This window comes from Desulfatitalea alkaliphila (assembly GCF_022968795.1).
GTDB lineage: Bacteria > Desulfobacterota > Desulfobacteria > Desulfobacterales > Desulfosarcinaceae > Desulfatitalea > Desulfatitalea alkaliphila.
In genome coordinates, this window is the sequence record NZ_JALJRB010000035.1 from 1 (window position 1) to 47,336 (window position 47,336).

The 47,336-nt window shown below is 60.8% G+C and carries 39 protein-coding genes, 1 tRNA gene and 1 riboswitch; of the genes, 20 read left to right on the forward strand and 20 right to left on the reverse strand.

Translation table 11 applies throughout. The annotated features are described in order from the left end of the window. Nucleotides 1–8 precede the first annotated feature (8 nt). The 3 genes from MRX98_RS19790 to MRX98_RS19800 all read right to left on the reverse strand — a co-directional run bounded on the left by MRX98_RS19790 (nucleotide 9) and on the right by MRX98_RS19800 (nucleotide 4,954). Entirely contained in the window at nucleotides 9–3,137 is a 3,129-nt protein-coding gene (locus tag MRX98_RS19790; RefSeq protein ID WP_246914235.1) for an efflux RND transporter permease subunit, read from the reverse strand. 46 nt (nucleotides 3,138–3,183) lie between these two features. Next, nucleotides 3,184–4,257 carry an efflux RND transporter periplasmic adaptor subunit gene (locus MRX98_RS19795; protein WP_246914237.1) on the reverse strand — a complete coding sequence of 358 codons (1,074 nt, stop codon included), beginning with the start codon at nucleotides 4,255–4,257 and terminating at the stop codon, nucleotides 3,184–3,186. Between the two features lie 73 nt (nucleotides 4,258–4,330). Continuing rightward, nucleotides 4,331–4,954 carry a TetR/AcrR family transcriptional regulator gene (locus MRX98_RS19800; protein ID WP_246914238.1) on the reverse strand — a complete coding sequence of 208 codons (624 nt, stop codon included), beginning with the start codon at nucleotides 4,952–4,954 and terminating at the stop codon, nucleotides 4,331–4,333. Between the two features lie 307 nt (nucleotides 4,955–5,261). Here MRX98_RS19800 and MRX98_RS19805 point away from each other — a divergent pair, with 307 nt between their 5' ends. Both MRX98_RS19805 and MRX98_RS19810 read left to right on the forward strand, forming a co-directional pair. After that, nucleotides 5,262–5,903 carry a metal-dependent transcriptional regulator gene (locus MRX98_RS19805; protein ID WP_246914240.1) on the forward strand — a complete coding sequence of 214 codons (642 nt, stop codon included), beginning with the start codon at nucleotides 5,262–5,264 and terminating at the stop codon, nucleotides 5,901–5,903. Nucleotides 5,904–6,110: 207 nt separating this feature from the next. Then, on the forward strand, nucleotides 6,111–7,226 hold the full coding sequence (locus MRX98_RS19810) for a carbohydrate porin (protein ID WP_246914242.1): 1,116 nt from the start codon (nucleotides 6,111–6,113) through the stop codon (nucleotides 7,224–7,226). Nucleotides 7,227–7,309: 83 nt separating this feature from the next. On the opposite strand, the gene MRX98_RS19815 is transcribed toward MRX98_RS19810, so the two are convergent. Next, nucleotides 7,310–7,909 carry a lysophospholipid acyltransferase family protein gene (locus tag MRX98_RS19815; protein WP_246914244.1) on the reverse strand — a complete coding sequence of 200 codons (600 nt, stop codon included), beginning with the start codon at nucleotides 7,907–7,909 and terminating at the stop codon, nucleotides 7,310–7,312. On the opposite strand from MRX98_RS19815, the gene MRX98_RS19820 reads away from it, so the two are divergent. Next, entirely contained in the window at nucleotides 7,910–8,158 is a 249-nt protein-coding gene (locus MRX98_RS19820) for a hypothetical protein (RefSeq protein ID WP_246914245.1), read from the forward strand. It abuts the gene before it with no gap. Between the two features lie 91 nt (nucleotides 8,159–8,249). Continuing rightward, a complete protein-coding gene (locus MRX98_RS19825; protein WP_246914253.1) occupies nucleotides 8,250–8,810 on the forward strand; it encodes a CBS domain-containing protein in 561 nt (186 codons plus the stop codon). Nucleotides 8,811–8,813: 3 nt separating this feature from the next. On the opposite strand, the gene MRX98_RS19830 is transcribed toward MRX98_RS19825, so the two are convergent. The 5 genes from MRX98_RS19830 to MRX98_RS19850 form a co-directional block, all read right to left on the reverse strand. Then, nucleotides 8,814–12,092: a CHASE domain-containing protein gene (locus MRX98_RS19830; RefSeq protein WP_246914255.1), complete on the reverse strand. Its 3,279-nt coding sequence runs from the start codon at nucleotides 12,090–12,092 to the stop codon at nucleotides 8,814–8,816. 139 nt (nucleotides 12,093–12,231) lie between these two features. Then, complete coding sequence (locus MRX98_RS19835; protein WP_246914257.1) at nucleotides 12,232–12,930, reverse strand: four helix bundle suffix domain-containing protein; 699 nt, start codon at nucleotides 12,928–12,930, stop codon at nucleotides 12,232–12,234. Between the two features lie 22 nt (nucleotides 12,931–12,952). After that, a complete protein-coding gene (locus MRX98_RS19840) occupies nucleotides 12,953–14,080 on the reverse strand; it encodes a mechanosensitive ion channel family protein (protein WP_246914266.1) in 1,128 nt (375 codons plus the stop codon). 19 nt (nucleotides 14,081–14,099) lie between these two features. Continuing rightward, entirely contained in the window at nucleotides 14,100–16,754 is a 2,655-nt protein-coding gene (locus MRX98_RS19845) for a DEAD/DEAH box helicase (protein WP_246914268.1), read from the reverse strand. A 377-nt stretch (nucleotides 16,755–17,131) separates the two neighbouring features. Then, nucleotides 17,132–17,350 carry a hypothetical protein gene (locus MRX98_RS19850; protein ID WP_246914271.1) on the reverse strand — a complete coding sequence of 73 codons (219 nt, stop codon included), beginning with the start codon at nucleotides 17,348–17,350 and terminating at the stop codon, nucleotides 17,132–17,134. Between the two features lie 259 nt (nucleotides 17,351–17,609). On the opposite strand from MRX98_RS19850, the gene MRX98_RS19855 reads away from it, so the two are divergent. Further along, nucleotides 17,610–19,025 (forward strand): lytic transglycosylase domain-containing protein, encoded by a 1,416-nt coding sequence (locus MRX98_RS19855; RefSeq protein WP_246914273.1) that lies wholly within the window; start codon nucleotides 17,610–17,612, stop codon nucleotides 19,023–19,025. Nucleotides 19,026–19,031: 6 nt separating this feature from the next. Here MRX98_RS19855 and MRX98_RS19860 read toward each other — a convergent pair whose 3' ends face one another. Beyond that, on the reverse strand, nucleotides 19,032–20,603 hold the full coding sequence (locus MRX98_RS19860; RefSeq protein ID WP_246914275.1) for a glycerol-3-phosphate dehydrogenase/oxidase: 1,572 nt from the start codon (nucleotides 20,601–20,603) through the stop codon (nucleotides 19,032–19,034). 342 nt (nucleotides 20,604–20,945) lie between these two features. On the opposite strand from MRX98_RS19860, the gene MRX98_RS19865 reads away from it, so the two are divergent. After that, a complete protein-coding gene (locus MRX98_RS19865) occupies nucleotides 20,946–21,344 on the forward strand; it encodes a PilZ domain-containing protein (protein WP_246914278.1) in 399 nt (132 codons plus the stop codon). Nucleotides 21,345–21,364: 20 nt separating this feature from the next. Here the strand turns inward: MRX98_RS19865 and MRX98_RS19870 are convergent, their stop codons facing one another. Beyond that, entirely contained in the window at nucleotides 21,365–23,569 is a 2,205-nt protein-coding gene (locus tag MRX98_RS19870; protein ID WP_246914280.1) for an acetate--CoA ligase family protein, read from the reverse strand. Between the two features lie 351 nt (nucleotides 23,570–23,920). Between MRX98_RS19870 and MRX98_RS19875 the strand changes: the two genes are divergently transcribed. The 4 genes from MRX98_RS19875 to MRX98_RS19890 all read left to right on the forward strand — a co-directional run bounded on the left by MRX98_RS19875 (nucleotide 23,921) and on the right by MRX98_RS19890 (nucleotide 27,074). Further along, the gene (locus MRX98_RS19875; protein ID WP_246914282.1) at nucleotides 23,921–24,202 is read left to right on the forward strand and encodes a hypothetical protein; all 282 of its coding nucleotides are present in this window, start codon (nucleotides 23,921–23,923) and stop codon (nucleotides 24,200–24,202) included. A 191-nt stretch (nucleotides 24,203–24,393) separates the two neighbouring features. After that, on the forward strand, nucleotides 24,394–24,588 hold the full coding sequence (locus MRX98_RS19880) for a hypothetical protein (protein WP_246914284.1): 195 nt from the start codon (nucleotides 24,394–24,396) through the stop codon (nucleotides 24,586–24,588). 341 nt (nucleotides 24,589–24,929) lie between these two features. Beyond that, nucleotides 24,930–25,469 (forward strand): NUDIX hydrolase, encoded by a 540-nt coding sequence (locus MRX98_RS19885; protein ID WP_246914285.1) that lies wholly within the window; start codon nucleotides 24,930–24,932, stop codon nucleotides 25,467–25,469. Between the two features lie 33 nt (nucleotides 25,470–25,502). Beyond that, entirely contained in the window at nucleotides 25,503–27,074 is a 1,572-nt protein-coding gene (locus MRX98_RS19890) for an ASKHA domain-containing protein (protein WP_246914287.1), read from the forward strand. A 42-nt stretch (nucleotides 27,075–27,116) separates the two neighbouring features. Here MRX98_RS19890 and MRX98_RS19895 read toward each other — a convergent pair whose 3' ends face one another. Both MRX98_RS19895 and MRX98_RS19900 read right to left on the reverse strand, forming a co-directional pair. Next, on the reverse strand, nucleotides 27,117–27,956 hold the full coding sequence (locus tag MRX98_RS19895) for an MlaA family lipoprotein (protein WP_246914289.1): 840 nt from the start codon (nucleotides 27,954–27,956) through the stop codon (nucleotides 27,117–27,119). Nucleotides 27,957–27,998: 42 nt separating this feature from the next. Continuing rightward, nucleotides 27,999–28,613: an MlaC/ttg2D family ABC transporter substrate-binding protein gene (locus MRX98_RS19900; protein WP_246914296.1), complete on the reverse strand. Its 615-nt coding sequence runs from the start codon at nucleotides 28,611–28,613 to the stop codon at nucleotides 27,999–28,001. Between the two features lie 431 nt (nucleotides 28,614–29,044). Then, nucleotides 29,045–29,122: riboswitch (cyclic di-GMP riboswitch) on the forward strand. A gap of 82 nt (nucleotides 29,123–29,204) precedes the next feature. Between MRX98_RS19900 and MRX98_RS19905 the strand changes: the two genes are divergently transcribed. After that, on the forward strand, nucleotides 29,205–31,388 hold the full coding sequence (locus MRX98_RS19905; protein ID WP_246914298.1) for a diguanylate cyclase: 2,184 nt from the start codon (nucleotides 29,205–29,207) through the stop codon (nucleotides 31,386–31,388). Between the two features lie 14 nt (nucleotides 31,389–31,402). Here MRX98_RS19905 and MRX98_RS19910 read toward each other — a convergent pair whose 3' ends face one another. The 3 genes from MRX98_RS19910 to MRX98_RS19920 all read right to left on the reverse strand — a co-directional run bounded on the left by MRX98_RS19910 (nucleotide 31,403) and on the right by MRX98_RS19920 (nucleotide 34,336). Further along, on the reverse strand, nucleotides 31,403–32,881 hold the full coding sequence (locus MRX98_RS19910; RefSeq protein ID WP_246914300.1) for an ammonia-forming cytochrome c nitrite reductase subunit c552: 1,479 nt from the start codon (nucleotides 32,879–32,881) through the stop codon (nucleotides 31,403–31,405). A 55-nt stretch (nucleotides 32,882–32,936) separates the two neighbouring features. Further along, nucleotides 32,937–33,374, reverse strand: a complete 438-nt coding sequence (nrfH, locus tag MRX98_RS19915; RefSeq protein ID WP_246914302.1) for a cytochrome c nitrite reductase small subunit — start codon at nucleotides 33,372–33,374, stop codon at nucleotides 32,937–32,939. Between the two features lie 110 nt (nucleotides 33,375–33,484). Continuing rightward, the gene (locus MRX98_RS19920; protein ID WP_246914304.1) at nucleotides 33,485–34,336 is read right to left on the reverse strand and encodes a sigma 54-interacting transcriptional regulator; all 852 of its coding nucleotides are present in this window, start codon (nucleotides 34,334–34,336) and stop codon (nucleotides 33,485–33,487) included. Between the two features lie 235 nt (nucleotides 34,337–34,571). Between MRX98_RS19920 and MRX98_RS19925 the strand changes: the two genes are divergently transcribed. Then, on the forward strand, nucleotides 34,572–35,912 hold the full coding sequence (locus MRX98_RS19925) for an ammonia-forming cytochrome c nitrite reductase subunit c552 (RefSeq protein WP_246914310.1): 1,341 nt from the start codon (nucleotides 34,572–34,574) through the stop codon (nucleotides 35,910–35,912). A 54-nt stretch (nucleotides 35,913–35,966) separates the two neighbouring features. Further along, complete coding sequence (locus tag MRX98_RS19930) at nucleotides 35,967–36,998, forward strand: rhodanese-like domain-containing protein (RefSeq protein WP_246914312.1); 1,032 nt, start codon at nucleotides 35,967–35,969, stop codon at nucleotides 36,996–36,998. A gap of 68 nt (nucleotides 36,999–37,066) precedes the next feature. Here MRX98_RS19930 and MRX98_RS19935 read toward each other — a convergent pair. After that, a tRNA-Pro gene (locus tag MRX98_RS19935) sits at nucleotides 37,067–37,143 on the reverse strand. A gap of 359 nt (nucleotides 37,144–37,502) precedes the next feature. Between MRX98_RS19935 and MRX98_RS19940 the strand changes: the two genes are divergently transcribed. The 5 genes from MRX98_RS19940 (at nucleotide 37,503) to hemL (ending at nucleotide 41,838) form a co-directional block, all read left to right on the forward strand. Further along, a complete protein-coding gene (locus MRX98_RS19940) occupies nucleotides 37,503–37,712 on the forward strand; it encodes a 4Fe-4S dicluster domain-containing protein (protein WP_246914314.1) in 210 nt (69 codons plus the stop codon). 92 nt (nucleotides 37,713–37,804) lie between these two features. Further along, nucleotides 37,805–38,953 carry a 2-oxoacid:acceptor oxidoreductase subunit alpha gene (locus MRX98_RS19945; protein ID WP_246914316.1) on the forward strand — a complete coding sequence of 383 codons (1,149 nt, stop codon included), beginning with the start codon at nucleotides 37,805–37,807 and terminating at the stop codon, nucleotides 38,951–38,953. Between the two features lie 38 nt (nucleotides 38,954–38,991). Continuing rightward, nucleotides 38,992–39,801 carry a 2-oxoacid:ferredoxin oxidoreductase subunit beta gene (locus MRX98_RS19950; protein WP_246914318.1) on the forward strand — a complete coding sequence of 270 codons (810 nt, stop codon included), beginning with the start codon at nucleotides 38,992–38,994 and terminating at the stop codon, nucleotides 39,799–39,801. Nucleotides 39,802–39,843: 42 nt separating this feature from the next. Continuing rightward, a complete protein-coding gene (locus MRX98_RS19955; RefSeq protein WP_246914320.1) occupies nucleotides 39,844–40,380 on the forward strand; it encodes a 2-oxoacid:acceptor oxidoreductase family protein in 537 nt (178 codons plus the stop codon). A gap of 174 nt (nucleotides 40,381–40,554) precedes the next feature. Further along, the gene (gene hemL / locus MRX98_RS19960) at nucleotides 40,555–41,838 is read left to right on the forward strand and encodes a glutamate-1-semialdehyde 2,1-aminomutase (RefSeq protein WP_246914322.1); all 1,284 of its coding nucleotides are present in this window, start codon (nucleotides 40,555–40,557) and stop codon (nucleotides 41,836–41,838) included. 7 nt (nucleotides 41,839–41,845) lie between these two features. On the opposite strand, the gene MRX98_RS19965 is transcribed toward hemL, so the two are convergent. From MRX98_RS19965 to MRX98_RS19975, 3 genes are all read right to left on the reverse strand, one after another. Beyond that, nucleotides 41,846–42,775, reverse strand: a complete 930-nt coding sequence (locus tag MRX98_RS19965) for a M23 family metallopeptidase (RefSeq protein ID WP_246914324.1) — start codon at nucleotides 42,773–42,775, stop codon at nucleotides 41,846–41,848. A 101-nt stretch (nucleotides 42,776–42,876) separates the two neighbouring features. Further along, nucleotides 42,877–43,134 (reverse strand): hypothetical protein, encoded by a 258-nt coding sequence (locus MRX98_RS19970; protein ID WP_246914333.1) that lies wholly within the window; start codon nucleotides 43,132–43,134, stop codon nucleotides 42,877–42,879. A gap of 22 nt (nucleotides 43,135–43,156) precedes the next feature. Continuing rightward, nucleotides 43,157–44,662 (reverse strand): sigma-54-dependent Fis family transcriptional regulator, encoded by a 1,506-nt coding sequence (locus tag MRX98_RS19975; RefSeq protein ID WP_246914341.1) that lies wholly within the window; start codon nucleotides 44,660–44,662, stop codon nucleotides 43,157–43,159. A gap of 206 nt (nucleotides 44,663–44,868) precedes the next feature. Here MRX98_RS19975 and mpl point away from each other — a divergent pair, with 206 nt between their 5' ends. Next, nucleotides 44,869–46,293 carry a UDP-N-acetylmuramate:L-alanyl-gamma-D-glutamyl-meso-diaminopimelate ligase gene (gene mpl, locus MRX98_RS19980; RefSeq protein ID WP_246914343.1) on the forward strand — a complete coding sequence of 475 codons (1,425 nt, stop codon included), beginning with the start codon at nucleotides 44,869–44,871 and terminating at the stop codon, nucleotides 46,291–46,293. Further along, nucleotides 46,290–46,958: a stage II sporulation protein M gene (locus tag MRX98_RS19985; protein WP_246914345.1), complete on the forward strand. Its 669-nt coding sequence runs from the start codon at nucleotides 46,290–46,292 to the stop codon at nucleotides 46,956–46,958. The genes mpl and MRX98_RS19985 overlap by 4 nt, the downstream gene beginning before the upstream one ends. The last annotated feature ends 378 nt before the right edge of the window (nucleotides 46,959–47,336 follow it).

Below are 47,336 nucleotides of genomic sequence, written 5' to 3' on the forward strand. Positions count from 1 at the left end.
CTTAAAACTTATATCCCATTTTCGTTCTGCGTTCGCGGTTTTTCATAGCCGATGAAAAAAGCCAACAAGGCCGGGATCACCACCAAAGTGAACAGGGTGGACATGGCCAGGCCGCCGAGCAGCACCGAGCCGATGCCGCGGTACATTTCGCTGCCCGATCCGGTGGAAAGCACCATGGGCGACAGGGCCAGAATGGTGGTGGTGGCGCTCATGAAAATGGGGCGGATGCGGGTGCGCACTGCCTCGTCGATGGCCTCCGGTCCGGCCATGCCCTCGAAACGCACATTGTTCAACGATTGGTGCACAATGAGAATGGCATTGTTGACCACCGAACCCACCAGGATGATGAAACCGAGCATGGTGAGCACGTCCAAGGGCTGCGGGGCGATGGTGGCATTGACCAGCCACAGGCCCACGAATCCGCCCGCGGCCGCCAGCGGCACGGCGAACAGAATGATCAGCGGGTAGAAAAAGTTTTCGAAAAGGGCCGACATGAGCAGGTAGATGATGAGTACGGCCAGCACGAAATTCCATTTCAGGGCGTCGAAGGTTTCAGTCAGCTTGTCGGCATTGCCGCCGGTGGCCACCGACACCCCTTGCAGCATGCCCTGTTGTTGCAGATCGGCCACCAGGCCGTCGATCTGCTCCAGGGCCGCCTGCAGGGGCAGGTCCTCGGGCGGCGTCACCTCCAGGCGGACGTTGCGTCGCTTCTCCAGGCGGGCGATTTGGGTCATGCCCTGGGCGTACTGGATGTCGGCCACATCGCCGATGCGGATCAACTGGCCGCGGTTGTTGGCGATCAGTGCGTTGAGGATCGCTTCGGGGGTCGGAAAGTCGTTTTCCGGGGCGCGCACCACCATGTTGACCTGGTAGCCGTCGGTGGGGCGGTATTCGCCGATGATCTTGCCGTGCCCCATTACGGCCACGTAGTCTCCCAATTCGGTTTCGGTGAGGCCCGAAGCGGCCAGTTTGCGCTTGTCCGGGATGATGTTGACTTCCGGGTAGGTCATTTCCAGGGAGGGCACCGGCCGGATCTGGGCGTTGGGCAGGGCTTGGGAGAGGGCACCGAACAGCATCCCGGCCGATTGGACGATGGTGGTTAAATCCTCTCCGGAGACATTGACATCCACGGTGCGCCCCTGGCCCAGATCGGTTTGGAAGATGCCCGGTTGAATGCTGACGCCGAACAGATCCGGCAGGGAGTTGACGATACGGTTCATCAAGGGGATCAGCTCCCGGGCGCGGGTTTCGTTCTCTTCGGTGAGCACGGTGCCCACAAGGCTGAACATGTCCGCATTCACATAGAACGTGTGGCGGATCTGCGGGATACCATCGCGGCCGTCCTCTTCCATGTAGGGTTTGATCTGCGCGAAGATCCGGTCGCCGATTTCCCGCCGTTTGCTCTCCGAGTAACCCGGCGGCGGCACCAGGATGGTCATGATGATGTTCTGGTTGCCCTGGGGCAGGTATTCCGCCTTGGGCATCAAGGCCCAGGCGATCAACAAGGCCAGGGATGTAAAGCCGAAGACGCTGGCCAGGCGCAACGGAATGCTGCGGCGGCAGAAGGCGGATATGCCGGTGATGACACTGCTGATCCTGCCCCCCCAACGGTCGATGGCTCCGCTGGCGAGCCGCTTCTTTTTGCGTTCCTCCTGCCCGTAGGCCCGGTTCATGGCGGTGGGAATCATGGTGACCGCAACCAGCAGGCTCAACAGGATGGCAGCCGTAATGGCGAAGGCGATGTCCTTGAAAAGCTGTCCGGCCTCTTCGCGCATGAAAATGATCGGCAGAAAAACCGCCACGGTGGTGAGGGTGGAGGCGATGACCGCACCGTAGACCTCCTTGGTGCCTTCATAGGCCGCCCGGCCGATCCGTTTGCCCAACTGGCGGTGGCGGTCGATGTTCTCCAGCACGACGATGGAGTTGTCCACCAACATGCCCACGGCAAAGGAGATGCCGGCCAGGCTGACCACGTTGATGTTGCGATCCAGCAACCACAAGAAAAGGAAGGTGCCCACGGCGGCCACAGGGATGGAGAGGGCGGTGATGAGGGTGGCGCGGAAACTGCGAAGGAACAGCAGCAACACCGCGATGGCCAGCATACCGCCGATGAAGACGTTGTTCTGCACGATGCTGATGGCTTTGAGGATGTAGGGGGCCTGGTCGTGGTTCCATTTCAGGAAGAGATTGTACTCGGGTAGCACTTCGGCGTTGAGGTGGTCCACCACGTCACGGATGTTTCGCACCAGGTCCAGCACGTTGGCACCGGTCTGGCGTCGGATCATGACGACGATGCTGTCCGAGCCGCCGTCGAAAACGGCGAACATCTGGGTTTCATTGCCCATGCGGGTGGTGGCGATGTCGCGCAGGAAGACGCGCCGGTTGTCGTCTTCCAGGATGACCACATTCAGCGGATCGTTCACCGCCTCGAACTTGGCGGCGGTGCGAATGCGGTAGCTTTTGCGGTCGATGTTCAGCACCCCCGCCGACGTGTCCTTGTTGGCCGCCGCCACCTTGGCCATCACCTGGCCGATGGTGATCCCGTGGCGGGCCATCTTGATGGGATCCACCACCACCTCCAACTGGTCGGGGGTGCCGCCGAAGGCCATCACCGAGGAGACGCCGTCCACCCGTTCCAGGTACTGCTGGATCTCGTTCTCGAAAAAGGTTTGGTAGTGGGCGACCTGCCGGGGATCTCCTTCGCGCATTTTGAGGGTCAGAATGACCGACGGGCTGGCATTGGCGCCGGAGGTGTTGATGATGGGCTTTTTGACATCGTCGGGGTAGTCCCACACTTCGTCCAGCTTGTTGGAGACCCGCTGCACGGCGGTGTTGATGTCGGTGCCCAGGCCGAAGGTCAAGGTGATCTGGGAGAAGTTGTTATAGGAGGTGCTTTCCAGCTTCTGCAGGTCCTGGATGCTTTTCAGCTTGTCCTCCTGCTTTTCCACCACCTCGTTCTCGATTTCGCTGGGCGTGGCGCCCGGCCAGATGGTGTAGACCTCGATTCGGGGAAGCTCGGTGTCCGGGGCCAATTGAACCGGCAGACGGATGATGCCGATGATGCCGAACAATAGAATCAGGAGGGCGGCCACGGCCACGGTGACGGGTTTGGAAATGGCGTATTTCAGAATATCCATGGTTTTCTTTCCGTTGGACTGAAAGATTGGCGTTTTGCGGTGGAGACTATCGATCGATGACCTTCACAGGCTGATCCGGACGCAGCCGCTGGGCGCCGTCCACTACCACCTGCATGCCGGCCTGTAGTGGTTCGGAGGCCACGGCGGCCTTGGTGCCCGTATAACCCAGGATCTTGACCGGCAAGGGGGCTGCCTTGCCTTCTTTGAGCGTGTAGACAAAATCCTGTCCCTGCAGTTGAACCAAGGCGTCCCGCGGTACCAGCTTGAGCATGCGCGGCGGCGCCACCGCCACCCGCACCGTTGCCGACATGTTTTCCACCACTTGGTCGGGCGGCGGGATTTTGACCTTGAGCAGAATGTTGCGGGTCATGCGGTCCGCCACGGGCACAAAGCCCTCAAGGGTGCCCGGCAGCTCCTGGTTCAGGGCGTTGATGGTGACATCCGTTGCCTCGCCCCGCTGGGCATAGCGCACCAGGTCTTCGGCCACCGGCACTTTGACGTAAAGTTCCTGCACGGCGCCGATGCGGAAACAGGGCGAGCCGGGGGCCGCATAGGTGCCCACATCCACCATTTTTTCAAGGACGATGCCGTCATAGGGGGCGCGCAGCGTGCTCTTGTTCTTTTTCAGTTGAGCCGTGGCCAGGTCCAGCGTGTAGGCGTTGTGCTGCTTTTCCAGTTCCTGTCGGGCATAGAGGATGTCTTCATAAGCCTTTTCACTGGTGGCGTCTTCCCGCAACAGCACCTCGAAACGGCCAAGGTCCTTGGCGGCCTTTTCCATCTGGATCTCGGTCAGGGCGATGCGGTTGCGTGCCAGGGCAATCTCCTGATCGGTGAAGTCGGTGTTGAGGGTCAGCAGGATGTCGCCGCGTTCGACCCGGTCACCGGCCCGTGCACGCACCGATGCCACGATCCCGGCAACCTCCGGCGCCAGGGTACTGGCCTGGTCGAAATAAAGGGTGCCCACCACCGGGGTGTTTTCCGCCACCATCTCCTCTGTCACCTTGTCCAGCACCACCAGGGCCGGAGGGGACTCCTGCGGGGGTTGACCGAAAGCGTTCGGGACCGGGGACAAGGCCAGAAGGGCCAGCATAAAGGCGGTGAAGGGGAGCGCATGTTTCATTGGAAACCTCTGATGATTGAAATAGCCTTGCATGGTTATGGTGATGGCCGAACAAGCAGACCGCATTGTTAGGTTATCCCCTGAAACCCGCCGCCATGAACCGCACCATCTCCTCCTGCATGGCTTCGGAGAGATCCAGTTCGACGGCGAAAAGGGACTGCAAATCCTTGCGCAGCCAGTGGTCCACGATATCATGAACGCCGGCCCAAAAAAATGCGTAGCGGTACAAAAGCTGCGCCCGGCCCAGGTGGGGCAGGGCGCGGTGCAACAACGCCACATAACGGCGATGGACCACTTCCAACAAATCCATTACCCGGCTGTGAAACCGGTCGATATCCCCATAGGCCTTGGACAGATTGTCAAACAAGACGATCAGGTTGGGGTGATTTCGGGAAGTGTCGAAAATCGGTGCCAGATAACATCTGAGCACATCCTCCAGCTCCGGTAGCGTTGCGCCGACGCGTTGTTCCAGGGCATCCAGGTGTGTCATTTGGGCTTCCACCACCAGGCTGATCATGCGCGAGAGGGTGGCGCTGATCAGTTCCGACTTGGATCCGAAATGGTAGTTCACGGCCGCCAGGTTGGCATCGGCAACAGCGCAGATTTGACGCAGGGTCGTTTTTTCGGCCCCTTGCTGCGCGAAAAGTTGTTCCGCGGCTTCCAGGAGCCGGGTTTTGGTGTCTTTGGGGCTTTCCATGGCTGCCACCCTTGCGGCCGGGCCCTTGTGTGCAGGGCGCGCCCATGAGATTAAACGCTGTTTGAAACGGCGTTTTAAACCCCATATGGCATGTTTGTCAAGCCCCGTTTGCACTTTTGCGGCATGTGCGCTGATGGAGGGTGGAGCCACCGGGTGCGGACGGGTGACTGCCGACGGGCGGAAGGCAATCCGGTCAATTTGGTGATGAGCATCGCTCTGAACAAATCCATTGACATAGTGCCACGGGAATATTATTAGAAAAATAAAACATAATTTGAAAGTTGTGCAGTAAAACAAGGAGATCGCCTTGGAAGCCGCCAAGAAGGATAAAACATCCCCGAAGAAAAAGCTTGCCGACAAGCCGTTGACCGCGACGATGGAGGACTACCTGGAGGCGATTTACGACCTGGACCAGGATAAGAAAGTGGTGCGCGTCAAGGACATCGCCAAGCGCTTGGATGTGAAGATGCCGACGGTGACCAGCGCCCTCAAGACCCTCAACGAGCGGGGCATGGTGCATTACGAGAAGTATGAATATGTCGAATTGACCACGGAGGGCAGCGCCGTGGGTCACGAAATGCACCGTCGCCACCGGCTGCTGCTCAAATTCCTGACCGATATTCTCAAAATCGATCACCAGGTCGCCGATGAAGAGGCGTGCAAAATGGAGCACGCTTTGAGCTTGTCCACCTTGGAGCGGCTGGCCGACTTCATGGCCTTCATTCAGGATTGCCCCCGCGCCGGTGAGAGTTGGTTGGAACACTTCGACACCTATCGTACATCCGGCAATAAGCCGCAAGCGTGCGCCAGTTGTACCGAGCAGTTCAGTTGTGAAGAGATCGGTGGGCAACGCCCTTCAGGGGTCGCGCAACCCAAGCCGGTCATCAAGCGCAAGGTGTCGGGTAAAGGTGGTGCGCCGGCCGGCAGAAAGCGATCCAAAAACCCATAGTCCAACCGTTTGTCGATGGCCGCCTGCCGGGCACGCATTGCCGCAGGCGGTTTTTTAGGAGGTCTAAGTTAGATAATTAAAATAAAGAACCAAATTTCTAATTTGGCCGGGTGATCGGAAACCACAACCGATCGGCGCAGGCCGGGATGGTGTGCGGATCGCCCATTACTCACCTTTCATCATTGTTTTTAAAAGGAGGATTGCACTATGAAGCACGGGTTCTTCGGGTTGGTCGTCGTGGCCGCCACCATTGCGGTGTTGGGGTTTGCCGGTGGTGCGGCGGCCATCGAGTTGGGCGACATGCTCTCCATCGAAGGCGATCTGGCCGCCGCTTACCAGTATCAGAGCCTGAGCCGGGCACCGGACCATGACAACAAGGGGCGGGGTGCGTTGGTATTTCAGCCGACGCTGCGCTTGCAGCTGACCGAAAAGGATGTGATCCAAGCCGGTTTCGGCTTTGCCGCGGGCAACGCGCTCAACGACGGTCACTCCCCGTTTGCCCTGGTGCCGTGGGCCGCCGACCTGGAGGGGGATGTTAAGGGCATCGGCGGGCGCGATCGTGACTACCTGCTCACCGCCTGGTACGCTCGCCGCCTGGCACTGGGGGCCTTCGGTGATCTGGAAGTCGTCGGAGGCCTGATCAATGCGGCCGATTATCTGGACGACAACGCATTTGCCAATGACGAGTTCGGCCAGTTCATGAACGAAGCCTTGGTCAACAGTCCCACCGTCTTTCTGCCGGCCTTCGATCTGGGTGGCGCACTTCAGTATGAACTGGGTAATTGGCACGCGCGGGCGGTGGTGATGGATGTCGCCGGCGACGAGGAGGATGCCGGACACCATTTTTACGGCGCCCAGATCGGCTACCGCCTGGATTTGGGGCTCGGAGAAGGCAATTACCGCTTGGCCGTTGCCGGCACCGGTAAAAAGTTCGACGGCCCGGACAGCGAGGCCGATCAGGCCCTGCTCGGCGGCGTGCTTTCCTTCGACCAGGAATTGGGCGACACCTACGGTGTTTGGTTGCGGCTGGGGCACCAGGACAACGATGCCCTGATCGCCCATCGCAACCTGTATGCGGCGGGCATCGATATCAAAGGCGGTTTGTGGGGGCGCGGCGAGGACAACATCGGCTTTGGATACGCCTTGCTCGATGGCGGCAACGATGACATCGATCGATCCCAAGTGGCCGAGCTTTACTATCGCTGGGTCTTCAACGAATACAGCGCCGTGAGTCTCAATTTTCAGTATCAGGAAGATGAAGACAACGACGGCAACAAACCGCGCGGTCTGATCAGCGGCGTGCGTTTCGTCGCTTCATTTTGATTCATTCACCGACCACAAGAAAGGCGGCGGGCTGCTTCAGCGGCCCGCCGCAATCGACTTTGAGTTTTTAGCGACGCGCTGCGTCAGGGGGTATGGACATTGGCGGCGATGCGTTGGCGCACCATTTCGGCGGTCTGCACCGGGTCCAGTTGGGCGAAGGCCGCATAGGGGATTTCGTCCAACACTTGGATGTGAATAGGGTGAAAGCCGTGAAAGTTGAGGCTGGCCTTGGGCAGGGCGTCCTTGGTACCGTTGATGGCGATGGGCAGGATGGGCAGCCGCATGCGATGGGCCAGAATGAAGGCGCCGGGCTTGAAGGGCTTCAGCTCGCCGGTGCGCGAACGGGTGCCCTCGGGAAAAAAGAAGACCGAACTGCCCCGCGCCAAGGTCCGCTCACAGGCGGTCATCATCTTTTCGATGCTCTCCTTTTGGCCGCGCTGGAGTCGGATGTAGCCGTTGAGGGTCATGTTCCAGCCGATGAAAGGCACCCGGAACATCTCCACCTTGGAGACCCATTTAAAAGGAAAAAAGAGGCGGAAGGCCACCAGGATGTCCAGGCCGGACTGATGGTTGGACACGACGACGTAGGTGGCCTTTTTACGAATTTTTTCACGGCCTGCGGCGGTCACCGACCAGGCCGGCATGGTCCACAAATAGAGACAGGCCCAGAAGGATGTGAACATGTGCAGCCACACCAGGCGACGGTCAAAGGGGATGGTCAGCAGCCAAATCAGCAGCGCGAGGATAAAAAAAAAGCGGAGCTGATGCCGATGAAACAAAGAAAAAGGATGGCGACGATGCGGTTGATCATGGGATCTCCGGTGATGGGCCGGCCGGACCGGTGCCGACAGCGGCTTTATGCAAGCGGCTATATTGAATTTTCCACCGGCTGTCAACTGCCCATTGATCTGCCGGCCCGGATGCATGTATGATCCCGGCAGCGGTTGGCATGCTGTGCCGCCGCTATCCATAACCCATAGCGCCATTTCCGGCAGGACCGGTACCCAAGAGAGGAGCGAAACCATGGAGAAAACGAAAGTGCGGGATCTGATGCGTCCGGTGCAAGACTTTGCGCGCCTGTCCAGCGGTGCGACATTGATCGAGGCCGTGGAGGCACTGGAAAAATCGCAGCAGGACTATTTGGCCGGCAAGGCCCCCCAGCGCATTTTGCTGGTGGAGAACGAAAAGGGCGAAATCGTGGGCAAACTCTCCCCCATGGATGTGGTGCAGGGGTTGGAACCCAACTACAGTAAGATCGACAATCTCAAAGAGATGTCCCGTTTCGGCTTCTCGGCCGAGACGTTGAACACCATGAAAGACGAATACCGCCTGTGGGAAAAGCCCTTGTCCGAGCTTTGCCGCAAAGCCTACGGGGTCAAAATTGACAGCTTTGTCCGGCTGCCTGCACCGGATCACATGGTGGCGGCGGAGGAACGGATGGACAAGGCCTTCCACCGTTTCGTGGTGGGGCGCCACGACTCCTTGTTCGTGCAGGAGGGCAAGCAAATCGTCGGACTGATTCGCTTCTCCGACGTTTACCAAAGCATCGCCGAAACCATGCGCGCCTGTCCCCTGGCGGAGTGAACTTCAGGCATCGGCCAAAACTTCGCGCAGCTTGGCCGCCAAAGCGGCTGTGTTGAAGGGTTTTTGCAGGAAATAGACGTTCTCTTCCAGCACGCCGTGGTGGGCGATCACATTGGCGGTGTAGCCGGACATGAACAGACACTTGAGGGTGGGACGCAGGGCGCGCATCGCTTGCCACAGATCGCGCCCGCTCATTTCGGGCATGATCACGTCGGTCATCAATAGGTCGATGTGCCGATCCGCCGCGCGCGCCAGCGCCAACGCCCGGCCGGGCGATTGGGCCGCCACCACGGTGTAGCCCAACCGCTGCAGCATCAAGGTGGCCAATTCGAGCAGGGAGGGTTCATCCTCCACCAACAACACGGTCTCCGTGCCGCTGGGCGCCGGCGCAGGGGCCGTCGGCCGTGCGGGGGCTTGCTCGACGACCGTATCCCGCGGTAGATAGATCCTGAAGGTGGATCCGGTTCCGGGTTCGCTGTAGACGTTCACGAAACCCCGATTCTGGGTCACAATGCCGTATACCGTGGACAACCCGAGCCCCGTGCCTTCCCCCTGGGGTTTGGTGGTGAAAAACGGTTCGAACAGTTGCGCCACCACCTGCTTTTCCATCCCCTGACCGTTGTCGCTGACCGCCAGCATGACATATTGGCCGGGTAGGCATTCGGCATGTTCACGGCTGTAGGCTTCGTCGAAGGTGGCATTGGCGGTTTCGATGATCACCCGGCCCGTGCCGGCGATGGCATCCCGGGCATTGACCGCCAGGTTGGTCAACACCTGGTCCAACTGGGCCGGGTCCATCCGGATACGCCATAGATCGGGGGCCGGTCGCCACTCGATGGCGATGTGCTCGCCGATCATTCGCTCCAGCATTTTGATCATCCCGCCCACGGTGGTGTTCAGGTCCAAGCTGACAGGGGCGATGGTCTGCTTGCGGGCGAAAGCCAGCAAATGGCGCACAAGCAGGGCCGAGCGCTGTGCCGCCGAGGCGATTTCCGCCACATCCTGGCGGGACGGATCGTCGGGTGCCAGTTTGTCCAGCAGCAATTCACTGTAACCGCTGATCACGCTCAACATGTTGTTGAAATCATGGGCCACGCCGCCGGCCAGCCGGCCCACCGACTCCATCTTCTGGGATTGAAACAGTTGCGCCTGCAATCGGCGTTGCTCGGTGATGTCTCGCACAAATTCCACCACTCCGGTCACCTCGCCGGTGTCGGGCGCCTTGATGGGATAGCTGTAGAGCTCGATCCACTCCACCGGGGTGTCCGGCCGCCCGGGGACGATCTCCCGCTCCATGCGGCCCGAGCGGATGCAGCGCAAGGTGGGGCACGCGGCGCAGGGGGTGTCGCTGTTGTGGTAGACGCGGTGACACTTCTGGCCGACCAGGGCGCCATCGACGGGGTACCACTTTGCCATCATCTTGTTGGCGTGGATGATGTTCAACTCCGTGTCCAGCACGCTGATGCCGTCTTGCACACTTTCCAGCACGCTGTCCAGAAAACGCTCGTTGCGGGCGCTGGTTTCGCGGGCGGCCTGCAATTCGGCCGTGCGGTTTCGCACCTCTCGTTCCAGATCGCTGCGGCGGCGGACCAGCAAAAGGGTTAACAAGGTGGTCAGGGTGGTCAATAGGCCCCCGGCCAACACAGTGATCAGCGCTGCCCGGGCTGGATGGGCCTCCAGGAACACCGGGGTCGGATTCACCACCAGGGCGTAGGATCGGCCGAAAGCAAAAAGCGGGAAGAGGGAGGACAGTGTGGTGCCGCCGATATCCATCGGTGCCGGCAGTGCCGCATCGCTGTTGTGGGGGGCGCCTGCCGTAGATAGGGGAGCGAACCCATTGTCACGGCTGTAGTGACACAAGGTGAGGGCGATGGGATTGCGGTCAAAGGCGCTCAATGCCAGAACGTTTTCCAGAAAAGGGAGCGGCCGCAGCACGGCAAGCACGAAGCCGTTGTGCAGCGGCGCCGGAAGATCGGTTGCCATGGCACGCACCGGCAGCACAATGGCGATCCCCTCCTCTTTTTCGTCAAAGGCAATCAGGTTGATGGGCGCGGTGGCGGTGGGCAAGCCGCTGATGGCGGCGGTTTCCAAAGCAGCGCGGCGCAAGGGTTCACTGCCGAAGTCAAAGCCCAACGCCTTTTGATTGTCGCGCCAAGGTTCCACATACCAAACCGGATGGTAGGTCTGCCGGCCGGCGGCAAGTTGGCGCCGTCCGTTGTCAGCCAGTTGCCAGATGGCAAAGGGATCGACTTCCTTGCCCCGGGCGTAGTCGCCCAGCTCCGACACCTGGTCGGCGGGAACCGTCAGCAGCCAAGCCATGGCGTGGATGTCAGCCCGGCGCACCATGGGGTCAGTGAAAACCCGGAATTCGTCGCGGTCCACAAACCGGGAACTTTGATACAGTCGCGCCACCGCTTCCAAATGGTGGGTGCGCAGGTCGTGCACCGCCTCCTGCACCAGATGGAAATGGGTTTGCGCCAATTGGCGCAAACCGTTTTGTCGCAGCCGGCTTTCGCTGTCATGAAACAGCCAGGCGGCCAGCAGGGTGGCCGCCACGCCGAAGAGAATGACCGCCATGGTTTCGGTGTGTCGCAGCCGTTCCCGCCACACCGGCGACCAATGGGAGCGGCCGTGCAGCAGGCCGATGGCCGCCAGTGCCAGGATACCCAAGCCGGCTGTCGCAAGCAACGTCAGGCGGCGGGTATTTGCAAGTTTGGACGTCCATGCGGCGGCATCCATGTCCATGCCGACGACCATCAACACCTCATTGTTGCGCGGGTGACGAATGGGGGCGACGGCTGAAAGAAATGTGCCGAATTCGTCGGTGTAGGGGCCGATCACCACACTGCGGCCATGCCGGAAGATGTCGAAGACGGCCTGGGGCGCTTGTTGGTAAGGTGCGCCGGGAAACGACGCCATGGGATCGCCGGGGGCATAGGATTCCGGACCGAACAGCAGCCGGTCCCCCCGACGGGCCGAGGTCCAGATGCCGCGGCAGCCGGCAATGGCGCAGTAGGCGGCCAGTTGCTGCTGCAAGCGCTGAAAGGCGGGGTTGTCGAGATCTGCCGCGGCAAAATCGAAGGACAGGACGCGTTCCGGGTTGATGGTCATTCCCAGTGCCCAAGCTTGATGCTGCAAGTGGGCGCGCACCGCTTGATCGGTTACCGCGGTGCGCCATTGGCAGGCCCAATACCCCCCGACGGTAAACAAGACGACGACGGCCATCCAGTGCAGCCACAGATGACGGTGGTACAGCAGGCGCTGCGGGGCTCGATGCGTCATGCGCGCCCTTTCCGTGTTGCGCCGTCAGGGTAGCCCCGAGGTGGATAAAGGGCGGTCAAGCAACGGAAGGTGCCCGCCATTCGGTTCTCCTTGGTTTTTTTCACTGATTTTTACATGGTAGCCGCAAGCGGAGGGGTCGTCAATAGCGGGATGAGCGGTTGTTGCGCCGGTGGGCGCTGCGCACCCGGTAGAGCCGCTCGGTGAATCCGCCTTCTTGTAGAAAATCGGCCGCCAGTCGCGCCACCTGGCGGTCGAGCAGGGCGCATGCCACGGCCAAAAGCACCAGGGCGGCGTTGGCGGACAGTTCGGGATACGAAGCGTGGGTGGACGTTGTGGACGGAGTGGACATCGTGGACACTTTGGGCGCAGGTGTGGTGCTTGACCGTTGTTCTGCACAATCGCCTTGTTTGCTGATGCGCATCACCCAGGCCGCAACGTCATCGGCGGTTTGGCAGCGTTGATCGATCAAATTGCGGCGCAGGGGATTGTCTCTTTGCCACACCGATAGACCCCGCTGCCGCAGGAAATCTTCATAGTCCAGTTTCAACTCTTCCAGGCTGGCGCGGGCCACCTGGGTGAGCTTGAGCTCCATCTTCTTGGAAGTGGCCGAAGCCTGGGAGCCTTCGGCGATGTTCTGTACGCCGCTGCGAGCCGCCTGCACCATCTGGTCGTGGGTTCGGCTGCGCCGTTCGATATAGCGATGGCAGAAGCGTACCGTGACATCGTAAACCAGCTGCGCCACCTGGAAGCTTTTCAATCTCCGGTAGCCGCCGTGCTTCGGCAACAAAGGGTTTTTCTCCGACCTGTCCACTTCGTCCACCCTGTCCATTATGTCCATACTATCGTCTCAGCAGATGCAATCACGCCACCTGCTTGCCCCCCGCCGCCGGCACCTCCTTCACCCAGATGTCCCGCTGCGGAAACGGGATCGCCACGCCGGCACGATTGAACGCCTTGTCGATGGCCATGAACAGATCGTGCTTGATGCGGCCGCGGTCGGCCGGGTCGCGGATCCAGCCCAGCAGCTCGAAGTCGATGCTGGAGTCGCCGAACCCGCGGTTGCGCACCCGGGGCGCCGGGTTTTTGGTCACTTCGGGATGGTCGGCGGCCACCTGCATGAGCAGGGTGCACACCTGATCCAGGTCGCTGCCGTAGGCCACCCCCACTTCCACACGGATGCGGTAGCGGTAGCGGATGCCGCCCGATTCGTTGATGATCTTGGAGTTGGCCATTTCGGAGTTGGGCACGATGATCTCCACGTCGTCCCGTGTGCGGATCCGGGTGGAGCGAATGCCCACGTTGACCACATAGCCCCGTTCGCCGCTGCCCAGGATGATGTAGTCGCCAATGGTGTAGGGCGCATCGGCGATAATGAAGAAGCCGGCGAAGAGGTTGGCCAGGGTGTCCCGGGCGGCAAAACCCACGGCGATGCCGACCACACCGGCCGAGGCCAGCCAGGCGGTGGGGTCGATGTTCCAGACCTGCAGCAAGGCGTAGGCGCCGATGGCCACGATGATCACGGTCAGCATCAGGTCGAACAGAGGGATGGTGCGCTCTTCGATGATGGCGAAACGGTGGCGCACCCGGCCCAGAATGGCCAACCCCACATTGCTCGCCTGCATGGCGGCCCGGATCAGTTGCAGGATCAACATGCTCATCATCAGCCGGATGGTGATCATTTCGGCGGTTGCGCCCAATGCCAGCACCTGCAGCGCGGCCACCAGGGCGATGTAGCCCACCACCAGGGCCGCCACCCGGGCGACGATGCGCAGCAGTTTTTCATCCAGATCGGTGGTGGTGCGGGCCGTCAGTTTGGATCCCCAGAAGAGAATGAACTTGCGCACGACGGCGGCCAGCAGCAAGCCGGTCAAAACGACGATCAGGGAGAGGAAAATGGGATAATCGGACAGAAAAACCCACGTGACGTGGAGTATTTCGGGCAGCCATTCCGGCGGGGCGGCAACGCTGTTTTCAACGGGGGTGGACATGATCGGTCATCTCCTCATGTTAGCGGACGTTTTCCATGCCGACCATCCGGGCCAGGGAAAGGGCCATGGTGTCCAGAAAGGAGGGGTCGGGCAGGGTGACGGTCATTTTGAGTTGTCCGTCATCGGTGGTTTCCATGCATTCACTCAACTTGGCTTTGAAGGCCCCGGTCATTTGCGCCATGCGTTCATCCGGTTCGGGATCGCCCAGTACCTCGCCGATGAAGGCGAAGGCCGCGGTCACCAGTTGGCCCCCGGCCGCGGCGATCTTCTCCCGGCGGGCGAAAGTGGCGGCCTCGCGCGCCGCTTGGGCTTTTTGACTTTCGTCTTGCGGTGCGTCGGGTTTGTTGCCCAGCAGTACTTCCATGCGCCGTTTGAGCTCTTCGATGCCGGTATTCAAGTCCACTTCGGTGGCTTCGGCGTCGGGGTCCAGCACCGCCAGGGAGAGTTCGTTTTTGGCCGACAGGGTGCCCAGCAAGTTTTCTTCCAAGGTGTCGGTGGTCACCAGCAAAAAGACCTGCACCGGCTGGGTCTGGCCCATGCGGTGGGCGCGGGCGATGCGCTGCTCCAGGATGGCCGGGTTCCAGGGCAGGTCGACGTTGATCACCGTGTTGGCGGCTTGGAGGTTCAAGCCGGTGGCGCCGGCGTTGGTGGTGATGAACAATTTGCAGGCAGGGTCTTTCCGGAATTGTTGGATCAGCGCCTTGCGTTCGGCCTGGGGCACCGAGCCGTCCAGGCGCACGTAGCCCATGCCCAGCTTGGCAAGCAGCGGTTCGATGAGGCCGAGCATGGTGGTCCATTCGGAAAAGAGCACGATCTTGCGCTCCTCTTCGGCGGCCAGCTGGGTCAACAGATTTTCCAGCTCCTCCAGTTTGCTGGAGTAGCCCGGGGCCTGCTTGTCCACCAGATAGGTGCTGTCCGCGCTCATGCGGCACATCAGCAGCGCCTTTTGCAGGCGCAGCAGATCCATTTCCGACAGGTAGCGCTTGTTGATGATGGTCTGGATGATCATGCGATGGGCGTTGTGCATGCCCAACTGCTCGTCGGTGGGGGTGATGCGGAGGATTTCGGTGGTGCGCGGCGGCAACTCCTTGAGCACCATGGCGCGGGTGCGGCGCAGCAGGATGGGCGCCAGGTTGCTGCGCAGTTCGTCCAGGTGGCGGTAGCCCAGGGGCTTGCCCTTCTCGTCCACCACCCGGTGGCGGTTGAAGAAGCGGAAGGCCGGCCCCAGGCGGCGGTCGTCCACGAACTCCACCACCGAGTACAGGTCGTCCAGACGGTTTTCCAGAGGGGTGCCGCTGAGCACAAGGGCAAAGGGCGATGCAAGGGCTTTGACCACCCGGCTGGTTTTGGCTTCCCAGTTTTTGATGCGCTGGCCTTCGTCCAGAATGATCAAGTCCCAGGACACCGTCTCCACGGCCAGGACGTCGCGCAACACCTGCTCGTAGTTGCAGACGGTGAAAAAGGCATCGTCCGCATACTGGGCCGGCCGGTCGGCGGCGCTGCCGAGCACCACCCGGCAAGTGCGTTCGCTGAAACGCCGGATTTCGGTGCGCCACTGGGATTTCAACGATGCCGGGCAGATGACAAGGACTTTTGAGATCGATGCATGGCGGGCCAGCAGTTCCGCCGTGCCGATGGCCTGGATGGTCTTGCCCAAGCCCATGTCATCGGCCAGGATGGCGCGGCCGGCGCCGGCGGCAAAGGCGATGCCGTCCAACTGGTAAGGCAGCAGCTCGGTCTTGAGCAGGGTGCGCCGCAACGGGTGCCCCGCCGGGTCGCGCCGGATCTCGTCTGCCAAACCGGCCATGCGCTGTTGAAAGAGGCAGTGCTGGATATATTGCTCGGCGTCGGGATAGACGGTGACCGCCGTTCCCGACCTTTCCACCCCGTTGATGCGCCGCAGCAGGTCCCGCACATCGTCGATGGCCCGGCCCCGCAGCGGCGCCAGCAGGGATGCGATTTCCGGCGCCGGATTTTCCGGCAGCAACAGGCGCAGCTCCAGTTGCGCGCCATAGCGCAAATAAACGGCGATATCTTCGACGGGCGGCGGTGTTTCGCGCACTTTCTTGGGGAATTTGGTTTTGAGCCGGGATTGGGCGTACAGAATGTGTTTGCAGGTGCCCAGCGTGTTTTTGCGGAAATCGGGGCAGGTGCAGTAGGATTCACCGGGCGCGAAACCCCGCAGGGCGACGCGGTAGCTTTTGCCCGACACCTTGCTGGTCACGATGTAGTCGGTCCACAACCGTTCCGGTGCCATGGACTGGAGCACCATCTTTTCGTTGCGCGCCCGCTCCCGGCGGTCGGCCAGGGCCTGGGCCACCAGGGTTTCCTCGTCCAAGGTCTCGATGGGCACCCGTTCCGGCGGCGGCGCGGCCAGGCCCAGGGCCAGTTTCTCTTCGAGGATCAACGCCAGGGCGGCGCCCTGGTGCGCGCAGGCGACGGTGCAGCGGTTGCAGCTCAAGTTGAGCTGCTTGGGCCGATGGGGATCGAGGGTGATGCGGACCTCGGCGTCGGGCAGGGTCAACACAAAGCGCTTTTCGTCGAGCTGCACCTGGTCCGCCGGGTCGATTTCGTATTTGCCGCCCTGCAAAATCAACGCCTTGCCGTTTTCTCCCAGCAGCTTGGCGGCTTGCAGGAACGACAAGTGGGACAGGATGTCGGTGAGGGTTTGCATATGTCCGGCTCCTTCGGGTTGCTGTGCATACACGGTGTGGTTCGGCTGCGGATGAACACCCGGTGTTTATAGGTGGGCGGGGTGGGATGTCAACTTGAAAGCGGGCCGGCGGTTGGTGGTGATCCAGCAACGGAAACCTGTCCAAGGGTATGGATGGCGGATGGCGTGACTCCGTTGCCCCTCAGTGGTGCGGTGTGGAGCGGACGGGGATCGCTGGATAGCCGTATTGAAGGGAGGTCGTGAGAGCTCAGGAGGATCTGTGGGAAATCGTCAATGCCAAAATTTCCCGTCTCCGTGTGACGCAGGTGCCGCCGCGATGAAATGTGCTCGAGCGCGTGGCCGCATCAGGTGGGGCCGACGCGCTGGAGGGGTATGTATTAAAAACGCTTGAGCCATCTGGCCAGTTTGAGGTTGTCCAGATAGACGCTGGACCATTTGGTCAGGCGCACCCAGCCGGAACGCCGTTCGGGTGTGGTGCGGCGGTCTTGGGGTGATCGCGGTGGACTGCCCTTGTTGATGAGTTGCTTGAGTCTTGCCAGGTGACGCCGGTCTTTGCCGCTGCGCCGGTCTTGTGCGGATCGTCTCCGGGTATCCATCGGGCGCCCTCCTTTCGATTTATTCCACTGCTTTGATAATAACCATTGAGCGACGGTCCGGCAATCACATGACGTGGTTCCGGTGGATGAAGGCGTCCGGATTTCGACGCTGCCGGTTGACAGGGCGCATCTTGCCTCTGCTGAAATGCCCGCGGGGCGTGGCTTTGGCGCGGATCGAAAGCGGTTGCGGGCATGGTATGAGGATTGCAAGATTCGCGTTGGCGGTTAGCCGTTTCAATCTCCGCGCAAGGAAGGTGTTATGTCTCGAATCAGAATGGGCCTGCCGGTCACCCTGTTTATCCTGTTGCTCCTTGTCGGCGCCGAACGGGTGCGGGCCGACGACGGCCGGTTCGCGATGCCTGGTGTGATCGCGCCCAATGTGCATTTTTGGATAAATGTGTTTGCCGGTTACGGCACAAACCAAGGCATCCTTCATGACAGCGAGGATCTGGGGCGCATCTACGGTGTGATCGACTTGATTGCCTATGATCAACCGGATCCGGCAAGAGAAAATCGCGAACGGATCCGGGCGGCCTTGGCCCATTATCGGGCGGTGCTGGAGCGGTTGGCGCGGCATCCCGATTGTGCACGCGCGGAGAGCCGGCGCTTGGCGGCGCTGTTCGCGCCCGAGGTCGATCCGCGTCAATACGCGGCAGCGGCGGCCCGACTGCGCTGTCAGATCGGTCAACGGGATCGTTTCGAGGCGGGTTTGATTCGATCCGGAGCATACATGGCGCAAATCCGGGAGATTCTGCGCAGCCACGGCGTGCCCGAGGATCTGGCCTATTTGCCCCACGTGGAATCGGCCTTCGACCCGGAGGCGCGCAGCCATGTGGGGGCGCTCGGCATGTGGCAGTTCATGCCGGCCACCGGGCGGCGTTTCATGACCGTCGGATATGCCGTGGACGAGCGGCGCGATCCCATTACCGCCACCTACGCCGCCGCCGCTTTGCTCAGGGAGAATTACGCGCAGTTGGGCAGTTGGCCGCTGGCGATCACCGCTTACAACCACGGTACCAACGGTATGTTGCGCGCCAAGGCACAACATGGGGACGATTTCGAAGCCATTTACCGCAACTATCGTGCGCCGTCTTTCGGTTTCGCTTCCCGCAACTTTTACGCCGAGTTCCTTGCCGCCCGCCAGGTGGCGGCCAATTATCGGCTTCATTTTGGTGATCTGGATTTCGACCGTCCGGAGGCCGTTCGCACCTTGATTCTTGAAGGATATGCCGACTTCGATGACTTGAGCCGTTTTTTCGGAGTGGCGCCGGAGACGCTGCGGCGGATGAACCGCTCCTTGGGGCCGCCGATCCTGAGCGGTCGGCAACGGATTCCCAAGGGGTTCACCTTGCGACTGCCACTGCAAGCGCAGGACGCCATCACGGCCGCCGTTCCCGAACCGCTGCTGCACGCCGCCCAGGTGCCCAGCCGATATTATACGGTGCGGCCGGGCGACACCGCCTATCGCATCGCCCGCCGGCACGATGTTCCGGTCGCCGACTTGATCGCCATCAACGGGCTGGACCGCAATGCCACCATACGTCCGCGGCAGGTGTTGCGGATTCCGGGCCGAGGTGAACAGGTTCAGGCGGCGATGGTGCCGGCGGTTCTGGGTGTTGCGGAAGAGGGGGCGGCCGACACCGTCTGCGACGGCACCCACCCCGAACCCATTTGAACCGATTCAGTCCGATCCTTCGGGCAGGTAGGTGGCGGCAAGTTGCTGGAACGCGGCCACTTGACGATCCCGCCAGGCGGCATCTCTCCCCAATTCTTTGGCCATCACGGCGGCCACCCCGGGGGCCATTTCCCATGCGGCGCGGGCATCCAGCAAGAGGCTGCGGGTGCGCCGCGCCAGAAAATCGTCCACGGTGCGCGCCGCCTCGAAGCGGACCGCCCAGAGCACTTCGCCGGCCAGGGTCGGCATGCGCGGATGGAGGCGCTCGCGCCGTGCGGGATCGGCATCCAGCAGGTCGTTGAGGGCCGGGGCGTCGGCACCGTAGAGGGCCAGCGGACCGAATTTTTCGGGCGTTTTATGGTAGCCGTGGATATTGAGGGATTTGGTGGCGCAGGAGCGCAAGGGCAGATCGGTCAAGGCCAGGGCGTGGTCGATGCACTCTTCGGCCATCTGGCGGTAGGTGGTCCATTTGCCGCCGGCGATGGTGATCATGCCCGAGCGGGAAATGTGGATGGTGTGGTCCCGTGAAAGGGTGGCCGTGGGGGCGTCCTCGGCCGCCTTGACCAGGGGGCGGATGCCGGCGAACATGCTGCGGATGTCCTTCCGCGTGGGCACCTTCTCCAGGTAGGTGCCGGCGGTTTCCAGGATGAAGTCGATCTCCGGTGCCATCGGTCGCGGTTCAAGGTCGCATTGGGTGATGGGCGTATCGGTGGTGCCCACCAGGGTGGCGCCGAGGTAAGGAATGGCGAACATTACCCGGCCGTCCTTGGTGTGGGGGACCATGATGGCCGATTTGCCCGGCAGAAAGGATCCGTCGAAAACCAGGTGGATGCCTTGGCTGGGGGCGATCATGGCTTGGGCCTGCGCATCGTCCATGTGGCGCACATCGTCGGCGAAGGGGCCGGTGGCGTTGATTACCACCTTGGCGCGGACATGGTGCACCTCGCCGGTCTCGGCATCCGTGAAGGTCGCCCCTTCGACATATCCCTGGTCGTCCTTGATCAGCCGGGTGACCGGCGCGTAGTTGATCACGGTGGCACCCTGGTGTGCGGCAGTGCGGGCCAGGTTGATCAGTAGGCGCGCATCGTCGAACTGGCCGTCATGATAGATGATACCGCCGCGCAAGCCTTCCTGGCGAATGTTGGGAATGCGCTCCAGGGTCTCTTGCTTGGAGAGCCGTTTGGAGGGTCCGAACCCGTAGCGACCGGCCAGCAGATCGTACACTTTGAGGCCGATACCGTAAAAAGGGGCTTCCCACCAGTCGTAATTGGGGACCACGAAGGCCATGTCGTGGACCAGGTGGGGCGCGTTGGCCCGCAGGCAGCCCCGTTCTTTAAGGGCGTCCATCACCAGGGCGACATTGCCCTGCTGCAGGTAGCGCACGCCGCCGTGGATCAGCTTGGTGCTGCGGGAGGAGGTGCCCTTGCCGAAATCGTTCTGTTCGAGCAGCAGAATATCGTAGCCTCTCGCGGCGGCATCCACCGCAATGCCCACGCCCGTGGCACCGCCGCCGATCACCAGCATGTCCCATGGCGAAGTGCGGGCGGCCACCCGGCTCATCATTTCAGATCGATTCATAGCCTGTTCCTCTTTTCATCCCTTGTGGCGGGGTTCGGCGCTTGGGGCCGGACCATCATCGGCTTTGTACGAATGGTAACTTGGAACCGTCGAGGTGCGCAAGGGGAAGGAAGGAAAGAAAAATGGACAAGGGAGATGCGGCGACATTGCCGGTCGACCCATCGGGTGGTTGCCGGAGTGGCATGAGGTTTGCGTATTGTAGATGTCACATGGAACGGAAGAGGGTTTCATGAAGACCATGAATATCGTTAAGTGATTGTTGTTGCTATGTTTATGGCAACTGTGCGGATACGGGAAACACTCTCAAAATGAGTAGCCGACGACACAAAGGTGTGAAACGAAATGCTGGATCTGCGTAGAAAACATATGCGAACGGGAATGGAACTGCGGGCCTATCCGCGCATTGAGTTGCGTGCGCCCGTCACCCTTATCGGTAACGATTCACCGGCGCAGTTGATCGAGTTCAGTCTCGGTGGATTCTTCATCGAGATCGATACGGTCGCCCTGCCCAAGGTCGGGCAGCGGTTGAGCGTCGTGCTGCAACTGCCCGGCGAGCGCAACGGCCTGAGTGCCAGGGTCGAGGTGGTCTATAGCGACGTTGACGGTTTCGGTTGTCGCTTGCTTCAGCCCACGCCGGAGTTGCGGCGGGCGCTGCACAATTGCTTTCACATTTTCTCCGAAACCCTGCCCGTGGCGGACAGTGTTGCGAATCGGTTGCCATATCTCTCCGTGGCGGCTTAGGGCGAGCCCTTAGCCCAACCTCAATTGTCCCATTGTCGCTCCGACGTTGACTGCCCGGCGGCCGTTTTCTGGAAAGCGTGATAGGCCGCCGTTTTGGCCAGGGCTGACAGGGCGCGATCCAACCCCTCATACACCGGCACCCCCGCCTCCTTGAGCGTGGCTTCCAAGCGCTCGCGGGAGGCCTGGATGGCCGGGTTGGGCTGGTACTGGCGCCAGGCCACCACCAGGGGTTTGCCGTTGAGATATTGTCGGGCTTGATGGGCGACAAAGGCGGCGATCTTGTCGATGTGAGCGCCCGCTTCCATGTTTTGCAACCAGTCCAGGTGCAAGGAGAGAACGAACATGTCCAAGTCGTCCGCCTGCGCCAGCAACTGTAATGTCGGTCCCAGCAACTCCAGTTGAAGCAGCACAATGTGGGCGTCGATGGGATTGCGGATCATGTTGCCGGCCGGCGGGATGAAGCGGCGCAGCTGCTGCATCATTTCGTCCGTCAGGGCCGGTAGGGCCAACCCCACCCGGCTGCAACTGTCCGCGGCCGCCACACCGATGCCGCCGCCGGTACCCAATATGGCGACATTCCGGCCATGGCACGGGGGAAGGTAGTGCAAGGCCGCCGCCACTTCGGCCATCTCATCCAGGGTCGCCACCGGGACGGCACCGGTTTGCCGGAAAAAGGCGCGCCAGATCTTCTCGCCGCCGGCCATGGAACCGGTGTGGGAGGCCACGGTGCGGGCCCCCGATGCGGTCATCCCCCCTTTGAGGATCACGATGGGTTTGGTGCGGTTGATGGCTGTCACCTGTTCGCGCAGCAGGCGGCCGTCCTTGACGCCTTCCAGGTACATGGCGATGATGCGGGTTTCGTCGTCCTGGGCCAGGTAGGCCAGAAAGTCGGTACTGTCCAGGGTCAGGGCGTTGCCGTAGCTGAACACTTTGCTGAAGTGGAGCCCGAATTTGCGGACGGCGATGTTGCAGAAATCCTGGGCATGGCCGCCGGACTGACTGACAAAGGCCAGTGGGCCGCTTATGTCCGAGGCATTCACCCAAGTGAGCAGCCGCGACGCGGGCACATGGATGCCCATGCAGTTGGGCCCCACCACATGCAGCGCGCCTTCCGCGGCGATGGCCGCCAGCTCTTCCTGCAACCGGATGCCTTCCGGCTCGCCGGTCTCTTTAAAACCCGAGGAGAAAATGTGTACCCTTTGGTTGCCCGATGCGACGCAGTCCCGCAAGGCGGCGGGCACCCGTGGGCCCGGTACGGAGATGACCACCAGGTCCACCGGTTCGGGCAGGCTGACCAGATCGGGATAGGTTTGCACACCGTCGATTTCCGGCGTGTTGGGGTTGATGGGATAGAGATTGCCGGGAAAGCCGAAATTGCGGATGCAGCCGTACATGCCGGGAAATCCGTCCGGCTTGGGTCGCGAAGCCCCCACCACGGCAATGGAGCGGGGCCGGCACATGCGGTCCAAGGCGGCAATGATCGCTTGGGCGTCCTGACGTCGGGCTTCCGGAGCGGGGGATGCTGGATCGGGCGTGCTTTGCGCGGCGGTCAACACCACCAGGGCGTCCACGGCGGTCAAGCGGCCGTCCGCCCCGACAATCAGTGGATTGATATCCACCTCCGCGATCTGCGGGTGGTCCATGGCAAGGCGCGAGAGCCCGGTGAGGGTAGTGGCCAGTTGGTCCCGATCCACCGCCGCCTCGCCGCGAAAGGCCTCGAGAATGGCGGCCGCGGTCAACTCCTCGGCCATCTGCAGCGCTTGCCGTTCATCGATGGGGGCGATGCGAAACACCACATCGCCGATGGCCTCGGTGAAGATGCCGCCCAGGCCGAACATCACCACCGGACCGAATTGGGCATCGCGAAACAGGCCGGCTACCAATTCCCGCCGCCCGACCACCATGGGTTGGAGCAAGCACCCCTGCCAATCGTCGCCGCCGGCGGTGCGGATCGCCGCGAAGGCTTCCCGGACGGCATCCGCGCTGTCGAGCCCGATGTGCACCAGGTTGCGTTCGGTCTTGTGCGTCAGTCGGTCGCCGACCCCCTTGAGCACCACGGGGAAGCCCAAGGCCGCGGCATGGCGGCAGGCTTCGTCGGCGTTGTGCAGCACCGTTTCGCGAACCACCGGGATACCATAGTCTGCCAGCAACTGTTTCGACACCGCCTCGTTCAGCGTGTGTCGACCCGCTTGTCGAAATTCTGCTATTTGATGTGCCGTGTTCACTGAGCGCCCCTTCGATTGTGCAATATGGTCGAACATTGTGCGATGATACGACAGCATTTGAGCCGCCATTGCTTTTTGCAGGCTAATTTAAAGCGGGGGGGTTGTCAATTGGATATGCCAATGGATTGAAGCGTTAAGCGCCCATGGGAAACCCAGAGCCGGGGTAAGCATGGCAGATCACGAAAAGGGGGGCGGAAGGGCGGCGCGCGCAAAACGGCACAAGAATCGGCCTTGCCGGTGAGGGGCGTGCCGTAGTATAGGCCGCCATTGTGACAGGGCCCTTGGCCCCGAATGGATCAAAGGTGATCGCCGGCGGACCGGGCCGGTCGACCTTCTACTCCGGGAGATGGCATGACCCGACGTTCGAGATACCAAAAACCATCCCGCAGCGGTGGCAAACGACCGCTGACCTTTCGCTATCTCTTTTTCTACGCACTTTTCTGGCCGGACACCTACCGCATGCTCATCGGCTTGGCCGTCGGTTTCGTGTCGGCCCCCTTGCTGTACACGGACGACACCGGCCTTGGGACGAAACTACTGCTTTTTCTCATGATCGCCACCATCGGCTATGCCGTTTCGGGGATACCCGCACGCGCCATCGCCGCTTTCTTTCGGCGGCGCATCTTGCGTTAGGTGTGTGCGCGAAGACAGATGGCCCGTTGATCCATCTCCGTTTGCCCCCCTGCCCGTCCGAGGACGCTGTACGCAGCAACACCCACCTTGACAACTTTCCGGAAGCCATTAGCCTATCCATATGAGCGGAGTAAACCACTATTGAACGAGCCGCTCTGTACAAAGCGCAAGTACTGAAGGAGGATAATCCCATGAAACATATGCCATCCAGAGATACCACCGGAAAATGCAGAGGCGAGTGCCGCGATCGTGTTTTCGAGGGCGAGCGGGAGCGTCAGGCTCGGATCGATGCCAGCCGCTTCGGATACAGTGGTCCCGCTCCCAGCAGCCCTTCCTGGACTTCCAGCCGCAACGATCCACCGGGCGCCTTGGGCGGTCGCGTCTAAGCGGACACCTGCTATACCCATCGACTGCACACCGGCCGGGGCGGTTATTGCCGTCCCGGCCGGTTTATATTTTCATAACACCCGCCACCCCCCAACCATCTCTAACCGATAGAATTCCTTCAACTTAAAACTTAAAACTTTAAACTTGAAACTGCCCGCCAGGGGAAGGCGCCGCAGGACAATGGCTACTGATCAAAATCCTTTCCACTTGATTTATACATGCGATTGCCTTGCGGGACGGATGTATCGAGGTTGCCAAACGGACCGAAAATATGGCATCCATGCTTTTCGGCATCGACCACCTATTTATCGCAAGAATGCCGGGAAGGAGTCGCCAAGCGATGAATTTTTGTTCAAATTGCGGCGGCCGGGTTCACCTGCAAGTGCCCACCGGCGATGACCGGCCGCGCCATGTGTGTCAGGCGTGCGGGATGGTTCACTATCGCAATCCGCTAATGGTGGTGGGTTGCATTCCCCAGTGGGAAGACCGGATTCTGCTTTGCCGCCGCAACATCGAGCCCCGTAAAGGCAAATGGACCCTGCCGGCGGGCTACCTGGAAAACGGCGAGACGGTGATAGAGGGCGCCCGGCGGGAGACCTGGGAGGAGGCCGGCAGCCGGGTGGCGGATTTGGCGCCCTATCTGCTGTTCGACATTGTCTACGTCAACCAGGTTTACTTGATGTTCCGGGCGCAGATGGAGACGCCGGACTATTGCACCACCGACGAGAGTTCGGAAGTGGCCCTGTTTCACGAAACGGAGATACCTTGGCACGACATCGCCTTCCGGGTCATGGAAAAGACGCTGGCCCGCTATTTCGAGGATCGTTCGGTAGGCCGGTATCCGTTTCGGATTCGCCAGGTCACGCGGGCCCGGCAATGAGTGCCGTCTGCCGATGGAAAGGATGAGGAGCGCATGAAAGCGGCTGTTGGCCTGGATCACGCGCAGGGACCCGGCTGGGTGGCACGGTTTCAATTGACCCCGCCCTCGTTGCAGGACAATTCCGCCGATGCTGATCGCCTCTGCCGGGCGGTGCGACGGGAGCTGGGCGTGGATCACTGTCAGGTGGATCTGGCGTTGCTCAAACAGCTGCCGGGCATATTGCGCGAAGGGGGCTATGCGGTGCGGTGTGTCCTGTTTCGGGATGCCGGCGGCGGCCTGCTGGTACATGCGGCACCGGATGGCACCGATGCACTTGCAGCCGGTTTGGCGGTGGATTTGGGAACCACCCGGGTGGTCATGCGCCTGGTGGATCTGGAGCAGCGGCAGGTGTTGGCCGAGACGTCCTTCGACAACCCCCAGGCAACCGTCGGCCCCGACATCCTGGCCCGCATTCATTACGCCGAGCAGCCCGGCGGGCTCGCTCACCTGCAACAACTGATCGTGGACGGCATCAATCAACATCTCGACGGATTGTGCCGCTCTTGCCGCCTGCCCACCGACGCCGTCCACCTGCTGACCGTGGCCGGCAACACCGCCATGAGCCACCTGCTGGCGGGCCTGCCGGTGCGCTGTATCATTCGCGAACCTTACATTCCCGCCGCCAACCGTTTTCCGTTGATGACGGCGGCGCAGTTGGGCATTGGCGCCAATCCCGGCGCACGGGTCATGCTCTTTCCCGGCGTGGGCAGCTATTTCGGCGGGGATCTGATTGCCGGCATCCTGCAGACCGGTTTGCACCGTCGCGCGGAAACCGCCTTGCTGGTGGACGTGGGCACCAATGCGGAGGTGGTACTGGGCAATCGCGAGTGGTTGATGGCCTGTGCAGGCGCGGCCGGACCGGCACTGGAAGGCGGTGTCAGCCGCATGGGCACCACCGCCGCACCGGGGGTGATCGACCGGGTGCGCATCGATCCCGAGACCCGAACATTCGATTTGCACACCATCGAGGACCTGCCGCCCAGAGGGATTTGCGGGTCAGGGGTGATCGACCTGGCGGCCCAGCTTTATCTGGCCGGAATGATCGACATCCGTGGCAAACTGCGCCCCGAAACATGCGGTGACCGATTGCAGACGATAGAGGGGGCGGCCCATTTGACCATCGTGCCGGCCGAGGTCGCTGCCGGCGGCGAACCATTGCGCATCAGCCAGGCCGATTTGGACAGCCTCATGCGCTCCAAGGCGGCCATGTACGCCATACTGGAGACCATCACCACCGGCATGGGCCTCACGCCGGAAACCTTGCCCGCTTTTTTCGTGGCCGGCACCTTCGGTTCCTTCATTGACCCTCAATCGGCCATTGCCATCGGCATGCTGCCGGATTTGCCCCTGGAGCGGTTCCACCCCATGGGCAACACCTCCCTGGGGGGCGCCACCCTGGCCTTGGTTTCGCGAGAGGCGGCAACCGCCGTGGATGCCATCCGCGACGGGATCACTTACATGGAGCTGAACGTCAATCAGACCTTCATGAACCGCTTCTCGGCGGCCAAATTCATACCCCACACCGACACCAGCCGGTTTCCCTCGGTACCGCCACCACGTCGGTAGACAGCGGGTGGGCCGTGGCGTTTCAAGGCCGTCGGATGGACACTATCTCAGTTTGGATCGGCGCAGTTGGATATAGGCATCGCGCATGGCCTGGTAGGGGTCCAGGGCTGCGCTCTTGATGGCTTCGTAGTCGCCGATATGGAATGATACGGTGTTGATGCTGCGCAGGGCGAAAACCGCCAGGGACGCTTCGATGGGATCGATGTAGATGGTCGGGTTGAGCCAGCGGTCGCCGAAATAGCCGGCCGAATCGCGCAAGGTGGAGGGGCCCAGGACGGGCCAGACCAGATAGAAACCGTTGCCGATGCCATAGTGGCCCAGGGTGAGCCCCAGGTCGGTGGGCTCCGGATTGAGGCCCTCCACATCGGCGGCCGGATTGCCGAACCCCAGCACCCCCACCGTGCTGTTGAAAAGAAAACGGGCCACCTCTGCTTCGGCGGTCTGGAAACGGCCCTGCAGAATATTGTTGGCGATGCGGATGGGGGCCCCCAGATTGTTGAAGAAATTGCGCACGCCACTGCGGGCCGGGCGGGGAACCGCGAATCGGTAGCCTTGGGCTACCGGTTTGAGGACCCAGAAGTAGAGTTTGTCGTTGAAGACAAACATCGTGCGGTTGAAGGGTTCCAGGGGGTCGGCAACGGTGTAGAAAACACCCGCGCCTTCGTCATTCCAATCCAGATCGTCTTCCCACAACGACATGTCGTCGGACCCCGCGGGGGGCGTTGTTTCATCGGCAGTCGACAGGGCAACGCCCGTCGGGGTCGGAGCGGGGGCCGCGGTCGGATCGGACGGGCCCTTGGTGCGGTGTCCCGCACAACCGCTGAGAAGCGCCACCAGGCAGATGGCGATCAACACGGCCTTCAGAGAGATCGGTTTGGTCATGGGGCGTTGTCCCATACTTTGTTTCCGGGGGGTCGGGACCGGTTAACGCCCCTGCTCTTCAAGCCTTTGTTCCAGCCGTTGAATCAATGCCGCGGGGCTCTCTTTTTGCAGTATGGATTGGAATTGAACCCGGTAGTTTTGGACGATGCTGACGCCGTTTTCCACCAGGATGTCGTAGATCTTCCACTGGCCGTCGGTTTGCCGCATGCGGTAGTCAATGGGCATTTCGACCGCTTCGCGGACCAGTTTGGTGCGCACCAGGGCCAGCGGTTCGCGAACCAACTCTTGTACATATTCGATCTTTTCGTTCTGGTATTCGCCTTGTACCCGATCCAGATAGGTGTTGCCGAGAAAGCGGGTGAACACATCGGTGAAGCGCGCTTTCTCATCATCGGAAAATTCCTGCCACTTGGGTCCCACGGTGCGTCGGCTGATCTCCACGAAATCGAACATGGGGCTGGCGATTTCCCAGAGCCGGTCGCGTTGGGCCGCGCGATGGGCCGAATCGGCCCCGGCCGGATCGTTCAATACGGCGATCACTTGATCGATGCGTTCCCGGACGGTCTCCATGGGCGAAGGGGAGGCCACCGCCGCGGCGGCGGCGCCCACCCACAAGCTGAGTACGATCAAGGTTATAACCATCGGTTTGATCCCCATCGGTGCCTCCTTCCGGCTTCGCTTCCCGTTTGTGCGGCGGTTGCACGGGACGGGTGTACTATCCCAAACCATCCCGGCAAGTTAAAACCACTTTATAGGAAAGGAAAAGGATGGTGTCAACCGGGATCTGGTCGGCGTCCCGGGCGTGCCCCGGATGGTGCGGCCGCAAGCGCCTGCGTTGTAAGGAAGGGACGAGATGCGAAGGCGGAAAGTTTACAGTGCCGTATCGGCTTGCGCTCTCAAGAGGGTACCGGAAAGTGGAAAATCATTTCCCATTTTGGATGGAAATCGTTGCACATGCATGATGTGTTCGGCCATTGTAAACGTGGCGTATATCGATATTTGCAATGATTACAGATAGCAATGATGCCAAAGGCGTTCTGGTTGCATGTGGCACGGTTGTTGATAGACACTCTGTGGACGGAACGACATACCAGAACAGCCAAACTCCGGGTGACCGGAGGACGGAAAGTTACGGATCCATGGAAATGGATGGCCGAACTACCTGGTGATCACGATGTACAAACCGGATTGCTTGGCGGCGATCCGGTTTTTTTCGTGAATGGCGACCCGTAAGGCGGGGTCCACGGGATGGAATTGCGGAACGGTTTTGCAATGGTGCAGGGCGGGCGGTTGCCGGTAAACGAAACGGTGTCGGATGCAATGCCTCTGGAAGATTGGCAGCGGCTGCAAGACCTGACGGCCGTCATCGGTGGTGTGCAGATGGTGATGACCGATCTGCGGGGCGACCGACTGACGCTGCCGAGCAATGAATTGGCCGCCTGCCGGTGGCTGCGCCGTTTGGAAGCGGGTATCGTCGATTGCCATTGTCCGGATCGAACGCCGACCGGCCGCGATTCCTCTTCTCTTGCAACGCCCGCGCCCAAGAGGGATATCTGTATCGCTCTGGGCATCCAATGCGCAAAGGTGCCCATCAAGGTGCGGGGCGTTCACTGTGCCGACTGGTGGATAGCCTCCCATGGCGACGTATTGCCGGCCCGGGACCGCGTGACGACCTTGGCGCAACGGATGGGGGCCGATGAAAGGGCATTGTGGGAGGCGCTGCAGGTGAATCAGCGTCTGTCCACAAACGCCTTCGAAGCCTTTCTGACTTGGGTGACCACCTTTACCCAACTGCTGCTTCGCGCCGGAGAAGATGACGGGGCATGCTCCCCGACCGCAGCGTCGTTGCCCGGGCCTGCAAACCGCTTTGTCGATGCCCCTGTCCACGACCCCGGGGCGGAGGGCACCGACGCTCTGCTGCGGGCCAACAAGCGGTTGCAACTGGAGGTGCTGGAACGCGATCTGCTTGAAGAGCAGAATGCCCGCAAGGCGGCTTTGCTGGATGCCATGAACCGCGTATTACAGCAGACCCTCAACGGGCACTCCGAGCGGCGCCTGGCCACCATTTTTCTAGAGGCTGCCCAGCTGCTGACCCGCAGTCCCCTGGGGTTTTTGGTGCAGCGGCAGGACGAGCAGTGGCGGATCATGGCCGCCGGGCACTGGGCGGAAGACAAGCGCTACTTGTTGCTGCCCTACGAAAACCAAACCTTTCCTGTCGGCGGGGTGTGGCAGGAATTGATCAGAACCGGTACTGTTTTCACCATGCAGGGCAGGGTGGACCAGACCCAGTGGTACGCCTTGCCGGACGATTTTCCTGCGCTGGATCCGCTGATGGCAGTGGCCTTGCCCGCCCGGACAGGACTGGAGGGGTTCGTCGCGCTGGCCAACAATCGACAAGGATACGAAAGGGTGGACCAGGCCGATGTGCAAACCCTTTCCAGGGTCTATGCCGAAGCCCTTTTGCGCAAACGTTCGGAGAAGGCGCGGCGGGAAAGCGAGCAGCGGTTGCATCTGGCGCTGGAATCGGCCGACGAGGGGCTGTGGGACTATTTCCCGCAGACCGCCCGGATATACTACAGCCCCCGCTGGTTCAGCCTGTTGGGGTATGCCGCCGCCGATTTGCCCAATGAATTCATCACATGGCGCACCTTGACCCATCCGGAGGACTTGCCCCTTTTGGAAGGCACCTTCGAGCGGGTGGTCCAAGACGCCGAGGATGCCTTCCGCATCGAAATCCGCATGCTTTCACAAAGCGGTCAGTGGCGCTGGGTTCAGGTGCGCGGGCGCACGGCCGAGCGGGATGCCGAAGGGGGTGTGCGGCGGGTCGCCGGCACCTTGATCGATGTGAGTCAATACAAACAGATGGAACTGGCCCTGCAAAAGGCCAACCAGGAGCTGCAGCGGTTGGCGGCCCTGGACGATCTGACCCAAATCGCCAATCGCCGGCGTTTCGAAGAGCGTCTGGCCGAAGAGTGGCGCCGGGCGCGCCGCACCGATGCTTCCTTGGCGCTGATTCTTTGCGACATCGACTTCTTCAAATTTTACAACGACACCTTCGGTCACATTCGGGGAGACGAAACCCTGCATGCCGTGGCCCAGGCCATCAGCGGCGTGCTCAAGCGCCCCATGGATTTGGTGGCGCGCTATGGCGGTGAAGAGTTTGCCATTGTGCTGCCCGATACCGATTTGCAGGGGGCCTTGCGGGTGGCCGGGGAGGTGCGCGACACCATCAGAAGCCTGGGCATCGTCCACGGGGAGCCGGCGGCGTGCCCCACCCTCAGCCTGAGCTATGGTGTGGCCGCGTTGAAGCCACGGGAAGGGCTCAAGGCCAGAGCGTTGCTGGAGCGGGCGGATCGTGCCCTTTATCAGGCCAAGACCGATGGGCGGGACCGCATCGTATCGATGGATGCGGTGCCCGCCGGAACGACCTGAATCCGTTGACTGTTTTACAGCCCTTTGGCTGCGTCGGACAGAAAGTGCGGTTGGTTGTCGAAGGGGTCGTGGAACTCCTGGTCCGGCACGAAATCGAGCCCGGCCTCACCTCTGCCGTTCAAGTATTTTCCCAGCTCCAAGGCCACTTCCAGTCCGGGGTCGAGCCCCGCCCCGGCCAGCAGTTGGCGCAGCAGCCCCTCGGACCTGCCGGCGAAGGCGATGGCATCGCCCAACACCCGCCCCGCTTCTGCGGGGTTGTGAAAGCCGGTGGAGTTCTCCGCATTGATGAACACCACTCTCAGAAAGGCTTGCATGTAGTTGTCCTTGGCCGCCTCGTACAGTTCGGGGGCCACGGCGGCCCCGTCCTGCTGCGCCGCGTGCAGCGTTTCGAAGAGCTTGGCACAGGTGGCCGTGGCGTATCCGGCCCTGAGGATCAGGGAGGCCGTCCGGTCCTGGGTGTGGTGGATGCGCTCGGTGAGCCACTCCTTGGATTGGGTGTGGCACTGGGCGCAGGCCCGCAGATCGGCCTTGAGGGGACTGGTCACGTCGTGGTCGGAAATTTTATAGCTGCCTTTGCGGGTGTAGGGCATGTGGCAATCGGCGCAGGCCACGCCGGCGTTGAAGTGCACGCTGCCCTTGCTGAACAGCTCGAATTCCGGATGGCGGATGAAGGGCATTTTGAAACCGGTGACTTTTTGGGTCCATTCCAGCCGCGAATAATCCGACAACAGGTCCTCGATGATCCCTTCGATGCTGATGTCGCCCCACTTGCCGTTGCGCCATGGCAAGGTGATGTCGCCGGCCACCTTCATCTGTTGGTCCCGGGGGACGGTGTAGGTCACATGGCACTGGGCGCAGGCCAGCATGCGCAGCTCCTGGCGTGACGGGTCTTGCTTGGCGATGGCCAGCAAGCCGTTTTCCAGGTGGGCCTTCTTGGTGGTCAGCTCCCAGGGATCGGGATTGTGGCAATCGATGCAGGCGGGACCCAACTCCTGCAGCTTTTCGGGCAGCATGGCCACTGCTTCGCGGAACGGCTTTTTAAGGTAGCCGTCCAGTCCGTGGGTCTCGGACATTTGTCGGTGGAAGGGGGTTTTGCACCCCAGGCAGACGCCGCCGGGCGAAACCCGGGAGGGATCGATCTCCAGTTGGTCCGTCACCGCGTAATAATGGCCCCGGGGCTCGTTGTATTCGATGCCGAAGCCCCATCCGTTGTACAACAGACCCAGGAAGGGAAACTCGCTCAACTTGTCGTAGACGATCAGGTCGTCGTCCCAACCCCGTTTGTATTTGCTCGTGCCGGCCGGTTTGGGTTCCTTGGTCGCCAACCATGATTCATAGTGCAGCGGGTAGACCTTGCCCCACACTTCGGGATCGTATTCATCGGCTGCGATTTCGCCGGTCGGGAACTGTTGCGGTTGCGGCGGGGCGCAGCCATACCATAGAAAGAAGACGATCAAGAGACAAGCGGATAGAAACAAAGCTTTCTTCTTCATGCGTCACGACTCCTTGCGCTGAAAATGAGACGTTATGTCGGCGACAGGCGCGAGCTTAATTGAATATCGCCGCTTTGTGGTTGATACGACGGTGACAGGACCAGCACTCCTGTGCTTCGGTGTCGATGCGTGACACCACGCCTTCGTGACAGCGGATGCAATTGGCTTTGAGCACCCGCTTGCCGCGATCGGAGAGTTGAATGGGTTCCTCGTAGATGCCCGAATGGAAGTAGACCAAATCTTTGGTCCCGTCGATGCCCTTCCAAACCAGGTGATTCACGATATTGTCGTGGGGCAGGTGACAGTCGATGCACTTGATGGTGCGGTGCACCCCGGTCATGAACCACGCTTCGTGTTGCTCGTTCATGACATGGCAACTGTTGCAGAAATCGGGCGTGGAGGTCAGTTCGATCAGCTTGGGGGACGCCGCCACGGCCGCGATTCCGAAAACCGCCACCACAACCGCTACGATGACCAATAACTTTTTGCGCATTGTCAAAAGGTTCCTTGGTAAATCTCTATTGTGGTTTGGGAGAATATTGCCGTCCGCTGGTGCGTGTTTTCAAGTAAAACCCATGACGGCCCAGGTTGTCAAGTTTTGGATCAATCCTGGCGTACCTTGATCAGCTGCTCCACCTGTTTGTTTTCCAAAACCCGAAGCAGCTTGGTCTGGGTGGTCAAGGGCATCTCCCCGATCTCGTCGAGGAAGACGGCCCCGCCGTGGGCGGCTTCAAAGCGCCCCATGCGGTGGCGGTAGGCGCCGGTGAACGCACCTTTGACGTGGCCGAACAGCTCGCTTTCCAGCAGCGCCTCATTGAGGGCCGCGCAATTGAGCTCTATGAACGGCGCGTCACGCCGCCGGCTGAGTCGGTGCACCGCATGGGCGGCCAACTCCTTGCCGGTGCCGCTTTCACCGTAAATAATAACAGGCTCCATGGAGCGTGCCGCCTTTTCGATCAGGGTGTAGACCTGCCGCATGGCCGGCGTCCGGCCGACCATGCCGCAAAAGCGCTCCTCGGTGGGCAGTCGGCGGGACAGCTCTTCGATTTTACGGTCCCGTTTTTCGATTTCGGACAGATCGATCAATGTTTCCACCGCGCCGATGGTCCGTCCCCCGGCATCTTTGAGCAACACCGCGTTCTTCAAGACCGGTACAATGCCGCCATCCTTGCGGATGATCTCGCAACGGATGTGCTCCTTTTTACCACCGGGCGTATCGAACAGGCGGCACCAGCCATTGCCGTCCTTTTGGCGGATACCCTCGCACGCATCGCACTGCAGGATCGTGCAGCGCCGGCCTATCAATTCCTCGCGGCCATATCCGGTCAAGTCGGCCATCGCCTGATTGACCATCACAATGCGTCCGCGTGGATCGATGATGACCAAGCCGTCGTGCATGGTCTCGACGATTTCCGGCAGATATTGATGGTAAGGGCTGATTTTTGATTTTGACATGGTGTTTAATCGGGTTGTATGATTTGACACGTCCTTAAACGTTCCGCAAACGGGTGTCAAGCGCCTGTGGTTCGTTGTGAGGCCTGCCCGGTGCGCCATCGACCGTCTCCCGGCAACATCGTCGATGGCGTGGCACTTAAATTGCTAATTGAATCCCTTCGCACCGCCCTGTACATTTCTAGTCGGTGCGGTGGATCACGTACCCACAAACCCGAGTTCGAAGCGAGGATTGCCCATGAGACGTCACATTGCCGTGAAGGTGTCCGTACTCATCTGTTTAGTGCTGCTGACGGTGCACCTGGGATGCGTGGAAACCAAACGCCTGACGGAACAGGCCGCCCTGGATTCTTGCGTGGCGTGCCACACCGACTACCATGCCCTTGAAGCCCTGGCCGATCCGGACACCGATCCGCCCGCGGAAGGGTGTGGCGGGGCCGCGCCCCACATCGCCCCCTATGACCGGGTGTATCTTGGCGGACCGGGCTACGAGGCGTTCAAGAATTCCGAACATGGGCAACTGGCCTGCACCGATTGCCACGGCGGCGTGGACGGCACCGCCGACAAGCGCAAAGCCCATTCGGAGGATTTCGTCAAGAGTCCCTCGTCGCAGGCCCACGCCGCTTGCGGCGATTGCCATGACGACATCGTGCGCAATGCCGCCGGCAGTTTGCACGAACAGGGCTGGGGGCAGAAAAACGCCGTGGCGCTGCGCATGGGCGTCGCCGGTTTCGACGCCTTGCCCAACACCATCCAAGCGGCCTACGGGCAAAGTTGCGCCACCTGTCACGGCGGCTGTGGCGATTGTCACGTCAACCGCCCCAAGGCTTCCGGCGGCGGCCTCTATCGAGGTCACCAGTTCTCCCGCACACCCGACATGCGCGACAACTGTGTCGCCTGTCACAGCAGCCGCGGCGGGCATGCCTATTTCGGCCTGGGCATCGGCGCAGAACCCGACGTCCACCTGGTGCAGGCGGGCTTCACCTGTCTCGATTGTCACACCCAGCAGCAAATCCATGGGGACGGAGAGGTTTACGCCCACCGTTTCAAATCGAAGCTGGCACCCGATTGCCTGGACTGCCATGCCGGCCTGGAGGGCAGCAACGAATATCACGAAGCCCACCTGGAAGATTTCGCCTGCCATCTGTGTCACTCCCAGGACTACAACAACTGCGGCAGCTGTCACGTGGGGGGTGAAGGCGCCCGGATACCGTCCCACTTGAGCTACAAAATCGGGATGAACCCCATTTCCGAGGACCGGCCGTACAAGTTCGCCCTGCTGCGCCGGACCCTGGCGGCACCGGACAGCTTCGAGAAGTACGGCGTGCCCCGGATGCCCAACTTTGATGCCAAGACCACCTACAACTACACCACCCCCCACAACATTCTGCTGTGGACCGCCCGTACCCGGGTCGAGACAGGCGGCTCCTGCTTCGACAGTTGCCATATCGTGGCCGATGGGGGGGATGTCCGCAATCGTGAGCTTTACTTGTTCGCAACGGATTTGAAGGAAAGTTGGGAAAAGAGCGCCAACAAAAACATTGTCGTAGACGGCAAATTGCCCGCCGGCTGGGAGTAGGATTTCGGCGGCGCCAACCATACCGGACCCATCACTTCAGTAAAGGAGAACGCCATGTTCCCGACAAAACGACACCGATTCACACTTTTCGCTATACTGGCCGCCTTGGGGATCTTGTTTTTCACCGGCTGCGCCCACATGGGCCCCAAGACCGAAGCGGTCAACGAAACCGAGCTGTTGGTCGCGTTCTTCGAAAGCGAACGGGACTACATCCATGAGGGGCCTTCGTTCGTCATGACCGCCCAGGCATTGCGGACCAACCTGCTGACCAAACCGCGGGCGCAGTACTTGATCGACATCCGCTCGCCGGAAGCTTTCGCCCGGGGCCACATCCGGGGCTCGGTGCATGTGCCCTTCGATCAACTGTACACCCATATCAAAGGCATCGATGCCAAGTCCTACGAAAATATCGTGCTGATCTGCTTTGCCGGCCAGGCGAGCGCCTATGGCGTTTCCCTGCTGCGGGCCGTGGGTTATGAGAACACGGTCTCCTTGAAGTGGGGTATCAGCTCCTGGGCAGCGGTGTTCGCCCAGGAGTCCTGGCTGCGGAACATCAGCAATGCCCGCGCCGGCGAGTTTATCTCGGATCCGTCTCCTCCCAAGAATCCACCCGGCGAGCTGCCACGAATCCATACCGGCAAAACCACCCCCCAGGAAATCATCGAGGCCCGGGTGGCGCGCCTTTTCGAGGAAGGCTTCGGCCCCGTGATGCTGGGGCAATGCTGCCTGTTCAACGATTTTTACAGCAACGGGGGGTTTTACGTGGTTAACTACTGGCCGCCCGAACTGTATCAAAATCCGGGCCACACCCAGTGCGCCATCAATTATCCGCCCGGGGAAAAACCCTTTCGCAGCGACACCTACCTCAAGACCTTGTCCACCCGTGTGCCCAACCTGATTTACTGCTTCACGGGCCAGACCAGCGCTTATATTGCCGGTTACTTGAAGATATTGGGATACGATGCGCGCTCACTGCTTTTCGGTGCCAACAGCATGATCTATGACAAGATGAAGGAAGCCGGCGTGGCCAACACTTTTCTTCCTGAAAAGGAGATCATGAACTACGACTACGTGCGGGGCAATTAATTCACCTGCGCGTCAGGGCACAAAAAAAGGGCTATGGAAGAATTCCATAGCCCTTTTGTCATCCATTTTGGTCGGGGCGAGAGGATTTGAACCTCCGACCCCTTGAACCCCATTCAAGTGCGCTACCAGACTGCGCTACGCCCCGACACAAGCCACCTCAACTACCACCGGGGCCGATTCATGTCAACCAGGAATTGCATCGTTCATCAATTTTGATGCCTCCTTGGTTTTCTGCGTTATAATAGGCGTTGCGCGGCATGGGTATATGGATGGTGCGGCGGTCGACCGGGACGAACGGTATTCATAAATTATTCGGCATCCAATTCTATCGTTGCCTTACGCTACGAAAGGCATTATGTTTTTTAAAGGGGTCGCGCAGCGCCGAGAACGCGTTGCGGCCCTTGAATACTGGTTGTGAGAGGCGAAGGCACGATGCCCCGATGCCGGGCTTGAAAGGGGGACGGCCGTATCGCCGCCAATGGTTTTGACAAAAGAGGATCGGCAATGGCTAAACGGAAACTCAAAGAACACCATATCCAGCGGGAGTGGTGCAAGGGGTGCGGCATTTGTGTGGCCTTTTGCCCTAAGAATGTGCTGGAAATGGACAGCAGCGACAAGGCCGTGGCGGTACGGTTGGAGGATTGCATTGCATGCGAAATGTGCGCCTTGCGTTGTCCGGACCTGGCCATCCGGGTGGTCGTCGAGAAGTGTTGACCCCATAGTCATTGGGGTGGTCTCGGCGCCGACGGCCACCGGACCCGCAGCCGGCGCCCAAGGTTCACCCCGCAATTGAAGCGAGAGCGTCTATGAATGCCCATCTTCGATTCGTTCAGGGAAACGAGGCGTGTGTGGAAGGGGCCTTGTATGCCGGGCTTGAGTTTTTCGCCGGCTACCCCATCACGCCCTCCACAGAGATTGCCGAACACCTGTCCCGCCGTTTGCCCGAGCGGGGCGGCAAGTTCATCCAGATGGAGGATGAAATCGCCTCCATGTGCGCCATCATCGGCGCCTCCCTCACCGGGCACAAGGTGTTGACCGCCACCAGCGGCCCCGGCTTCTCTTTGAAGCAGGAGGCCTTGGGATACGCCATCATGGCCGAGATCCCCTGTGTCATCGTCAACGTGCAGCGGGGCGGCCCCTCCACCGGTATTCCCACCCATATCGCCCAGGGGGATGTGAACCAGGCGCGCTGGGGCACCCACGGGGATCACGCTATCATCGCCCTGACCGCCTCCAATCACCAGGACGTCTTCGCCATGACGGTGGAAGCCTTCAACATGGCGGAGACCTTTCGCACACCGGTGATCCTGCTGTTCGACGAGGTGGTGGGCCACATGCGCGAGCGGCTGTTGCTGCCCGAGCCGGGACAGATTCCCCTGGTGGATCGGTTGAAAACATCCGTGCGCGAAGGGGTGGACTACCATCCCTACCTGCCCAGGGAGGACGGCCGCCTGCCCATGGCCGACTTCGGCGGTGTACACCGCTACAATGTGACCGGCCTTTACCACGACATGTGGGGTTTTCCGTCGGACAACCCCAAGGTGGTCCACGGGCTGATACGCCACCTGGTGGACAAAATCGAAAACCATGTAGAACAGATTACGCGCTACAAAAGCTTTTATCTGGACGACGCCCGTACGGTGCTCGTCTCTTACGGCGCCGCCGCCCGCACGGCACTGCATGTGGTCGAGGGGCAGCGCAAGCGGGGCCAAAAATACGGCCTGCTGGAACTGCAAACCCTGTGGCCCTTTCCCGCCGAGGTGGTTGCCGATACCTGCGCCGGCGCCGAGCGGGTGGTCGTGGTGGAGATGAACATGGGACAGGTGTGCCGTGAAGTCCAAAGAGTGGTCAACGACCCCGGCAAGGTGTTTCTGGCCAATCGCATCGACGGCGTGCTCGTCACCCCCACCGACATTCGCCAGACCCTGCGCCTTATTGCGGGGCAAGGCGTTTAAGAACCGTCCATTCAAACGGCCAAACAAGAGGCAAGCCAATGGCAGTTAAAGATTATCTTCGCGAACGGTTTTTCCCTCACATGTGGTGCCCCGGCTGTGGTCACGGCACCGTGCTCAACGGCTTGATCCGCGCCGTCGAAAAGCTGGGCATGAGCAAGAACGAGATCGTCATGGTTTCGGGGATCGGATGTTCTTCCCGCATATCCGGGTACGTGGATTTTCACACCCTGCACACCCTGCACGGCCGGGCCCTGGCCTTTGCCACGGGCATCAAGCTGAGCAAGCCGGAGCTTAACGTGATCGTGCCCATGGGCGACGGCGATGCCCTGGCCATCGGCGGTAACCACTTCATCCACGCCGCCCGCCGCAACATCGCCATGACCGCCCTGGTGATGAACAACCGTATCTACGGCATGACCGGCGGGCAGTATTCCCCTTTGTCCGGGTATGGCACCGTGGCCACCACCGCTCCGTTCAGCAACATCGACCAGGGCTTCGACGTGGTCAAGCTGGCCAGTGCCGCCGGCGCCACCTTCGTGGCGCGCACCACGGTTTACCATGTGCACGAGGTGAGCGACCTGATTCAGCAGGCCGTTTTGCACGACGGCTTCTCGGTGGTGGAGGTCCTCAGCCAGTGCCCGACCTATTTTGGCCGTCACAATCGCCTCGGTGGCCCGGTGGAGATGTTGCAATGGTTCAAGGATCAGACCACGCGCATCGGCTCCAAAGCCGCCGCGGAAAATCCGGAGTTGATCCAGCGGGGCATCTTCGTTCAGGAAGATCGGCCGGAATACTGCACCGAATACGATAAGGTGATCGACAAGGCGATGGCGGCGGTCAAGGGGTAGGCGACCGTTCCGTTAAAGACATAAACGAAAGAGGAGAGACCAATGGGTAGAACGCGGCTTGTTTTCTCGGGATCCGGTGGGCAGGGGGTGATCACCGCAGCCATTGTTCTGGCGGAGGCCGCCGTGCTCCACGAGGGTCTGATCGCCGTGCAGACCCAGGCCTACGGTGCCGCGGCGCGTGGTTCGGCCACCCGGGCCGATGTGATCATATCCGATAGTCCGATCAACTATCCCATGGTGGTTCAGCCCAATATCGTGGTCTGCCTGACCCAGGAGAGTTACAACCTGTATGCCCCGATCATCAGGCCCGGCGGCTTGCTGCTGACCGACCCGCGTTATGTACATACCGAGCGCAAGGTCGATGCCGTGCAGCGCGAAGTGGCCATGCATGCCGCGGTGATGGAGAAAATCGGTGCCACCGTCGTTTACAACATTTGCATGTTGGGCACTTTGTTGGGCCTCAATCCCCTGGTGCGCGTCGAATCCATCCTGTCCGTCCTGGAAGCCCGCATGCCCAAGCGGTTTCTCGAAATGAACCGGGAAGCGCTCCTGTTGGGACAGTCGTTGGTTGCATCCTGACCGGAGCAACACCTCTAAAAAACAGGGAAGGGCGCGCCGGACCCGTTTGGCGCGCCCTTTTTGTCTGTCTTTCGCTGCCTTGACCCCGGTCGGGTCGTCTGCTATTTTTTCCGCCGTCTCAGCACAGCCATGCCACCTGCTCCTTCCCTTCAAGAAAAGAAAGGATCGTTACCCATGCAGCATGATATTTCCAAACGGCTTTTTCAGGAGGCCTTGCAACTGATTCCGGGCGGGGTCAACAGCCCTGTGCGGGCCTGTCGCGCGGTGGGCACCGAGCCGCTGTTCATCGAGCGCGCCGAAGGGTGTCACATCTATGATGCCGACGGCAATGGCTATATCGACTATGTGGGCTCCTGGGGCCCCATGATCCTGGGCCATCGCCACCCGGCGGTGATCGATGCCCTCACCCGCACATTGGCGCAGGGGACCAGTTACGGCGCCCCCACGGCCCTGGAGGTGGAGCTGGCCCGCCTGGTAACGGCGGCCGTGCCTTCGGTGGAGATGGTGCGCATGGTCAACTCGGGCACCGAGGCCACCATGAGCGCCATTCGGCTGGCCCGCGGAGCGACCGGCCGCGACACCATTATCAAATTCGACGGCTGTTACCACGGCCACGCCGACAGCCTGCTGGTGGACGCAGGGTCGGGCGTGGCCACCCTGGCCATCGCCGGCAGCCCCGGCGTGCCGGCCGATTTCGTTAAGCACACGCTCTCGGTTCCCTACAATGACCTGGCCGCCGTCGAAGCCGTGATGTCCGAACGCGGCGACGGGGTGGCGGCCATCATCGTGGAACCGGTGGCCGGCAATATGGGGTTGGTTCCACCGCTGGAAGAGTTCTTGCCGGCCTTGCGCCGCCTTTGCGATCAGCACGGCACCCTTTTGATTTTCGACGAGGTGATGACCGGCTTTCGGGTGGCCCACAGCGGTGCCCAATCCGTCTACGGCGTCACACCGGATTTGACCTGCTTCGGCAAAATCATCGGCGGCGGTTTGCCCGTGGGTGCCTACGGCGGGCGGCGGGCGCTGATGGAGCAGGTGGCGCCCCGAGGCAATGTGTACCAGGCGGGTACCCTGTCGGGCAATCCTTTGGCGATGGCGGCCGGGGTGGCGACCCTCAAACAGATCGCTCAGCCGGGCTTTTACGAAACCCTCGATCGCCAGGGAGCGAAATTGATCGCCGGTTTGCGGGATGCCGCGGCCGCGGCGGGCGTGCCGGTGGCCACGGCCAGGGTGGGTGGGATGCTGGGACTCTTTTTCAGCGACGGACCGGTGCACAACTTCGCCGACGCCAAGCGTTCCGACCTCGAGCGGTTCAGTGCCTACTATCGCGGAATGCTGGCGTCGGGCATCTATCTGGCGCCGTCGCAGTTCGAGGCTTTTTTCATTTCGACGGCCCACGACGATGCGGCCATCGACAAGACCTTGCAGGCGGCCGAAACGGTGTTCAGGGGTTTGTGACCGTTGATCAATCCAGCATGTATTTGCGCGGGTCCACCGGTACGCCGTTGAGGCGTACTTCATAGTGCACATGGGGGCCCGTGCTGCGGCCGGTGTTGCCCATGAGGGCGATTTTCTGGCCCCGTTTGACCCGCTCGCCCTTTTTCACCAGGAATTTGTCTATGTGGCCGTAGCGGGTCACCATGCCATAACCATGGTCGATGGTGACCATGTTCCCGATCAACCACTGTTTTTCGGCGTGGGTCACGACACCGTCCGCCGGGGCGATGATGGGGGTGCCCACATGGTTGGCGATGTCCATGCCGCGGTGCAGCTCCCGGCGTCCGGTGAAAGGCGAAACCCGGTAGCCGAACTCCGAGGAAACCCACCCCTTAGCCGGCCGCAGGGAGGGGGTCGCCGCCAGCAGGCTGCGCTTGTCCTTCAGGCCTTCCAAAAGATCCGCGAAACTTTGCTGGCGCACCTTGGCGGCCTGTTCGACCTGGTTGAGCTGACTGTGCATGGCGCGCATCAAGCGGCCGTGGTCCTCTTGCAGGTCGATTTCGGGATCCAGGTTTTCCGGCACGGAGCCGCCGACGGAGATCAGGGAGGCCTGGTCATCCTTGTGTTCCAGGTTGGCCAGGATGCGCACCTTCTGTTCGAAATCACCCAGTGCCAGCAGGTCGGCTTTGAGCCCGTTGATGTTTTCGGCAAAGGCTTGAATCTGACGCCGCTGGTTTTCCAATTCGGTTTGTTTTTGCGTGACCTGGGTGTGGAGCCTGTTCAGCTCGGCCACCGAATGGTGCAAATGGGTATAATGCCAGATGCCCGCCGCGAGACCGATAACGGCAGCGAATGCCAGCATCAGGGTGAGCCGGACATAGCGCTTGGCGAAAAAGAGTTCCCGAACCGGGCTTCCCTTGTCATCGATGACCAGAACTGTGTAGTGTTTGCGCATCATGCTCCATGAAACCGGCACAGCCAAGTGCGCCGTGCATTGTCGTGTTTTGCCGGATGGGCGCTTCGACCGCCATGATCCGAAAAACGATATCCGGCAAGGCATCACACCTTTCGCGTCGGCAATATTTTTGCAATTATAATGCCATGTTGTGGGCGGCGCATCCACTCAGCGCGGTTGCCGGAGGCCGCTGCCGCTGCCGATGCACCTTGTGCGGGGACAATGGCGCCGAAATACAGCCAATACCGTTCGTTCCACCTTTTCAGCTGCGCGAAGCCGACTGTGCTGAATTGCTCGTCGAACCCTCCGTTGACATCCGCTAACTGGACAATTTTTGACACATCCATAGTGGATGGTGTCAAAAATTGTACACCTCGGGCCGCATCAGATATCCTTCATGCCGAATTTGGAGATCAGTCGCGACAAGTAGGTGCGTTGAATGGACATGATCTGCGCCGCCTTGCTGCGGTTGCCGCCGGTGTGTTTCAGGTTGAGCAGAATGAACTGCTTTTTGAACTGGTTGATGGCCTCTTCCAATGTCAGCCCCACCTGCAGGCCCGGATACTGGGTGCGGGTGGTGTTGATGGGCAGATCCTCGGGCAGAATCTCCTTGCCGTTGCCCATCACCACGGCCCGCTCAACGGCATTGCGCAGTTCGCGGATGTTGCCCGGCCAATCGTATTGCACCATTTTATCCATGGCCGCTTTGGAGATGGTCAGGTTGGGCATCACCATCTCCTCTCTGAAAAGGTTGAGAAAATGTTCGGCCAGCAGGGGGATGTCCTCCTTGCGTTCGCGCAGGGTGGGCATGCTGATTTGCACCACATTGAGCCGGTAGTAGAGATCCTCGCGGAAGTGCCCTTCGGCCACCTCCGTTTCCAGTTTTTTGTTGGTGGCCGACATGACGCGCACATCCACTGAAATGGGGATATTGCCACCCACCCGATAAAAGTTGCCCTCCTGGAGCACCCGCAGCAACTTGGCCTGCATGCCGGCGGTCATTTCGCCGATTTCATCCAGAAAGAGGGTGCCTTCATGGGCCAATTCGAATTTGCCGATTTTGCGGTTCACCGCGCCGGTGAAAGCACCTTTTTCATGGCCGAACAGCTCGTCTTCCAACAAGGTCTCGGGCAGGGCGGCGGTGTTGAGAACAACCAGGGGTTTGTCCTTGCGAGGGCCGGCGCGGTGGATCAGGCGGGCCAGCAACTCCTTGCCGGTGCCGCTTTCGCCAAGGATCAGCGCACTGGCCTTGGAGTTGGCCACCTTCAGGCCATCGGCGATCACCTTTTCCAGGGCGGCGCTTTTGCCCACCATTTCGTGCCGGACCTTGAGTTCTTCCTTCAGGTGCAGGTTCTCCCGGCGCACCGCTTCCAGGGTTTGGGCATGTCCCAGCGCCAAGGCGGCCAGACTGGCGAACTCTTCCAAAAGGCGCATGTCGTCGCGGGACAGAGGGTGGCCGTCCTCCTTGTCGATGATCTGCATGACGCCGATGATGGTCTGATCCCTTTTAAGGGGCACACAGGCGATGGACTGGGTCTCGAAGCCGATGGATTCGCTGATCTCCTTGAACCAACGCGGATCCCGGCGCACGTTCTCGATCAGCAACGCTTCCCCGGTCTGGGCTACATGGCCGGCGATGCCCTGGCCCATTTTGACACGGTACTCCTTGACCGCGTCCCGCTTTTCCCCGGTGGCCACCTGGAAATAGAGGGTGTTGCTCTTGCGATCCAGCAACAGCAGCGAGGCGGCCTTGGCTTGCATCACCCGCGCCGCCGAGGTGGTGATCAGCTCCAAAAGCTTGTCCAGGTCCTGAACCGACGAGACCCACGAAGAGATCTCCTTAAGGTGGGTGATCAGGGCTGCGTCACTGTCCGATATTTTTCGAGGCATCGCGTTGTCTGCCAAAGGTTGTTGGGTTAGGGTGTCCGTCAGGATGACGGCGGGACCGAATCGAGAGCGTTGAAACCGTTTCCAGGCAGAATTGTCAGTATGATAACCAAGATAGGGTGGGGTGTCAAATTCTTATGCGTTCCGCTATTGGAACATCGGGTGAAGTGTAGTAACAAACTTCTTTGATTTGACAAGGGAGAAGCCGGATGGTTGCGGACGAAGTGCCTGTGATACCTGGATCGGTGAAGAGCGTGCATTTGATTGCGGTGTGCGGCACGGCCATGGGGGCCTTGGCTTGCATGCTCAAGGCGATGGGCTACGCGGTGACCGGTTCGGACCAGCATGTTTACCCGCCCATGAGCGACTTTCTGCGGCTCCGGGGCATCGTGGTGCAAGAAGGGTTCAAGTCCGAGCACCTGGCCCATCGGCCCGACTTGGTGGTGGTGGGCAACGCGGTGCGCCGGGACAACCCCGAGGCCGTGGCCCTGTCGGCCATGGGGCTACCCTTCTGCTCCATGCCCATGGCGATCAATCGCTTCGCAGCCGCCGGCAAACGGCAGATCGTGATCACCGGCACCCACGGCAAGACCACCACTTCGGCGTTCATCGCCTGGCTGCTGCACTGCGCCAGCTTGGATCCCTCCTTTCTTATCGGAGGGATCGTCACGGACTTCGACAGCAATTTCCGGGTCGGTCAAGGCACCTGGATGGTGCTGGAAGGGGACGAGTACGACACCGCCTTTTTCGACAAGGGGCCGAAATTTTTACACTATACCCCGCACACCGCCGTGTTGACCAGCATCGAGTTCGACCATGCCGACATTTTCACCGACCTGGACCATATCAAACGGGCCTTTCGCACCTTCGTGTCCCGCCTCTCCTCCGAGGCGGCCCTGGTCGCCTTTGATCAGGATGTCAATGTGGACGAAATGTGCGCCGTCGCCCCTTGCCAGGTGATATCTTACGGATTCCGGCCCGACGCCGCCTGGTCTCTGGGGGAGATCACGGTGGCGCCGCCTTTCACCCGGTTCGATGTGCATCACCAGGGCGCGCACTACGCCCGGTTCAAGACCCGCATGATCGGGCGGCACAACCTGGCCAATCTGCTTGCGGGCGTGGCGGTGGCGCACCGGTTGGGGATCGCCCCTGAGGTGACCGCCCGGGCCTTGGAAAGTTTCGGCGGCGTGCGCCGGCGGCAGCAGTTGCGGGGCGTCAGAAACGACATCGTGGTGCTGGACGATTTCGCCCACCACCCCACCGCCGTACGCGAAACGGTGCAGGCGGTTAAAACGTTCTACGGTGAGCGGCGCCTGATTGCCGTTTTCGAGCCGCGCACCAACTCCAGCCGGCGCAACATCTTTCAGTCGGTCTACCCCACCAGCTTCGACGCTGCCGATGAAATCTGCATTCGGCAAGCGCCCATGCTGGAGCAGATTCCCCCCGAGCAGCGTTTTTCCTCCGCCCGACTGGTCGCCGATTTACAGGCCCGCGGCAAACAGGCCCAATGCTTCGCCGATACCGATCTTTTGCTCGAATGGCTGGTCGCGCAGGCGCGGCCCGGTGATGTGGTATTGATCATGTCCAATGGCGGCTTCGACAACATTCATGCCCGCCTGCTGGAACGGCTATGACACCTGTGCGAGGTCATGACGTGGAAACCGACTGCCTCCCACCCGAACCGCCGACATTGATGCAAGTGCTGCGCGCCAACAGCCGCTGGTTCGCCTTGGCGGCCGCGCTTTTTTTCGTCAGCGCCGTGGTAATGCACCTCACACCCCGCACCGGCCATCGCCTGTCCGATGCGATCCTCGATACCCAAATGGAGGGCCTGGAACGGCTGATCGACATCATCATGGGGTTGCCCCCGGTGGCCGCCGCCTTGCTGGTTTTCGTCAACAACCTGATCTCCATGGTGCAGATGATGCTCCTGGGCTTCATCGCCGCTCTCTCTCCCATCCTGACCCTGTGCCTCAACGGCATGCTGGTGGGGGTGGTCACGGCCATGCCGGGACTGCAAGGCGCGGACCTGCTGCGCATGGTGGCGGTCACCCTGCTGCCCCACGGAATTTTCGAACTGGCCGCCTTCTTCCTCAGCGGCGGCATCGGCCTCAAATTCGGCTTCCACGTAACCCTGGCGCCCCTGCCGGGATGCACCCGCAAACAGAGTTTTAAAATCATCTGGCGCGAAATCTGGATCGTCATGCCCTTGTTGACCCTGCTGGTCCTCATCGCCGCCTTCGTAGAGATCTTCGTCACCGGTCAACTGGCCAACCGATTTATCTCCCCGTCCCCCTGAATCCCGCCGACCGCCGAAACCACTGTGCCGGCCGGACTCGAATTTTCAAAAATAGGTTCGGTTTGTTAGTTGTCCGGCTACGTAGGCAAGTGCGCGAGCAATTATTGATACTGCTTCCATGGGTGCCCAGGGAGCAATGATGGGCTTTGATGCGCTTCCTTCGTCAGCACATCCTATAATCCTCGCCAATAAGAATCAAAGGTGATAGGGAAAATGCCATAAACCGACCCTATGCCATAGGATGCGCTGACGAAGGAAGCGCATCATTTCATTTCAAATGACACCGCCGATTATAGATGATTGGGGGCGGACGAATGGTTGTTTTTTTTGAAGCTGTATTGTCTGTTCTCGCAAAAAGGCGGGTGGGCCGGGGAGAGT

Bases quoted from the DNA above. Each gene is read 5' to 3' on its own strand.
- MRX98_RS19790 (WP_246914235.1), bottom strand. From the start codon at position 3,137: ATGGATATTCTGAAATACGCCATTTCCAAACCCGTCACCGTGGCCGTG.
- MRX98_RS19795 (WP_246914237.1), bottom strand. From the start codon at position 4,257: ATGAAACATGCGCTCCCCTTCACCGCCTTTATGCTGGCCCTTCTGGCC.
- MRX98_RS19800 (WP_246914238.1), bottom strand. From the start codon at position 4,954: ATGGAAAGCCCCAAAGACACCAAAACCCGGCTCCTGGAAGCCGCGGAA.
- MRX98_RS19810 (WP_246914242.1), top strand. From the start codon at position 6,111: ATGAAGCACGGGTTCTTCGGGTTGGTCGTCGTGGCCGCCACCATTGCG.
- MRX98_RS19815 (WP_246914244.1), bottom strand. From the start codon at position 7,909: ATGTTCACATCCTTCTGGGCCTGTCTCTATTTGTGGACCATGCCGGCC.
- MRX98_RS19825 (WP_246914253.1), top strand. From the start codon at position 8,250: ATGGAGAAAACGAAAGTGCGGGATCTGATGCGTCCGGTGCAAGACTTT.
- MRX98_RS19830 (WP_246914255.1), bottom strand. From the start codon at position 12,092: ATGACGCATCGAGCCCCGCAGCGCCTGCTGTACCACCGTCATCTGTGG.
- MRX98_RS19835 (WP_246914257.1), bottom strand. From the start codon at position 12,930: ATGGACATAATGGACAGGGTGGACGAAGTGGACAGGTCGGAGAAAAAC.
- MRX98_RS19840 (WP_246914266.1), bottom strand. From the start codon at position 14,080: ATGTCCACCCCCGTTGAAAACAGCGTTGCCGCCCCGCCGGAATGGCTG.
- MRX98_RS19845 (WP_246914268.1), bottom strand. From the start codon at position 16,754: ATGCAAACCCTCACCGACATCCTGTCCCACTTGTCGTTCCTGCAAGCC.
- MRX98_RS19850 (WP_246914271.1), bottom strand. From the start codon at position 17,350: ATGGATACCCGGAGACGATCCGCACAAGACCGGCGCAGCGGCAAAGAC.
- MRX98_RS19855 (WP_246914273.1), top strand. From the start codon at position 17,610: ATGTCTCGAATCAGAATGGGCCTGCCGGTCACCCTGTTTATCCTGTTG.
- MRX98_RS19860 (WP_246914275.1), bottom strand. From the start codon at position 20,603: ATGAATCGATCTGAAATGATGAGCCGGGTGGCCGCCCGCACTTCGCCA.
- MRX98_RS19865 (WP_246914278.1), top strand. From the start codon at position 20,946: ATGCTGGATCTGCGTAGAAAACATATGCGAACGGGAATGGAACTGCGG.
- MRX98_RS19875 (WP_246914282.1), top strand. From the start codon at position 23,921: ATGACCCGACGTTCGAGATACCAAAAACCATCCCGCAGCGGTGGCAAA.
- MRX98_RS19880 (WP_246914284.1), top strand. From the start codon at position 24,394: ATGAAACATATGCCATCCAGAGATACCACCGGAAAATGCAGAGGCGAG.
- MRX98_RS19885 (WP_246914285.1), top strand. From the start codon at position 24,930: ATGAATTTTTGTTCAAATTGCGGCGGCCGGGTTCACCTGCAAGTGCCC.
- MRX98_RS19890 (WP_246914287.1), top strand. From the start codon at position 25,503: ATGAAAGCGGCTGTTGGCCTGGATCACGCGCAGGGACCCGGCTGGGTG.
- MRX98_RS19895 (WP_246914289.1), bottom strand. From the start codon at position 27,956: ATGACCAAACCGATCTCTCTGAAGGCCGTGTTGATCGCCATCTGCCTG.
- MRX98_RS19900 (WP_246914296.1), bottom strand. From the start codon at position 28,613: ATGGGGATCAAACCGATGGTTATAACCTTGATCGTACTCAGCTTGTGG.
- MRX98_RS19905 (WP_246914298.1), top strand. From the start codon at position 29,205: ATGGAATTGCGGAACGGTTTTGCAATGGTGCAGGGCGGGCGGTTGCCG.
- MRX98_RS19910 (WP_246914300.1), bottom strand. From the start codon at position 32,881: ATGAAGAAGAAAGCTTTGTTTCTATCCGCTTGTCTCTTGATCGTCTTC.
- nrfH (WP_246914302.1), bottom strand. From the start codon at position 33,374: ATGCGCAAAAAGTTATTGGTCATCGTAGCGGTTGTGGTGGCGGTTTTC.
- MRX98_RS19920 (WP_246914304.1), bottom strand. From the start codon at position 34,336: ATGTCAAAATCAAAAATCAGCCCTTACCATCAATATCTGCCGGAAATC.
- MRX98_RS19925 (WP_246914310.1), top strand. From the start codon at position 34,572: ATGAGACGTCACATTGCCGTGAAGGTGTCCGTACTCATCTGTTTAGTG.
- MRX98_RS19930 (WP_246914312.1), top strand. From the start codon at position 35,967: ATGTTCCCGACAAAACGACACCGATTCACACTTTTCGCTATACTGGCC.
- MRX98_RS19940 (WP_246914314.1), top strand. From the start codon at position 37,503: ATGGCTAAACGGAAACTCAAAGAACACCATATCCAGCGGGAGTGGTGC.
- MRX98_RS19945 (WP_246914316.1), top strand. From the start codon at position 37,805: ATGAATGCCCATCTTCGATTCGTTCAGGGAAACGAGGCGTGTGTGGAA.
- MRX98_RS19950 (WP_246914318.1), top strand. From the start codon at position 38,992: ATGGCAGTTAAAGATTATCTTCGCGAACGGTTTTTCCCTCACATGTGG.
- MRX98_RS19955 (WP_246914320.1), top strand. From the start codon at position 39,844: ATGGGTAGAACGCGGCTTGTTTTCTCGGGATCCGGTGGGCAGGGGGTG.
- hemL (WP_246914322.1), top strand. From the start codon at position 40,555: ATGCAGCATGATATTTCCAAACGGCTTTTTCAGGAGGCCTTGCAACTG.
- MRX98_RS19965 (WP_246914324.1), bottom strand. From the start codon at position 42,775: ATGATGCGCAAACACTACACAGTTCTGGTCATCGATGACAAGGGAAGC.
- MRX98_RS19975 (WP_246914341.1), bottom strand. From the start codon at position 44,662: ATGCCTCGAAAAATATCGGACAGTGACGCAGCCCTGATCACCCACCTT.
- mpl (WP_246914343.1), top strand. From the start codon at position 44,869: ATGGTTGCGGACGAAGTGCCTGTGATACCTGGATCGGTGAAGAGCGTG.
- MRX98_RS19985 (WP_246914345.1), top strand. From the start codon at position 46,290: ATGACACCTGTGCGAGGTCATGACGTGGAAACCGACTGCCTCCCACCC.